Source organism: Flavobacterium chuncheonense, assembly GCF_042686145.1.
GTDB lineage: Bacteria > Bacteroidota > Bacteroidia > Flavobacteriales > Flavobacteriaceae > Flavobacterium > Flavobacterium chuncheonense.
In genome coordinates this window covers 114838-172508 of record NZ_JBHUPC010000006.1, presented here as the reverse complement: position 1 = coordinate 172508, position 57671 = coordinate 114838, and the positions used below count along the sequence as shown (strand labels likewise).

General features: G+C 32.6%; 49 protein-coding genes and 6 tRNA genes (1 of these 55 running past the window's edge). 33 read left to right on the top strand and 22 right to left on the bottom strand.

Annotation, left to right across the window (positions count from 1 at the left end; genetic code table 11):
• A protein-coding gene (locus ACFS5J_RS01040; RefSeq protein ID WP_379810061.1) for a translocation/assembly module TamB domain-containing protein crosses the window boundary here: on the bottom strand, nucleotides 1-1643 show its 5' portion. The gene continues 2758 nt to the left of window position 1, outside the view; 1643 of the gene's 4401 nt are visible here — the first part of the coding sequence; its start codon is at nucleotides 1641-1643; the stop codon falls past the left edge of the window.
• Between the two features lie 203 nt (nucleotides 1644-1846).
• Between ACFS5J_RS01040 and tsaD the strand changes: the two genes are divergently transcribed.
• From tsaD to ACFS5J_RS00995, 9 genes are all read left to right on the top strand, one after another.
• Entirely contained in the window at nucleotides 1847-2869 is a 1023-nt protein-coding gene (tsaD, locus tag ACFS5J_RS01035) for a tRNA (adenosine(37)-N6)-threonylcarbamoyltransferase complex transferase subunit TsaD (protein WP_379810059.1), read from the top strand.
• A 4-nt stretch (nucleotides 2870-2873) separates the two neighbouring features.
• Nucleotides 2874-3578, top strand: a complete 705-nt coding sequence (locus ACFS5J_RS01030; RefSeq protein ID WP_379810057.1) for a 16S rRNA (uracil(1498)-N(3))-methyltransferase — start codon at nucleotides 2874-2876, stop codon at nucleotides 3576-3578.
• Between the two features lie 4 nt (nucleotides 3579-3582).
• Nucleotides 3583-4224, top strand: a complete 642-nt coding sequence (locus tag ACFS5J_RS01025) for a DUF4159 domain-containing protein (RefSeq protein ID WP_379810056.1) — start codon at nucleotides 3583-3585, stop codon at nucleotides 4222-4224.
• Between the two features lie 4 nt (nucleotides 4225-4228).
• Nucleotides 4229-4732, top strand: coding sequence for a TrmH family RNA methyltransferase (locus ACFS5J_RS01020; RefSeq protein WP_379810055.1), 504 nt, complete (start codon nucleotides 4229-4231; stop codon nucleotides 4730-4732).
• A 110-nt stretch (nucleotides 4733-4842) separates the two neighbouring features.
• Nucleotides 4843-5796, top strand: coding sequence for a zinc metalloprotease (locus ACFS5J_RS01015; RefSeq protein WP_379810054.1), 954 nt, complete (start codon nucleotides 4843-4845; stop codon nucleotides 5794-5796).
• 144 nt (nucleotides 5797-5940) lie between these two features.
• A complete protein-coding gene (locus ACFS5J_RS01010; protein ID WP_379810052.1) occupies nucleotides 5941-7122 on the top strand; it encodes a THUMP-like domain-containing protein in 1182 nt (393 codons plus the stop codon).
• Nucleotides 7119-7688 (top strand): hypothetical protein, encoded by a 570-nt coding sequence (locus ACFS5J_RS01005; protein WP_379810051.1) that lies wholly within the window; start codon nucleotides 7119-7121, stop codon nucleotides 7686-7688. The genes ACFS5J_RS01010 and ACFS5J_RS01005 overlap by 4 nt, the downstream gene beginning before the upstream one ends.
• Before the next feature lie 103 nt (nucleotides 7689-7791).
• Nucleotides 7792-8523, top strand: a complete 732-nt coding sequence (locus ACFS5J_RS01000) for a DUF2092 domain-containing protein (RefSeq protein WP_379810050.1) — start codon at nucleotides 7792-7794, stop codon at nucleotides 8521-8523.
• 11 nt (nucleotides 8524-8534) lie between these two features.
• Nucleotides 8535-9551, top strand: a complete 1017-nt coding sequence (locus ACFS5J_RS00995) for a DUF6515 family protein (protein WP_379810049.1) — start codon at nucleotides 8535-8537, stop codon at nucleotides 9549-9551.
• Between the two features lie 56 nt (nucleotides 9552-9607).
• Here ACFS5J_RS00995 and ACFS5J_RS00990 read toward each other — a convergent pair.
• From ACFS5J_RS00990 to ACFS5J_RS00965, 6 genes are all read right to left on the bottom strand, one after another.
• Nucleotides 9608-9681 (bottom strand) — tRNA-Arg (locus tag ACFS5J_RS00990).
• A gap of 15 nt (nucleotides 9682-9696) precedes the next feature.
• Nucleotides 9697-9771 (bottom strand) — tRNA-Pro (locus ACFS5J_RS00985).
• Between the two features lie 12 nt (nucleotides 9772-9783).
• Nucleotides 9784-9867: transfer RNA gene (locus ACFS5J_RS00980), tRNA-Ser, on the bottom strand.
• Nucleotides 9868-9999: 132 nt separating this feature from the next.
• A tRNA-Arg gene (locus ACFS5J_RS00975) sits at nucleotides 10000-10073 on the bottom strand.
• A gap of 16 nt (nucleotides 10074-10089) precedes the next feature.
• A tRNA-Pro gene (locus tag ACFS5J_RS00970) sits at nucleotides 10090-10164 on the bottom strand.
• A gap of 12 nt (nucleotides 10165-10176) precedes the next feature.
• A tRNA-Ser gene (locus tag ACFS5J_RS00965) sits at nucleotides 10177-10260 on the bottom strand.
• A gap of 300 nt (nucleotides 10261-10560) precedes the next feature.
• On the opposite strand from ACFS5J_RS00965, the gene ACFS5J_RS00960 reads away from it, so the two are divergent.
• Nucleotides 10561-11739, top strand: a complete 1179-nt coding sequence (locus ACFS5J_RS00960) for an acetyl-CoA C-acyltransferase (protein ID WP_379810047.1) — start codon at nucleotides 10561-10563, stop codon at nucleotides 11737-11739.
• Nucleotides 11740-11814: 75 nt separating this feature from the next.
• A complete protein-coding gene (locus ACFS5J_RS00955) occupies nucleotides 11815-12576 on the top strand; it encodes a C40 family peptidase (RefSeq protein ID WP_379810046.1) in 762 nt (253 codons plus the stop codon).
• 32 nt (nucleotides 12577-12608) lie between these two features.
• Here the strand turns inward: ACFS5J_RS00955 and ACFS5J_RS00950 are convergent, their stop codons facing one another.
• Together ACFS5J_RS00950 and gyrA are read right to left on the bottom strand one after the other, a co-directional pair.
• Nucleotides 12609-13715, bottom strand: coding sequence for a hypothetical protein (locus tag ACFS5J_RS00950; RefSeq protein WP_379810045.1), 1107 nt, complete (start codon nucleotides 13713-13715; stop codon nucleotides 12609-12611).
• A gap of 60 nt (nucleotides 13716-13775) precedes the next feature.
• Nucleotides 13776-16319 (bottom strand): DNA gyrase subunit A, encoded by a 2544-nt coding sequence (gyrA, locus tag ACFS5J_RS00945; RefSeq protein WP_379810044.1) that lies wholly within the window; start codon nucleotides 16317-16319, stop codon nucleotides 13776-13778.
• Nucleotides 16320-16575: 256 nt separating this feature from the next.
• Here gyrA and ACFS5J_RS00940 point away from each other — a divergent pair, with 256 nt between their 5' ends.
• From ACFS5J_RS00940 to ACFS5J_RS00920, 5 genes are all read left to right on the top strand, one after another.
• Nucleotides 16576-19125: an ATP-dependent Clp protease ATP-binding subunit gene (locus tag ACFS5J_RS00940; RefSeq protein ID WP_379810043.1), complete on the top strand. Its 2550-nt coding sequence runs from the start codon at nucleotides 16576-16578 to the stop codon at nucleotides 19123-19125.
• Between the two features lie 74 nt (nucleotides 19126-19199).
• A complete protein-coding gene (gene rimK / locus ACFS5J_RS00935) occupies nucleotides 19200-20567 on the top strand; it encodes a 30S ribosomal protein S6--L-glutamate ligase (RefSeq protein WP_379810042.1) in 1368 nt (455 codons plus the stop codon).
• Nucleotide 20568: 1 nt separating this feature from the next.
• Nucleotides 20569-20745: a GldL-related protein gene (locus ACFS5J_RS00930; RefSeq protein WP_379810041.1), complete on the top strand. Its 177-nt coding sequence runs from the start codon at nucleotides 20569-20571 to the stop codon at nucleotides 20743-20745.
• A gap of 1 nt (nucleotide 20746) precedes the next feature.
• A complete protein-coding gene (locus tag ACFS5J_RS00925; RefSeq protein WP_379810039.1) occupies nucleotides 20747-21175 on the top strand; it encodes an SRPBCC family protein in 429 nt (142 codons plus the stop codon).
• A 6-nt stretch (nucleotides 21176-21181) separates the two neighbouring features.
• Complete coding sequence (locus ACFS5J_RS00920) at nucleotides 21182-21544, top strand: DUF1304 domain-containing protein (RefSeq protein ID WP_379810038.1); 363 nt, start codon at nucleotides 21182-21184, stop codon at nucleotides 21542-21544.
• A gap of 49 nt (nucleotides 21545-21593) precedes the next feature.
• On the opposite strand, the gene hutH is transcribed toward ACFS5J_RS00920, so the two are convergent.
• A complete protein-coding gene (gene hutH, locus ACFS5J_RS00915; protein ID WP_379810037.1) occupies nucleotides 21594-23093 on the bottom strand; it encodes a histidine ammonia-lyase in 1500 nt (499 codons plus the stop codon).
• Between the two features lie 166 nt (nucleotides 23094-23259).
• On the opposite strand from hutH, the gene gcvT reads away from it, so the two are divergent.
• The gene (gene gcvT, locus ACFS5J_RS00910) at nucleotides 23260-24342 is read left to right on the top strand and encodes a glycine cleavage system aminomethyltransferase GcvT (RefSeq protein ID WP_379810035.1); all 1083 of its coding nucleotides are present in this window, start codon (nucleotides 23260-23262) and stop codon (nucleotides 24340-24342) included.
• A gap of 29 nt (nucleotides 24343-24371) precedes the next feature.
• On the opposite strand, the gene ACFS5J_RS00905 is transcribed toward gcvT, so the two are convergent.
• Nucleotides 24372-25259 (bottom strand): hypothetical protein, encoded by an 888-nt coding sequence (locus tag ACFS5J_RS00905; RefSeq protein ID WP_379810034.1) that lies wholly within the window; start codon nucleotides 25257-25259, stop codon nucleotides 24372-24374.
• A gap of 58 nt (nucleotides 25260-25317) precedes the next feature.
• Between ACFS5J_RS00905 and ACFS5J_RS00900 the strand changes: the two genes are divergently transcribed.
• Complete coding sequence (locus ACFS5J_RS00900) at nucleotides 25318-25692, top strand: TM2 domain-containing protein (protein ID WP_379810033.1); 375 nt, start codon at nucleotides 25318-25320, stop codon at nucleotides 25690-25692.
• Nucleotides 25693-25831: 139 nt separating this feature from the next.
• The gene (locus ACFS5J_RS00895; RefSeq protein WP_379810032.1) at nucleotides 25832-26551 is read left to right on the top strand and encodes a YebC/PmpR family DNA-binding transcriptional regulator; all 720 of its coding nucleotides are present in this window, start codon (nucleotides 25832-25834) and stop codon (nucleotides 26549-26551) included.
• Between the two features lie 70 nt (nucleotides 26552-26621).
• Here the strand turns inward: ACFS5J_RS00895 and ACFS5J_RS00890 are convergent, their stop codons facing one another.
• Both ACFS5J_RS00890 and ACFS5J_RS00885 read right to left on the bottom strand, forming a co-directional pair.
• Nucleotides 26622-27662, bottom strand: coding sequence for a PLP-dependent cysteine synthase family protein (locus ACFS5J_RS00890; RefSeq protein ID WP_379810031.1), 1041 nt, complete (start codon nucleotides 27660-27662; stop codon nucleotides 26622-26624).
• A gap of 78 nt (nucleotides 27663-27740) precedes the next feature.
• Nucleotides 27741-29873, bottom strand: a complete 2133-nt coding sequence (locus ACFS5J_RS00885) for a S9 family peptidase (protein ID WP_379810030.1) — start codon at nucleotides 29871-29873, stop codon at nucleotides 27741-27743.
• Nucleotides 29874-29938: 65 nt separating this feature from the next.
• Here ACFS5J_RS00885 and ACFS5J_RS00880 point away from each other — a divergent pair, with 65 nt between their 5' ends.
• Nucleotides 29939-30256, top strand: coding sequence for a YbaB/EbfC family nucleoid-associated protein (locus ACFS5J_RS00880; protein ID WP_379810028.1), 318 nt, complete (start codon nucleotides 29939-29941; stop codon nucleotides 30254-30256).
• Between the two features lie 134 nt (nucleotides 30257-30390).
• Here ACFS5J_RS00880 and ACFS5J_RS00875 read toward each other — a convergent pair whose 3' ends face one another.
• Nucleotides 30391-31413 (bottom strand): threonine aldolase family protein, encoded by a 1023-nt coding sequence (locus ACFS5J_RS00875; protein WP_379810026.1) that lies wholly within the window; start codon nucleotides 31411-31413, stop codon nucleotides 30391-30393.
• Between the two features lie 48 nt (nucleotides 31414-31461).
• On the opposite strand from ACFS5J_RS00875, the gene prfB reads away from it, so the two are divergent.
• From prfB to ACFS5J_RS00850, 5 genes are all read left to right on the top strand, one after another.
• Nucleotides 31462-32560 (top strand): peptide chain release factor 2 gene (gene prfB / locus ACFS5J_RS00870; RefSeq protein WP_379810025.1). Its coding sequence is split into 2 segments (ribosomal slippage): nucleotides 31462-31524 and nucleotides 31526-32560, totalling 1098 coding nucleotides; the frame shifts between segments, so codons are not numbered across the junction.
• 85 nt (nucleotides 32561-32645) lie between these two features.
• On the top strand, nucleotides 32646-34289 hold the full coding sequence (locus ACFS5J_RS00865) for an acyl-CoA carboxylase subunit beta (protein ID WP_379810024.1): 1644 nt from the start codon (nucleotides 32646-32648) through the stop codon (nucleotides 34287-34289).
• Between the two features lie 77 nt (nucleotides 34290-34366).
• Complete coding sequence (locus tag ACFS5J_RS00860) at nucleotides 34367-36034, top strand: RluA family pseudouridine synthase (protein WP_379810023.1); 1668 nt, start codon at nucleotides 34367-34369, stop codon at nucleotides 36032-36034.
• A gap of 62 nt (nucleotides 36035-36096) precedes the next feature.
• The gene (locus tag ACFS5J_RS00855; RefSeq protein WP_379810022.1) at nucleotides 36097-37725 is read left to right on the top strand and encodes a M1 family metallopeptidase; all 1629 of its coding nucleotides are present in this window, start codon (nucleotides 36097-36099) and stop codon (nucleotides 37723-37725) included.
• Nucleotides 37726-37809: 84 nt separating this feature from the next.
• Nucleotides 37810-38232 (top strand): DoxX family protein, encoded by a 423-nt coding sequence (locus ACFS5J_RS00850; protein ID WP_379810021.1) that lies wholly within the window; start codon nucleotides 37810-37812, stop codon nucleotides 38230-38232.
• Nucleotides 38233-38350: 118 nt separating this feature from the next.
• On the opposite strand, the gene ACFS5J_RS00845 is transcribed toward ACFS5J_RS00850, so the two are convergent.
• Nucleotides 38351-39400: an AMP-binding protein gene (locus ACFS5J_RS00845; RefSeq protein WP_379810020.1), complete on the bottom strand. Its 1050-nt coding sequence runs from the start codon at nucleotides 39398-39400 to the stop codon at nucleotides 38351-38353.
• On the bottom strand, nucleotides 39387-40325 hold the full coding sequence (locus tag ACFS5J_RS00840; RefSeq protein WP_379810019.1) for a CPBP family intramembrane glutamic endopeptidase: 939 nt from the start codon (nucleotides 40323-40325) through the stop codon (nucleotides 39387-39389). The genes ACFS5J_RS00845 and ACFS5J_RS00840 overlap by 14 nt, the downstream gene beginning before the upstream one ends.
• An 88-nt stretch (nucleotides 40326-40413) precedes the next feature.
• On the opposite strand from ACFS5J_RS00840, the gene arsC reads away from it, so the two are divergent.
• Together arsC and ACFS5J_RS00830 are read left to right on the top strand one after the other, a co-directional pair.
• A complete protein-coding gene (arsC, locus tag ACFS5J_RS00835) occupies nucleotides 40414-40755 on the top strand; it encodes an arsenate reductase (glutaredoxin) (RefSeq protein ID WP_379810018.1) in 342 nt (113 codons plus the stop codon).
• An 85-nt stretch (nucleotides 40756-40840) separates the two neighbouring features.
• Entirely contained in the window at nucleotides 40841-43312 is a 2472-nt protein-coding gene (locus tag ACFS5J_RS00830; protein WP_379810017.1) for a TonB-dependent receptor domain-containing protein, read from the top strand.
• A 51-nt stretch (nucleotides 43313-43363) separates the two neighbouring features.
• On the opposite strand, the gene ACFS5J_RS00825 is transcribed toward ACFS5J_RS00830, so the two are convergent.
• The gene (locus ACFS5J_RS00825; RefSeq protein WP_379810016.1) at nucleotides 43364-43534 is read right to left on the bottom strand and encodes a hypothetical protein; all 171 of its coding nucleotides are present in this window, start codon (nucleotides 43532-43534) and stop codon (nucleotides 43364-43366) included.
• A 130-nt stretch (nucleotides 43535-43664) separates the two neighbouring features.
• On the opposite strand from ACFS5J_RS00825, the gene fumC reads away from it, so the two are divergent.
• A complete protein-coding gene (gene fumC / locus ACFS5J_RS00820; RefSeq protein WP_379810015.1) occupies nucleotides 43665-45050 on the top strand; it encodes a class II fumarate hydratase in 1386 nt (461 codons plus the stop codon).
• Here fumC and corA read toward each other — a convergent pair whose 3' ends face one another.
• Nucleotides 45051-46121 carry a magnesium/cobalt transporter CorA gene (gene corA, locus ACFS5J_RS00815; protein WP_379810014.1) on the bottom strand — a complete coding sequence of 357 codons (1071 nt, stop codon included), beginning with the start codon at nucleotides 46119-46121 and terminating at the stop codon, nucleotides 45051-45053.
• Nucleotides 46122-46192: 71 nt separating this feature from the next.
• Here corA and hutI point away from each other — a divergent pair, with 71 nt between their 5' ends.
• Nucleotides 46193-47428 carry an imidazolonepropionase gene (hutI, locus tag ACFS5J_RS00810; RefSeq protein WP_379810013.1) on the top strand — a complete coding sequence of 412 codons (1236 nt, stop codon included), beginning with the start codon at nucleotides 46193-46195 and terminating at the stop codon, nucleotides 47426-47428.
• A gap of 69 nt (nucleotides 47429-47497) precedes the next feature.
• Here hutI and ACFS5J_RS00805 read toward each other — a convergent pair whose 3' ends face one another.
• On the bottom strand, nucleotides 47498-48400 hold the full coding sequence (locus tag ACFS5J_RS00805; RefSeq protein ID WP_379810012.1) for a hypothetical protein: 903 nt from the start codon (nucleotides 48398-48400) through the stop codon (nucleotides 47498-47500).
• A gap of 118 nt (nucleotides 48401-48518) precedes the next feature.
• Here ACFS5J_RS00805 and ACFS5J_RS00800 point away from each other — a divergent pair, with 118 nt between their 5' ends.
• Nucleotides 48519-49550 (top strand): formimidoylglutamase, encoded by a 1032-nt coding sequence (locus tag ACFS5J_RS00800; protein WP_379810011.1) that lies wholly within the window; start codon nucleotides 48519-48521, stop codon nucleotides 49548-49550.
• A 35-nt stretch (nucleotides 49551-49585) separates the two neighbouring features.
• Nucleotides 49586-50842: a DEAD/DEAH box helicase gene (locus tag ACFS5J_RS00795; protein WP_379810009.1), complete on the top strand. Its 1257-nt coding sequence runs from the start codon at nucleotides 49586-49588 to the stop codon at nucleotides 50840-50842.
• Here ACFS5J_RS00795 and ACFS5J_RS00790 read toward each other — a convergent pair.
• The 3 genes from ACFS5J_RS00790 to ACFS5J_RS00780 all read right to left on the bottom strand — a co-directional run bounded on the left by ACFS5J_RS00790 (nucleotide 50839) and on the right by ACFS5J_RS00780 (nucleotide 54996).
• On the bottom strand, nucleotides 50839-52971 hold the full coding sequence (locus tag ACFS5J_RS00790; RefSeq protein WP_379810008.1) for a tetratricopeptide repeat-containing hybrid sensor histidine kinase/response regulator: 2133 nt from the start codon (nucleotides 52969-52971) through the stop codon (nucleotides 50839-50841). The genes ACFS5J_RS00795 and ACFS5J_RS00790 overlap by 4 nt on opposite strands.
• A 126-nt stretch (nucleotides 52972-53097) precedes the next feature.
• Entirely contained in the window at nucleotides 53098-54789 is a 1692-nt protein-coding gene (gene ettA / locus ACFS5J_RS00785; RefSeq protein ID WP_379810007.1) for an energy-dependent translational throttle protein EttA, read from the bottom strand.
• Between the two features lie 24 nt (nucleotides 54790-54813).
• On the bottom strand, nucleotides 54814-54996 hold the full coding sequence (locus ACFS5J_RS00780; RefSeq protein ID WP_379810005.1) for a CAL67264 family membrane protein: 183 nt from the start codon (nucleotides 54994-54996) through the stop codon (nucleotides 54814-54816).
• Nucleotides 54997-55345: 349 nt separating this feature from the next.
• Between ACFS5J_RS00780 and ACFS5J_RS00775 the strand changes: the two genes are divergently transcribed.
• Together ACFS5J_RS00775 and ACFS5J_RS00770 are read left to right on the top strand one after the other, a co-directional pair.
• A complete protein-coding gene (locus tag ACFS5J_RS00775; RefSeq protein WP_379810004.1) occupies nucleotides 55346-55570 on the top strand; it encodes a hypothetical protein in 225 nt (74 codons plus the stop codon).
• A gap of 17 nt (nucleotides 55571-55587) precedes the next feature.
• Nucleotides 55588-57671: immunoglobulin domain-containing protein (locus ACFS5J_RS00770; protein ID WP_449267429.1), on the top strand; the 2084-nt coding region annotated here is incomplete at its 3' end.

Sequence of the window (57671 nt, the reverse complement as noted above, 5' to 3'; positions counted from 1 at the left end):
TCATCAAAATCCGATGTCAGATTAAAATCTTCAAAGTAAAAGGCTTCTTGATTGTTTTGATAGGAAACATTTCTAATATTCAATTTTCCACTCAAATCATCAAAATTATTACCTTTTGCATTAAGTAAAATTACCCCTTTAAAAATAGATATACTATCGTTTACAAAATTCAATTCGTGTAAATCCGCATAATCGATAGTAGAAATAAAATCGTATTTTTTAAGTTTCGAACTTAAATCTACCAAACCTTTAAAGTCCATACGTAAATTAGGATCGTTACTGTTAAAATACCCCTGAAAATAAGGCAATTTCATCTTACCATCAAGAGTTATGTTGGTATAATTATAATTATTAAATTCTAAATTTTGTACTGCTCCCTTAATCTTGGTATCTAAATATTTCTGATTAAAACCCTTACCATCCACATCCAAATCAAGTGAAACTTTTCCAATTTCTGTAATGGCTAAAAATTTACCCAAATTGAATTGCTCTAAAACAACATTTCCTTGATACGTTGCTTTATCAATGTGTCCTAAATCTTGAATAGCCAAATCGGCATCTACTATACCTAAAAGTGTCGTTAAATAAACATCTGTATCGATATAGCTGTCAGTTAAAGTTAAATTTCCGGATAAATTAATTGTTCCTAATTTTGAAAGAGCTGTAGGCAAATTTTCACCTAATAGTCGAGGTAAAATTGCTCCTAAATCAGCATAATTTGAAGATATTCGCGTTATATTCCCTTCAATTTTAAACGATTCATCCTTCTTAAACAGGTTTTTAAAATTCAGTGTCCCAATGATTTCAGAATGCTTTTTATCTACTAACTTTAAATTATGCGTTGTAAAATCATTCAATGTACCTTTCAAATGGGTATCCAAATAAAACGTATTATCTGCACCGAATTCATTGTAAAAATAATTCAAGTCATTTGTCGCTATAAAAGCCTTATCCAAGGTAACATCAAATACTACTTTATTGTTAAAATCTGAAAAATCTTCTCGATTATAGCGCATCTCTACATCACCTAACAGATGTGAATTTGGTGATTTTAAATCTAATTTTTGCAATAAAATATTCGACTTAGTATACGTGAAATCAGTAGTCAAATTTTCAACTTCTAAACCACGATGGTCATGAAAACTCAGTTTTTCAATAAAAGTATTTACGTTTGCACCTTTAATAAAAAAATCTTCTATCCTTCCGTTTAATTCGGTAAAATCTAGAAGTTTAGGGTTTTCTAAATTATCATCAATATATCGGAAACGACTATCAAAAAGCGTCATTGAAGAAGCCTTCATTCTGAATCGTCCTGAAGAAGGTTTTCCATCATCAAAAATTGCAATAAACTGGTCTAAATTAGTATCTTTTTCTCCCTCATATTGGCGGAGTTTACAATCCAATCCGTTAATAATAACATCACCCAAATATGGATGCCCATCTGAAACCAAACTTTTAAATTGAAGTATTGCCGTATTAAGACTTTTGATAGCAAACAAAGTATCTTGATGATGGTCACGCACCAAAATTTTCTTTAATTTTAAACTTCCAAATGGGGTAATGGAAACCTTTTCAACAGTTATATCTGTTCCAAACTCCTTGTTAAGTTGGTTTGTAGCATAATGCCCTAATTGCGTTTGCACAAACGGCAACGAAAAAACCACACCTAACAACAATATAAATAGCAGTATAGCTATTATCGTTCGGATGAATATTTTTTTAAATTTTTTGATACTTTAAATTGTGTTAAATTTGCCTAATGATATAGTGAAGTTGCTAATAAACAAAAATAAGGATTTTTGAAAGATATTAACAACATCAAGCCAATCAAATTTCATGCCTTTTTATGAATTCAAAAAATATATACACTCTAGCAATTGAAAGTTCATGTGACGACACATCGGCAGCAGTTCTTTTAAACGATAAAGTACTATCAAATGTAGTAGCTCGTCAAGAAATTCACGAACAATATGGAGGGGTTGTGCCCGAACTTGCATCAAGAGCGCATCAACAGAATATTGTACCCGTTGTAGACGTTGCACTAAAAAAAGCCGGAATTACAAAAAATGATTTGTCTTGCATTGCGTTTACTCAAGGTCCAGGCTTGATGGGTTCTCTCTTGGTGGGAGGGTCATTTGCAAAATCACTAAGTATGGCCTTAGACATTCCATTGATAGCTGTAAATCATATGAAAGGACATATTTTGGCACATTTTATAGATGAAGAAGGATATTCAAAACCTACCTTTCCATTTTTAGCTATGACCATAAGTGGTGGACACACTCAAATCATACAAGTAGATAGTTTTTTTGAAATGAAAATCATAGGGGAAACTACCGATGACGCTGTAGGTGAAGCTTTTGATAAATCAGCAAAAATTTTAGGCCTTCCCTACCCTGGAGGTCCTTTAATTGACAAATATGCAAAAGATGGAAACCCAAAAGCCTTTCCTTTTACCAAGCCTAAAGTTGATGGCCTAAATTTTAGCTTTAGTGGTTTAAAAACTCAGATTTTGTATTTTATCCAAAAGCAAACACAAACAAATCCAAACTTTATTGAAGAAAACCTAGCCGATATTTGTGCTTCCATTCAACATACCATTATCAATATTCTGATGGATAAATTAAAATTAGCTGTCAAAGAAACTGGCATTAAACAAATTGCTATTGGTGGTGGAGTTTCTGCAAATTCAGGTATACGAAACACTTTGAAAGAAGCTGAAAAAAAATACGGTTGGCAAACGTATATTCCAAAATTTGAATACACTACTGATAATGCAGCCATGATTGGGATAGTTGGTTATCACAGCTTATTAGAAAATAAAACAAGTAACACAGACGTTGTTTCAAAAGCACGAATTGAATTTTAAGCCCATGCAATTATTCTATAACTCTGAAATAAAAAGTAGCGATAAAGTATTCACTTTTGACAAAGAAGAAAGTAGACATATCGTTAAAGTTTTACGTAAACAAAATGGAGACAAGATACATCTAACAAATGGCTTAGGTTTTTTATTTACTTCAGAAATTATTTCGGCATCCGAAAAAAAATGTGAAGTTAAAATTATAACTGAAACATTTGAAGAACCTGTAAATTACAGAATTCATATTGCTGTTGCTCCAACAAAAATGAACGATCGATTGGAGTGGTTTTTGGAAAAAGCAACCGAGATTGGCTTGCACGAAATCACACCTATAATATGTGAGCATTCGGAACGAAAAATTTATAAAATTGACAGAGCTGAAAAAATAGTTCAAGCGGCTATGAAGCAGTCCTTACAATTGTATTTACCTAAAATAAATAACCCCATAACTTTTTCAGAATTTATAAAACAAAATTTTGAAGCTAAAAAGTACATTGCACATTGCGAAGAAAGTGATAAAAAATCATTCAAAAAAACAATTTCGCAAAACGAAAATTCACTAATTTTAATAGGTCCGGAAGGTGATTTTTCTACAAATGAAATCAACAACGCTATAGCGTATGGTTTCACTCCAGTAACATTAGGAAACACTCGCTTACGTACCGAAACTGCAGCCCTTGTTGCCTGTCATACTGCTGCTTTAACAAACGAATAATATTATGAAAAAGAGTTTTTGTTTACTATTGATTTTTTGTTTCAGTTTTTTATTCGCACAAGAAGTAGCCGTACTGAAATACAACGGCGGAGGTGATTGGTATGCTAATCCTACTTCATTGCCCAACTTAGTAAAATTTTGTAATCAGAATATCAATACTAAGATTAATACCAAAGTAAATAGTATTGAAGCCGGCAGCAGTACACTTTTTGATTATCCTTTCATCCACATGACAGGACACGGAAACGTTGTTTTTTCACCATCTGAAATTGAAAATCTACACAATTATTTACTTTCTGGCGGTTTTTTACATATCGATGATAATTACGGTATGGATGAATACATTCGTAAGGAAATTAAAAAAATTTTCCCTAATGAAGTGCTACAAGAAATCCCTTCAAATCATAACATTTTTAAGGCACCGTATAATTTCCCAAATGGATTACCAAAAATTCACGAACACGAAAACAAAAAACCTCAAGCATTTGGTATTTTCGTTGAAAACCGTTTAGTTTTACTTTATACTTTTGAATCCGATTTAGGCGATGGTTGGGAAGATAAAGAAGTGCATAACGACCCCATATCTATAAGAGAAAAAGCTTTAAAAATGGGTGCTAACATATTATTTTACGCTTTTAACAACTAAAAATATGTCAACCCAATTAATTCACGAAAACACAGAATTTGAAACTAAAACTTTTCCAATAACAGTTATTTGTGATGAAATTTACTTTCAACAAAATATAGGTAGTATTTTCAGAATTTGTGACGCTTTCGGGGTTGAAAAAATATATTTTACAGGAGAACATTTCATTTTATCGGATCGAAAAGTTAATAAAACATCTCGAAATACTCATAAAACTGTTCCTTATGAAGTTCTTAAGGATAAAAATGAACTAATTAATATCATTAAAAATGGAAATTATCAAGTTATTGCACTTGAAATAACCGATGATAGCATTCCAGTTGAACAGTTAAAAATCACCAATCAGCCAATCGCTTTAATACTTGGAAGCGAAATTTATGGGATTTCTTCTGATTTACTACAAATTGCAAATCAATGTACACATATCCCTATGTATGGCAAGAATAGTAGCATGAATGTTGTACAAGCTGCAGCTATAATTTTGCATAGAATAACTTCAATTATTTAACATATTTCAAAAAAAATGTGATTTTTTTTTGTTTAATAAATTTAATGCGTTAATATTGCTTAGATTTTAATACAATTTTAACCTATTAATTAACATTTATTAATCAAATTATGAGAAAAATTTTATTATCCGTAGCTTTAATCGCTATGATGGTTTCTTGTAACAACGAAGAAACTAACCCTGTTGAAGATGCAAATGCTGTAATGGTAACAGAACGTCAATGTGCCTCAGATGATGTTTTACAAGAACAAATGCGTCAAGATCCAGGTTTGGCTCAACGTATGACTGACATTGAAAATTTTACCGAAATGGCATTAAAAGCAGGTCGTTTAGTAAATGGTCAAATTGAAATTCCTGTAGTTGTTAATGTGCTGTATAGCTCATCTGCAGAAAACATTTCTTTAGCTCAAATTCAATCTCAAATTGATGTTTTAAACCAAGATTTCAATGGACAAAACACAGATTTCAATCAAGTTCCTACAACTTTTTCGGGTGCAAAAGCTAATGTTGGAATTTCATTTGTATTGGAGACTGTAAATAGAAAATCTACACGAAAAACATCTTGGGGTACTCGTGATACTATGAAAAACGCTAAGAGAGGTGGTATTGATGCTACTTCACCAGACACAAAGTTGAACTTATGGGTTTGTACTATTGGTGGAGGAATTTTAGGTTATGCACAATTCCCTGGAGGTTCTCCTTCAACAGATGGAGTTGTAATTGACTCAAGATATTTTGGAACTACTGGTACTGCTACTTATCCTTTCAACAAAGGTAGAACAGCAACTCACGAAGTAGGACACTGGTTGAACTTAAGACACATTTGGGGTGATACTACTTGCGGTAATGACCAAGTAAATGATACACCTTCACACAATACTGCAAACTATGGTTGTCCATCGTATCCACATTATTCAACTTGTTCAGGTTCACCTATTGAAATGACAATGAACTATATGGATTATACAGATGACGCTTGCATGTACATGTTTTCTAACGGACAAAAAGACAGAATGTTAGCTACATTTGCTCCTGGAGGACCTAGAAGTTCATTTGCACAATAACATTTTGTTAGTTTAGTTAATTTAATTTTACTTTTAAAACTCGCTATAAAAGGCGAGTTTTTTTTATTTTAGCACTTAACTTTAAAAGCATAAAAATGTAACCTTTTTGGATTTTTGAAGTTTTAATAAATTCATCTTCTGTTAATGTTAAACCAACTACTTCAAGTCGAAATTCAAAATTTTATCAATCAGAATATTGAAACCAATATTACTGAACTTGCGTTTAAGAAAAATCCATTTCCAGAGTTAGACTATAGCGTTTTATTAAATCAAATTGCTGCAAAACAAAAGGCAAAACTAAAATTACCTACATGGTTTGGAGCGCAAAATATCATTTTTCCTGAAAAAATATCCATTGAACAAACTTCTTCAGAAAAAACAGCTCAATATAAAGCCTCGTTAATAAAAGGAGAATCTTTAATCGATTTATCAGGAGGCTTTGGAATTGATGATTATTATTTTGCTAAACATTTTAAGGAAGTCGCTCATTGTGAGATCAATAATAATCTTTCTGAAATTGTACAACACAACTTTAATATATTAAGTGTTTCAAATATTAAATGTTTTTCTGGCGAAAGTACAGAGATACTAAAAACGTTAAACCGTAAGTTTGATTGGATATATGTTGACCCATCAAGACGTCATGATAAAAAAGGAAAAGTTTTTTTATTAAACGATTGCGAACCAAATGTTCCGCAATTACTATCCTTTTATTTCAAATATTCCGAAAACATTTTAATTAAAACCGCACCGATACTTGATATTCAATCGGGATTAAATGAACTCCAATTTGTAAAAAAAATTCATATCATTGCCTTAGAGAATGAAGTAAAAGAACTTTTATGGGAGATTGAAGCAAATTATAGCGGCGAGGTTTACATCAATAGTATAAATATCGAAAAGGAAAGTATTACAGAAGACTCTGCGGTGTTTAAAAAAGATTATAAATCTAGTTTTTCAACTGTTCAAAAATATTTATACGAACCCAATGCTGCTTTGATGAAATCGGGTGAATTTTCATATGTATCTGAAAAATACAATATAGCCAAGTTGCACCAACATTCTCATCTATACACCAGTAATGAATTGATTGCTTTTCCTGGACGATCTTTTGAAATAATGGAATGTATTCCTTTTCAAAAAAATGATTTAAAAAAACATATTATCAATCAAAAAATGAATATTTCTACTCGGAATTTCCCTTTAAAAGTTGATGAGATTAAAAAGAAATTCAAAATAAAAGATGGCGGTACAATTTTTGCTTTCTTTACAACCGATATTCAAAACAATAAAATTGTACTACTTTGCAAAAAAACAACCCCATGAAACTAATCGTATACCTATTTTCTCTTTTCTCAATTTTAAGCTATTCTCAAAAAAAAGATTGTGAATACTTTTTTGAAGAAAAAACTGATTCAACTGCTATAAAAGTATTACCCGAAAAATTAGTTTACGAACGTGTTTTTGGAAATTCTAAAGATTTGGTACAATTTACACTTTTAAACAATAATGGCGTTCCGACAATTGGAGTTCAAGTTTTACAAAAAAGTTCTCTTTTTATCCCAGCTCTATGTTTGGATAGTAAATCAAAAATTATTTTTCAATTGGAAAATGGAAAAATAGTTACACTTCTTAGCACAAATAAAGAGGTTTGCTCTTCTCTAGGTTATGACGAAATCGAAAAAAGTAATATCAGAGTTTTAAGTGGGTATTTTGTTTTTACCCGAAACAATTATGACCAATTGAAAAAATCTCCAATCAGTTTAATGCGTATTCAGTTTGTAGGAGAAAACAAAGATTATTCTTTAAAAAAAGAAATTAATTCTGAAGCTTTAAATACAACCCACTACCCTAGCACCATTTTTATGGAACATTTGAAATGCATTGAATAATTCAACATACTGATATTTAATTAATAAGTAAATTTTTAAAAATATTTAGTTAACTTTATGAGGAATAAAGATTAGTATTTCAATTTCCTTAATCAAGTTAACTATGAAAAAACTATTATCACTATGTAGTGTACTAATTGTGTTCTTAGGACAAGCGCAGGATAGCAAATCCATAGATTCCACTGCAGTTTACCTCATGGATAAAATGTCCAATGTTATTGGTAGCTTAGAATCAGTATCCTTTAACATAAGCACTGCAACCGATGCCCTTACTGAAAAGGGAGAAATTACAACCTACTATGGCTCCAGCGAAATAAACATGACTGGACCAAATAAATTAACTTCAATTACCAAAAGTGATAATGGCAATTTTAGCTATTGGTACGACGGAGAATATGTGTCATACTATTCATATGACGAAAATAATTACGTAACACTAGATGCTCCGGAAACCATCTTGACGATGATTGATAGTATGCATACTGTTTTTGACTTTAAATTTCCTGCAGCTGATTTTTTCTACCCTTCATTTACCGATGACATAATAGAAGAATTTGATAAAATATCCTATGAAGGAAAGCGTAATATTGAAAATGAAAGTTGTTTTTACATTACGGCATCAAATAAAGAAAAAAGTATTCAATTGTGGATTTCGAATACTTCTACTATGCTACCTAAACGAATTGTAATTGTATATAAAAATCAAAATAATATACAATTTGAATCAACCTTTACCAATTGGGTTTTAAATCCAAATATTCCAGAATCCATATATGATTTTACTGCCCCTCCAAATGCAAGTTTAATTAGTATTCTAGCCAATAGTAAACTTTAAAACACTTCATTATGATAGCAATTATAAAAAACATAAAGTCATATATCTTACTAATCACATTAGTATATTTCTGTTCTACAGAAATGTTACAAGCACAACGTTTAGGTCATAAAGCATCCAGAGGTGGTAATCCTTCTATGGCTCATAAACCTACACGACCTACTAATCCACCAAGAAACAACACAGCAAGAACAAGACCCACAAATATTAACCGTGGTGGTAGTATAAATGGTGGTCATCAAAAAGCTACCAATAGGGGTGGTTTTCAAAGTACAAATAAACCCGTTAATCGCAGCATTACTACAAAAACTCCAAATCGCACAGTTTCTAAAAACAATAAACAACCGATTACAAATAATAAAAGACCAACATCTAATGTTAAAAATGTAAATCGCAAACCAAATATTAACAATAGCCACAATAATGTTAATATTAACATTAATAATAGTCGTAATTACAACAATAGACATACACAAGTAAGACATAGTCATTCACATTATAGAAGACCACCACATATCTACGGTGGCCATCGCTATTATTGTCATCGTCCTTATTTTTACCACCCATATCGTCCCTATTATTGGGGACCTCATTGGCATCCATGGGGATATTTTGTAACACGACTAGCTACAACTGCTATCATTGTTAGCATAGTTAATGATTCTAACAATGATAACGAAGAATATCACTATGATAATGGAACTTACTATTTAAAAACCGAAGATGGTTTTGTGGCAGTTCAAGCTCCAATAGGAGCTCAAGTTCCATCCATACCTAATGAAGCTCAAGAAGTCACAGTAAATAACACAAATAACTACTATTACGGAGGAGCTTTCTACGAAAAAAATGCTGATGGTTACATAGTAGTACCTGCTACAGCTGGAACAATAGTTCCTGATTTACCTGAAGGTGGTGAAGAAGTAAAAATAGGCGACCAAACCTATGTTCAATTTGGCAGTACATACTACCAACCCATTCAAGTAGACGGAAAAAACATGTATGAAATTGTAGATGTTTTAGATGAATAATCAGAAAACAAAAGTATAAAAACAAAAAAACCACTGTAAATACAGTGGTTTTTTTGTGATCGCGCCAGGATTCGAACCTGGGACCTACTCATTAGAAGTGAGTTGCTCTATCCAGCTGAGCTACGCAACCAATATAACATTTTTGTCGGGGTGGCAGGATTCGAACCTGCGGCCTCCTGCTCCCAAAGCAGGCGCGATAACCGGGCTACGCTACACCCCGAGGACAAAAAAGCGGAGAGACAGGGATTCGAACCCTGGCATCGGTTACCCGATGACAGATTAGCAATCTGCTCCGTTACCACTCCGGCACCTCTCCTTTTTTGCTATAATCTTACAAAGAACTTATTCCCTTTTTACGGTTGCAAATGTATACCTTCATTTCAAGATACACAACTTTTTCTAAACATTTAGAAACAAAAAAACCACCGTATTCACAGTGGTTTCTGTGTGATCGCGCCAGGATTCGAACCTGGGACCTACTCATTAGAAGTGAGTTGCTCTATCCAGCTGAGCTACGCAACCAATATAACATTTTTTGTCGGGGTGGCAGGATTCGAACCTGCGGCCTCCTGCTCCCAAAGCAGGCGCGATAACCGGGCTACGCTACACCCCGAGGACAAAAAAGCGGAGAGACAGGGATTCGAACCCTGGCATCGGTTACCCGATGACAGATTAGCAATCTGCTCCGTTACCACTCCGGCACCTCTCCTTTTTTGTTATAATCTTACAAAGAACTTATTCCCTTTTTGCGGTTGCAAATGTATACCTTCATTTCAAAATACACAACTTTTTCTAGTCTTTTTTTAACCTTTCATTTGTTTTTTTTTTGAATCTTCTATTATTCAACCATATAGGAATTGGAATGTTTTTAAAAAAAAAACGTAAATCCCATACATTACCCCAATTTCCTAAAGTCTCAAACCAATTTATCCCTATAAATTTTAATTTACTATAGTAGTATCAAGAAAATATAGTAAATTCGCATTACCAAAATAAAATATCAAAAATCATGAATAAAAAAGTTGTTATAGTATCGGCTGTTAGAACGCCTATCGGAAGTTTCATGGGTGCTTTATCTAGTGTTCCTGCTACAAAATTAGGAGCTGCAGCTATTAAAGGTGCTTTAAATAAAATTAATTTAAACCCAACTGAAGTTGATGAAGTTTTAATGGGTAATGTTGTTCAAGCTGGTAACGGACAAGCTCCGGCTAGACAAGCTGCTATTTTTGCTGGTATTCCGGATACTGTACCTTGTACAACTATAAATAAAGTATGTGCTAGTGGTATGAAAGCTGTAATGCAAGGTGCACAAGCTATTATGGCAGGTGATGCTGATGTTGTTGTAGCTGGAGGAATGGAAAACATGAGTTTGATTCCACACTATGTACACATGAGAAATGGGGTAAAATTTGGCCCAACTTCATTAGTAGATGGTATGCAAAAAGATGGTCTAACAGATGCTTATGACAACAATGCAATGGGTGTTTGTGCTGACTTATGCGCTACAGAACATAATATTTCAAGAGAAGAGCAAGATAATTTCGCAATTCAATCATATACAAGATCTGCTGCTGCATGGGATTCTGGTAAATTCGATTCAGAAATTGTACCTGTTGAAGTTCCACAAAGACGTGGTGATGCAATTGTAGTTTCTAAAGATGAGGAATATACTAATGTAAAATTAGACAAAATTCCTGCTCTAGCGGCTGTATTCACAAAAGAGGGTACTGTTACTGCTGCAAACGCATCTACTATTAACGATGGTGCTGCTGCATTAATTTTAATGAGTGAAGAAAAAGCAAATGCATTAGGATTAAAACCACTTGCTTACATAAAATCATACGCTGATGCGGCTCAAGAACCAAAATGGTTTACCACTGCACCTGCAAAAGCTCTTCCAAAAGCTTTAGATAAAGCTGGTTTAGCTATTTCTGATATTGAATATTTTGAATTTAACGAAGCTTTCTCTGTAGTAGGATTAGCAAATGCAAAAATATTAGGATTAGATAACAACAAAGTAAACGTTAATGGTGGTGCGGTATCTTTAGGACACCCTCTAGGATGTTCTGGAGCAAGAATCATCGTAACTCTTATCAATGTTTTAGAGCAAAACAATGCAAAATTAGGTGCTGCTGCAATCTGTAATGGTGGTGGTGGAGCTTCTGCTATTGTTATTGAAAAAGCATAATATTTATTTACAATAAAAAGAAACAACTATCAGTTATTTAGATAGTTGTTTCTAATTTTTTATTCCCTTTTATAAATGTTCGGAATTTGTAATCTAGCCATTGTTCCTGTAAGAATTGAACCTTCTGACAGAAGTGAACAAGTATCTCAACTATTGTTTGGTGATCATTTTTCAATTTTAGAATCCACAGACAAATGGGCTAAAATTGAAATTGCATTCGATAACTACATAGGTTGGATTGACACAAAACAATTTAGTAAGATTTCCGAAGAACATTACAACTACTTATCCTCTACCCCAGTAATCCACAACAGTGATTTAATAGAATACGTTTCTGATAGTTTTGGTGGATTATTACCAATCCCTATTGGAAGTGCGTTGTCTTTTCTTGACAATGACCAAATAAATACACAAGGTTTTATTTTCGAAGGGTTAAAATCTTGCGGGCAAAAACCAAAATCAGAACTACTCAAAACAGCATTTATGTATTTGAATGCTCCGTATTTATGGGGAGGAAAGACTCCATTTGGAATCGATTGTTCTGGGTTTACCCAAATGGTTTACAAATTGAATGGCTACAAATTACTAAGAGATGCTTCTCAACAAGCTTCTCAAGGTGAAGCCTTGAGTTTTATTGAAGAAAGCGAACCAGGAGATTTAGCTTTTTTTGATAATGAAGAGGGCAACATTATTCATGTTGGTATCATGATGGAAAACAACCATATTATCCATGCATCAGGAAAAGTTCGTATAGACCGTCTGGATCATTTGGGAATTTATAATGCGGAGACTGATAGACATACACATAAATTAAGAGTTATAAAAAAGATAATATAAAAAAATCCCGCTGAAAAGCGGGATTTTTTATATTATTTAATAGTATTAGCTTTTTCTTTCATATCCAAAATATCGTAGGCCATTTTAAGTAATTGCTTCGTATTATTATCATCTTTCTTAACAGAATAAGCTTTTTCAAAATCTGGTAATGCATTCTTGAAAATTGCCTTTCTTTGAACCATTAACTCATCAAATTTTGCTTTATTATTCAAATTATTATTCATCTCATCAACTAAAGCCCTATCACCTTTTAATTTATCATAACCTGAGTTGAAATTCAATCTAAAAATAGCATCTTTAATCTCCTGATCACTTGGATTCAACTCATATGCTTTATCATAAGCTAATTTAGCTTTTTCTGAATCCCCATTTTGATCAATTACAATAGCTAAAGTTTTATAAACATCAGGCTTTTTTGTTGTCATTTTTACATCACGAGGTTTTTCATAAACCCCAGAAGCAATCATTTTAACTCTAGCATCTCTATTTGGAAAACTCTCTTCATTACCTGATGCTTTATTAATAGCAAAATACATTGTACCATTATTCAAATAATCACTTTCTGCAAATTCTGTATATAACTTTTCAGCCAATTTATAATCTTTAGCCTGTACAGCCATAATAGCAGCATTTTCTAGAGATTGACCTTCATTTTTGGGATCGAATAAATATAAAGCATAGAAAAACGAAGATCCCTCCTTAAATTTTGAAGCCTTATTCATACTATAGGCTAAATTAGCTAACCCTTGTTTGAACTGTAATTTCTCTTGAATCAGTTCATCTGTGTATATTTTTTTTCCTGATTCCTTTTCAAAAGCAATAGTTTCATCGATAGCTATTCCATATTGCTTTATAAAATCAGCTGAATACAATGCCATTTGATCTTGCATGGTAGCTTTATCGCCTTTTGAAGCTAAAACTACAGTAGGATACATTGCTTTGTAAAATTTTGCGTACACAACATCTGATTTTTCTGAAGCTAATCCAGATAACGCATTACTAGCTTCTTTATACTCTGCTAAATCCTTTTCAGAAATTGAATTCTTTGCATAAATTTTCTTTAATGTTTTTAACTCTTCTTTTTGCGCAAATGAAGCAATCGATACAAGCATTGCTACACTTAAAATAACTTTTTTCATTCTTAATATTTGGTTTATAACATAAAGCCCAATATAAAATTGGGCTTTGGTAATTTACTTTTAGATATCTCCTTCTGGAGATGCTGTTGAATCAGAAATTTCATCAGATTCTAATTCATCACTCTCTTGTGCTTCCGTTTCCTCTTTTAATACTTTAGTAACAGCAGCTATCGAATCGTTTCCTTTAATATTTATTAAACGTACACCTTGTGTTGCTCTACCCATAACACGTAAATCTGCAACAGCCATTCTAATGGTTAAACCAGACTTGTTAATAATCATTAAATCATCTTCATCCGTTACATTGTTAATTGCGATAAGCGCACCTGTTTTATCTGTAATATTAAGGGTTTTAACTCCTTTACCTCCACGATTTGTTACACGATACACATCCTCACCATCTTCATCCATCAATTTAGTTCGTTTACCATAACCATTTTCAGTAACTACTAAAATTTGAGAATCATTGATATCGTTTTCATCAATAGCAACCATTCCAATAACTTCATCTTTTTCGTCAGCTAACGTAATTCCACGAACACCAGAAGCTGTTCTTCCCATTGGACGTGTTTTACTTTCTTCAAAACGAACTAATTTACCAGACTTAACAGCTATTAAAACATGACTGTTTCCTGTAGTTAATTTTGCTTCTAGTAACTCATCGTCTTCTTTAATCGTAATTGCATTAATACCATTTTGACGTGGACGTGAATATTGCTCAAGTGGAGTCTTTTTAACTTGACCTTGCTTTGTAGCCATAATCACATAGTGATTATTAACATATTCTTCGTCTTTTAAGTCTTGTGTACAAATAAATGCTTTTACCTTATCATCTTGTTCGATATTGATGATATTTTGAATAGCTCTTCCTTTACTTGCTTTTGTTCCCTCTGGAATTTCAAAAACACGCATCCAGAAACATTTTCCTTTTTGCGTAAAGAACATCAAATATTGGTGATTCGTTGCTACAAATAAATGCTCCAAGAAATCTTGATCTCTCGTTGCTGCACTTTTTTGTCCAACTCCTCCTCTATTTTGTGTTTTGTATTCCGACAATGAAGTTCTCTTAATATAACCTGCATGTGAGATAGTCACAACAACTTGCTCATCTGCAATTAAATCTTCAATACTTACATCACCTCCAGAATATTCAATAACCGAACGTCTCTCATCACCATACTTTTCTTTAATCTCATTAAGTTCAGTTTTAATAAGCTCCATTCTCAACTCTTTGCTAGCTAATAATTCTTTTAACCCAGCAATAGTTTTCATAATCTCTTCGTATTCAGCTCTTAATTTATCTTGCTCCAGACCCGTTAACTGACGCAAACGCATTTCTACAATTGCACGAGCTTGGATTTCCGACAATTTAAATCGCTCCATCAATCGAGTTCTTGCTTCTTCTCCATCTTTCGACGAACGGATTAAAGCAATTACTTCATCAATATTATCCGATGCGATAATTAAACCTTCTAATATATGCGCTCTTTCTTCTGCTTTACGTAATTCATATTGCGCTCTTCTAATAACTACTTCATGACGGTGTTCCACAAAATGATAAATTAAATCTTTAAGATTTAACATTTGTGGACGTCCCTTAACCAAAGCAATATTGTTAACACTGAATGAAGACTGTAGCTGCGTATATTTAAACAACATATTCATCACTACATTCGGAACAGCATCGCGTTTAAGTTCGTAAACAATACGCATACCATTTCTATCCGATTCATCACGAATAGTTGAAATACCTTCAATTTTTTTATCGTTTACCAAGTCAGCCGTTTTCTTGATCATTTCGGCTTTATTCACCTGATAAGGAATTTCTGTTACTACAATGGCTTCTCTACCATTAGACTCTTCAAAATTAGCTTTAGCACGCATAACAATACGCCCTCTACCTGTTTTAAAAGCCTCTCTTACACCTTCATAACCATAAATAACCCCTCCTGTTGGGAAATCTGGAGCTTTAATATGATGCATTAACTCATCAATCTCAATATCATTATTATCAATAAATGCTAAGGTTCCATCAACAACTTCCGATAAATTATGAGGAGGCATATTTGTTGCCATACCAACAGCAATACCAGAAGCTCCATTTATTAACAATGTAGGCACTTTTGTTGGCAATACTTTTGGCTCTTCTAATGAATCGTCAAAGTTCAATTGAAAGTCTACCGTTTCTTTATCAATATCTGCTAACATATCTTCTGATATCTTACGCATTCTAGCCTCAGTATAACGCATTGCTGCAGGGCTATCACCATCAACAGAACCAAAGTTACCTTGACCGTCAACCATTAAGTAACGTAAACTCCAATCTTGAGCCATACGTACCATAGCATCATAAACAGAAGAATCTCCATGTGGGTGGTACTTACCCAATACTTCCCCTACAATTCTCGCAGATTTTTTATAAGCACTATTAGAACGAATTCCTAATTCATGCATTCCAAATAATACTCTTCGGTGCACAGGTTTTAATCCATCTCTAACATCAGGAAGCGCTCTTGATACAATTACCGACATTGAATAATCAATGTAAGCTGATTTCATTTCGTCTTCAATGTTAATAGGAATTAACTTTTCTCCTTCAGACATAAGTATTTAATTTTAATTGATCTTAGTTTCTAAAACGTGACAATATACGGCTTTTTGCATTTTATTTCCGGTAAAAAACTCAAGAAATTTAAACTATTTATTAACAACAAATTCTTTAAAAAAAAATTAATTTTACTAAAGACAGATTTTCATATTTCAAATATTTTTTGTCAATTAGTCATGAATCTAAGATCAGGCACATTATTTGTTAATTCCACTATAATGTTAGTATCTTTACAAATAGAACCAAATATTTATGGACGATAATTTTTCACCAAGAGTAAAAGATGTTATTTCCTTTAGTAAGGAAGAGGCATTGCGTTTGGGTCATGATTTCATAGGCACCGAACACTTGATGCTTGGCTTATTAAGAGAAGGGCAAGGTAAAGCTATGACTATATTACACAATTTAGCCATCGACTTAAATCACCTTCGCAAAAAAGTTGAAGTAATGAGCCCCGCAAATACTGCAGGAATTCAAAATAATGATAAAAAAAACATTCATTTAACACGCCAAGCAGAACGTGCGCTAAAAACCACATTTCTAGAGGCTAAATTATACAACAGTTCCATGATAAGCACTGCTCATTTATTGTTGTGTATTTTAAGAAATGAAAACGACCCAACCACAAAATTATTAAATAAATTAAAAATCGATTACGAATCCGTAAAAGAGCAATACACCGCTATGCTTACAAACGAAAACGACTATATAGACAATCTTCCTAAAGCAGAATCGTTTAACGATGACGATAATGACGATGGAACAAAAGATAGTGGCTTTACACCTCCTCCTTCATCAGGTAACAAAACAACTAAAAAATCAAAAACACCTGTTCTTGACAATTTTGGTAGAGATTTGACTGAATTAGCCGAAGAAGGGAAATTAGACCCTGTAGTAGGAAGAGAAAAAGAAATTGAACGTGTCTCTCAAATTTTAAGTAGAAGAAAAAAGAATAACCCGCTTTTAATTGGTGAGCCTGGAGTTGGTAAATCAGCAATTGCTGAAGGTTTAGCGCTTCGTATCGTTAAGAAAAAAGTATCTCGTATTCTTTTCAATAAACGTGTTGTAACACTTGATTTAGCAAGTTTGGTTGCTGGAACAAAATACCGTGGTCAGTTTGAAGAGCGTATGAAAGCCGTAATGAACGAATTAGAAAAAAATGACGACATTATTCTTTTCATTGACGAGATTCACACTATTGTTGGTGCTGGTGGTGCAACAGGTTCTTTAGACGCCTCTAACATGTTTAAACCTGCTCTAGCAAGAGGAGAAATACAATGTGTAGGCGCAACAACATTAGATGAATACAGACAATATATTGAAAAGGATGGTGCTTTAGAACGTCGTTTTCAAAAAGTCATAATTGAACCTACTTCAGTTGAAGAAACTATAACAATTTTAAACAACATCAAAGGTAAATATGAAGATCACCATAGTGTTACCTATACACCAGAAGCAATTGAAGCATGTGTAAAATTAACCAACCGTTATATGACAGATCGCTTCCTTCCAGACAAAGCAATCGATGCTCTAGACGAAGCAGGCTCACGTGTTCATATTACCAACATTGATGTTCCTAAGCAAATTTTAGAATTAGAACGCAAATTAGAAGAAGTTCGCGAACTTAAAAATAGCGTAGTTAAACGTCAGAAATATGAAGAGGCTGCTAAACTACGTGATGACGAAAAGCAAATCGAAAAAGAGCTTGCTATAGCACAAGAACAATGGGAAGCTGACGCCAAAAATAACCGTATTGAGGTAACTGAAGATAATGTTGCCGATGTGGTTTCTATGATGTCTGGTATTCCAGTGAACAGAATTGCACAAACGGAAAGCAATAAATTAGCAAAATTACCTGAGTTAATCAAAGGAAAAGTTATTGGTCAGGACACTGCCGTTGATAAAATTGCCAAAGCTATTCAAAGAAATAGAGCCGGACTAAAAGATCCTAACAAACCTATTGGTTCATTTATTTTCTTAGGTCAAACTGGTGTTGGTAAAACACAATTAGCAAAAGTAATTGCAAAAGAACTATTTGATTCTGAAGATGCTTTAGTACGTATTGACATGAGTGAATACATGGAAAAATTCGCTATTTCTAGATTAGTAGGAGCTCCTCCAGGATACGTAGGTTATGAAGAAGGTGGACAATTAACTGAAAAAGTTAGACGAAAGCCTTATTGCGTTGTTTTATTGGATGAAATTGAAAAAGCACACCCAGATGTATTCAATATGATGCTACAAGTTTTAGATGATGGTCATTTAACCGATAGTTTAGGTCGAAAAATTGACTTTAGAAATACTATCATAATCATGACTTCAAATGTTGGAGCGCGACAATTGAAAGATTTTGGACAAGGTGTTGGTTTTGGAACTTCTGCAAAAACCGCTCAAGCTGATGACAATTCAAAAAGTATTATTGAGAATGCCTTGAAAAAAGCATTTGCACCTGAATTCTTAAACCGAATTGATGACGTTATTGTATTCAATGCTTTAGAAAAAGAAGATATTGACAAAATCATTGATATTGAAATGGCTAAGTTGTACTTACGTGTAAAAGATTTAGGCTACAACCTAACTTTATCGGAAAAAGCAAAAGATTTTATTGCCGAAAAAGGATTTGACAGACAATTTGGTGCTAGACCCTTAAAAAGAGCTATTCAAAAATATGTGGAAGACACATTAGCAGAAGAAATCATTACTTCTAAAATTCATGAAGGCGATCAAATTTTTATGGATTTAGACGAAACTAATAACGAACTCACCATCGATATTAAAAAATCTGAACAACCACGCTCATAAGCGTGGTTTTTTTTTCTTTAAATAATAATATTTGAAAAAAAGTAGTACTTTAGAATTAAATTTAAAACAGTCTAATGTTAGAGAAAGTTATTGTTGGTAGTGAGGAATGGTGCTCTTTACCAAATTTAGGAATTCCTACTATTAAAGTTCGTGTCGACTCTGGAGCTAAAACCTCTGCCCTACATGCTATAAATATTAAAACGTTTAATAAAGATAGTGAAGAATGGGTCAAATTTGACATTAACCCTATTCAAAACAATGCCAAAACAGTGATTCACTGTGAAGCACGTTTAATTGACCAAAGAATTGTAAAAAGTTCGAGTGGGTTTCGTGAAAAACGCTATGTCATCAAAACGCACGTTGAAGTTGGAGGAAATAAATGGGAAATCGAAATCACCCTTACCAATAGAGACTCTATGGGATTCCGCATGTTGCTTGGACGTGAAGCCATGTCCGGTAAAATTCTTGTAGATCCAGAAAAAAAATATTTATTAGGACAACCGACAAACGAAAAACTTAAAGAGTATTATTACGAAAATTCAAATGCAAAACAAGGTTTACGCATCGGTTTATTAGCCAGTAATCCTGAATTGTATAGCAATAAAAGAATCATGCAAGCCGGAGAATTAAGAGGTCATGAAATGCACTTCTTAAACTTAAAGTATTGCTATATGAAATTGGACGCTGATACTCCAGAAATTCATTACAGAGGAGGGAAAACTCTTAACGATTTTGACGCTGTTATCCCAAGAATTCGTCCTAGTATGACCTATTATGGCTGCGCTTTAACGCGTCAGTTTGAAGCTTTAAAAGTATTTGCTTTAAATAATGCAGCAGCAATAAGTCAATCAAGAGACAAATTGTTTTCGCTTCAACTTTTATTAAACAATGGCGTAGACATCCCTACAACTGGTTTTGCAAACTCTCCATTAGACACTGACGATTTAATTAAAATGGTTGGCGGTTCGCCTTTAATTGTAAAACTTTTAGAAGGAACACAAGGTAAAGGTGTTGTATTAGCAGAAACTAAAAAAGCAGCCGAATCTGTAATCAATGCTTTTAAAAGTTTAAATGCTAATATCTTAGTACAAGAGTTTATCAAAGAGGCAAATGGTAAAGATTTACGTTTATTTGTTGTAGACGGTAAGGTTGTAGCTGCTATGCAACGTGAAGCCGCACCAGGAGAATTTAGAGCCAACATTCATATGGGAGGTTCTGCTTCTGTAGTTAAAGTTACCGCTGAAGAAAAGAAAATTGCCATTAAAGCTGCAAAGGCAATGAACTTAAAAGTTGCTGGTGTTGATATCATTCGATCAAGCAAAGGACCTCTTTTATTAGAAGTAAATTCGTCTCCTGGACTTGAAGGTATTGAAGGGGCTACCCAAAAAGACATTGCTGGTGAAATGATTAAAGCTATTGAAAAGCATTATAAGTGGAAATAAAATGGATAAAAACTATAAAATACCGCTAATACTTTTCCTAATTGGAATGGTAATAACTATACTAGGTGCATTATTTAAAATTATGCATTGGCCAGGTGCTTCTTTTATTTTAATCATTGGAATGTTTACAGAAATGAGTGCACTAATTGTACTTATCGCTAGACTTTTAAAAAATTAAAATGTACCAAATTTTACACGATTTAAATATAAACGTTGATAAAAGTACTATTTTTAAAGCTATAAGTACTCCAGACGGATTAAATAATTGGTGGACTTTAAAATGTAATGGAAAGCCAGGAATTGATGAAATATTCAATCTTTATTTTACAGATGAATATAAATGGTACGCAAAAATCACCAAGTTCGAATTAGACGAAGTAATTGAATTTACCATGACATCATCATCATTGGATTGGCTTTCAACTAATTTTGCGTTTATTTTAACCGAAATTGATTCAAATACTACTACTGTTTCATTTTATCATAGTAATTGGAAAGAAGAAAATAATGAGTTTAGAGTTACCAGTTATTGTTGGGCAAATTTACTGCGACAACTCAAAAATTATCTGGAACTTGGAATTATAACTCCATTTAACGATCGCAATTAATAATTTATGGCACTTATTTCAAATATTCTGATTGGTTGTATCGCTCTATTCCATTTGTATATATTGTGGTTAGAAATGTTTGCTTGGACTACAAAAGGACCAAAAGTATTTCGAAACTTTCCTATAGATTTATTTGAAAAAACAAAAAAGATGGCTGCAAACCAAGGTTTGTATAATGGCTTTTTGGCAGCAGGGTTAATTTGGTCATTATGCATCTCGAATCCAATGTGGTCATTTTACATTGCCATTTTCTTTTTAAGTTGTGTTTTCATAGCAGGAGTTTATGGTGGTTTTACTGCTTCCAAAAAAATATTTATCGTGCAAGCTTTACCAGCATTTATCACATTGATTATTATACATTTAAAATAAAAAAATCCTGCTAAAGCAGGATTTTTTTATTTTAAATCATCAAGCATTACTACTCAATATCAATTTGAAAACTGTTTAAAAAAGCTATCGCTTTTTCAATATCGTAATGCAAAATTCTATCTTCGTTTACAAAAGGAATTTCTTCTCTAAAAGCTTTTACAAATGTTTCAATAAAATCACTCGACTTTAAAGGTCTTCTAAATTCTATTGCTTGCGAAGCATTCAATAATTCTATAGCTAAAATTCGCTCTAAATTTTCAACTATGCGTAAAGTTTTAGTTGCAGCATTTGCCCCCATACTCACGTGATCTTCTTGACCATTACTTGAAACGATACTATCAATACTTGCAGGTGTTGCCAATTGCTTGTTTTGACTTACAATACTTGCGGCAGTATACTGAGGAATCATAAATCCAGAATTCAAACCTGGATCACTTACTAAAAATGCAGGTAATCCACGTAATCCAGAAATTAATTGGTATGTTCTTCTCTCAGAAATATTTCCTAATTCTGCTACAGCTATTCCTAAAAAGTCAAGTGCTAAAGCCAAAGGTTGTCCGTGGAAGTTTCCACCAGAAATAATTTGATCCTCCCCTACAAATACATTTGGATTATCCGTCACAGAATTAATTTCTGTACGGAAAACTTTTGTTACATAATCAATTGTATCCTTACTTGCACCGTGAACTTGAGGAATACATCTAAATGAATATGGATCTTGTACATGTGCCTTAGGCTGTGCAATAATCTCACTGTCCTCTAACAAATCACGCATTCTTTCTGCTGTAACAACTTGCCCTTTATGAGGACGAACTAAATGAATTAAATCAGTAAACGGTTCTACTCTACCATCAAAACCTTCCAATGAAACTGCACCAATTACATCGGCTAAATATGATAATCTAGTAGCTTTTATGATAGAAAAAACACCATAAGCACTCATAAATTGAGTTCCGTTTAACAGCGCTAAACCTTCTTTAGACTGTAAAACAATAGGTTCCCAATTAAATTTCTCTAAAACTTTTGCCGCTGGTTGTCTAAATCCATCCCAATACACTTCTCCTTCACCTAATAAAGGTAACGACAAATGAGCCAAAGGAGCTAAATCTCCAGAGGCTCCTAAAGAACCTAACTGGTAAACTACAGGAAAAATATCATTGTTGTAAAAATCGATCAAACGGTTTACGGTATCCAATTGTACACCTGAATGGCCGTAACTTAATGACTGAATTTTTAAAAGTAACATTATTTTAACCACTTCTAGCGGCACCTCTTCTCCAGTTCCACAAGCGTGTGATTTAACTAAATTTTCTTGCAGTTTTGACAAGTTATCATTTGAAATCTTTACGTTACACAACGAACCAAAACCTGTGTTAATACCATAAATTGGTGCATCATGAGATTTCATTTTATCATCCAAATACTTTCTACATTTTTCAATGTTTACTCGTGCTTCTTCCGATAATTCTAACTTTAAATTATTCGATACAATCTCGTTAATCTTTTCAACTGAAAGTAATTCAGAACTTATATAATGTATTGTTTCCATTTTAAAATTTTAAAGTCCAAAATTCCGTAAACAATTACTAAAATCCAAGTGATATTTATAATTATATGCAATAAATAATAATTCCATAATAAATCCTATAAAATCAAGTCATAAATTGAAGAATTTTGAATAAATTAGCCACTTTAAATTTTTAGAATTATTTCAGATGAAAAATACAGCTTTAACAAACATTCACGAGAGTTTAGGAGCAAAAATGGTTCCATTTGCTGGTTACAATATGCCTGTACAATACGAAGGTGTAAACATTGAACATGAAACAGTTAGAAATGGTGTAGGTGTTTTTGATGTTTCACACATGGGTGAATTCTTCTTAAAAGGTGAAAATGCATTAGCATTAATTCAAAAAGTAACATCTAACGACGCTTCTAAATTAGTTGATGGAAAAGCACAGTATTCATGTTTACCTAATAATGAAGGTGGAATTGTAGACGACTTAATTGTTTACAAAATTTCAGACAACAACTATATGTTAGTTGTAAATGCTTCAAACATTGAAAAAGACTGGAACTGGATTTCACAGCACAATGATTTAGGTGTTGAAATGGAAAACAAGTCGGATGATTATTCATTATTAGCTATTCAAGGACCAAAAGCTGCTGAAGCAATGCAATCTTTGACAAGTATTGATTTAATCAACATGCCATATTACACTTTCCAAATAGGAGAATTTGGTGGCGTAAGTGATGTGATTGTTTCTGCTACAGGCTATACAGGTTCTGGTGGTTTTGAAATTTATTTTAAAAACGAAGATGCTGTAACCGTTTGGGCAAAAGTTTTTGAAGCAGGGGCTGCATTTGATATTAAACCAATTGGTTTAGCTGCTCGTGATACTTTACGTTTAGAAATGGGATTCTGTTTATACGGAAACGACATTAACGATACTACTTCTCCGCTTGAAGCAGGATTAGGATGGATTACTAAGTTTGATAAAGAATTTACTAATTCTGAAAACCTTAAAAAACAAAAAGAAGAAGGTGTATCTCGAAAGTTAGTTGCTTTCGAGTTATTAGAAAGAGGAATTCCTCGTCATGATTATGAAATTGCTGATGCTGATGGAAATGTGGTTGGAATTGTTACTTCTGGTACTCAATCACCTTCTTTAGGAAAAGCAATTGGTTTAGGATATGTACCTACAGCTTTTTCTTCAGTAGATTCAGAAATTTATATTCGTATCCGAAATAAAGATATTAAAGCTAAAGTGGTAAAATTACCATTCTACAAAAAATAAGAATAAACCATTATTCAATTAAAAAGAGCCTAAATAGGCTCTTTTTTTATTATTGTGATTTGTGTTTTTTCTCCTTGCTTAATGTTGGCCATCAATTCAAATACCCTACCTGAGTCTTCCAATTCAATTTGAGATGTATTTGGCGTGATTTCTCCCTCATTTAATGCTTCTATTTGAAAGGTGTTTTTTTCTTCTTTAAACTTTACATTTATATACTTTTTCTTATTCGTTATTTTATACTTACTCAAAATAATTTTACCATTATGATACAAATTAATAATATCTCCATCTTGTTGTCCAGCATCCCAAACCGCCAATTTAATATCATCAGAGTTCCAAAACACATTTAGGTTTTCATCTTTATTTAATTTATTGATCTTCAAACTATCCAGCATTTTAGTTGGATTTACTTTATCCTTTGTCGCTTGATCTAAGCGATTTGTTTTATCAATTTTTGTTTGAATTTTTGCTACATTCTTTTCGATTTTTGCTAAACCTAAAAGCGAAATATCACCATTAATACAAACTTCTCCAGTATCAAATTGTCCTTTAAATTTTCCTTCTAATTTATTATTACCATCATCTAACTTTATCTTACCTATAAAATTAATAAAACAAAAGGAACTTGGACTAATCGATGATTTAGTATACAAAATCTCACGTTCTTTAAAATTAAGTTCATGCGTTGTTTTATTATAACTTCCAATAATGATATTCTTCGTCTCATGCTCCCCATCTAAATCTGTAATAGAATACCCATAAATTTTTCCATTGCTCTCATCGAAGACTAAACGATACGAAATCATTGACTTGATATCTCCATTTAATTTCAGCACTCCGAAAAATTCATGTGATTCTTGAGAATATAGACTCGAAATAAATAATAATAAAATTGTTAAAAATTTGAATTTAATCATTTATAATTAGAATTTTTTTGTTAATTTTAAGCTAAATATAAAACTATTTATTATGAAAATGAAATTTATTTTTACGTTAGTTGCGTTAATGATGGTTACCTTTTCTGCAACTTTTGCTTCTTTCCCAGTTGAGAGAACACCTGCAACAACAACTGCTAACACGACAACTCAGCTTGTTGCTGAAGACGCTCCTACTGATGAGCTAAGTTCACCTGCTGTTATGTACGGAGGCAAAAGTCAACTAATTGCATTGTTATTATGTATTTTCCTTGGTTGGATCGGTATCCACAGATTCTATTTAGGATACATTTGGCAAGGAGTTGTTCAATTATTAACAGCTGGTTTATTAGGTATTTGGACTATTATTGACTTAATTAGAATTATTATAGGGGACTTACAACCTAAAAATGGTTCCTATACAAAAACATTATAGTCACATTATTGACATTTCGTTAATAATTAAAACTATTAATAATTTAAAAGAGGCATTTATTGCCTCTTTTTTTTATTTTATGCGCAATATTGCTATTTTTGTACCTCAAGTATAAAACTTACAAAACTAGTATATAACAATGGGAAGAGCGTTTGAATTTAGAAAAGCACGCAAAATGAAACGTTGGTCTGCTATGGCTAAAACGTTCACAAGAATAGGAAAAGATATTGTAATTGCTGTTAAGGAAGGTGGACCTAGTCCAGAGACTAACGCGCGTTTAAGAGCCGTTATTCAAAATGCTAAAGCAGCAAATATGCCAAAAGATAACGTAGAACGCGCTATCAAAAAAGCATCTGATAAAGACACAGCAAACTATAAAGAAGTATTATTTGAAGGATACGCACCTCATGGTATTGCAATTTTAATTGAAACTGCTACCGATAATAACAACAGAACAGTTGCAAACATTAGAAGTTATTTTAACAAATGTAATGGTACATTAGGGACACAAGGTTCAGTAGAATTCATGTTTGATCATACCTGTAACTTTAGAATTCCAGCAGAAGGACAAGATGTTGAAGAATTAGAGTTAGAAATGATTGATTTTGGTGTAGAGGAAATTTTTGCAGATGAGGACGGAATTGTCATGTACGCCCCTTTTGAAAGTTTTGGTGCCATCCAGAAAGAATTAGAATCTCGTGGATTAGAAATTTTATCTTCTGGATTTGAAAGAATTCCTCAAGTAACTAAAGAATTAACCGCGGAGCAAGTTGCCGATGTTGAAAAACTTTTAGAAAAAATTGAAGAAGATGACGACGTAATGAACGTTTACCACACAATGCAAGAAACTGCTGAGTAATTTTTTTAAAAAAAATATAAAAAAAACCAACACTTTAAGTGTTGGTTTTTTTTATTAAGTCAATCCTCAATTAATTGATGATTTCTATTTTTTGTGCTTCTTCAACATTTACGCTATCAAAAAATCCTTGTTCATTCATCCATTCATCGCTATAAATCTTACTCATATAACGTGAACCATGATCAGGAAAAATAACAACAACATTACTATCCGCATTAAATTCTCCTTCTTCAGCAAATTGTTTGATTGCTTGAAAAGCAGCACCCGAAGTATATCCTACAAAAAGACCTTCTGTTTTACAGATCTCCCTTGCTGAGTGTGCACTTTCTTCATCTGATACTTTCATAAATTTATCGATAACATCAAAATCTGTAGCTGTAGGAATTAAATTTTTTCCCAAACCTTCAATTCTATAAGGATAAATTTCTTCACTATCAAACTCTTTCGTTTCGTGATATTTTTTCAATACAGAACCAAAAGCATCTACACCTAAAATTTTAATATTTGGATTTTGCTCTTTTAGAAAACGAGCAGTACCCGAAATTGTTCCTCCTGTTCCACTACACGCAACTAAGTGTGTAATTTTCCCATTGGTTTGTTCCCAAATTTCTGGACCAGTAGTATTATAATGAGCATCTATATTCAAATCGTTAAAATATTGATTGATATAAACAGACCCTTTAGTCTCTTCATGCAATCTTTTAGCTACATTATAATAAGAACGTTCGTCATCTGCTGATACATTTGCTGGACACACATACACTTTTGCACCCATTGTACGTAGCATATCGATTTTATCTTTTGACGATTTTGAACTTACTGCCAAAATACACTCGTATCCTTTAATAATACTAACCATAGCTAAGCTAAAACCTGTATTACCAGAAGTTGTTTCAATAATTGTATCTCCAGGTTTCAAGATACCCCTCCTTTCAGCTTCTTCAATAATATAAAGCGCAATCCTATCTTTCGTTGAATGTCCAGGATTAAAAGCTTCTACTTTAGCATAAAAATTTCCGCTTATGTTTTCGGTTATTTTATTCAGTTTAATTAAAGGTGTATTCCCTATTAATTCTAATATATTATCGTAGGCTTTTATTTCTTCTCTCATAAAAATAAATTATTGGCGAGGCAGTTTTACGTTTTTTTGAAACCCCAAAACCATGCAAATTTAACAAAAAAAGTTTAACTACTCCTTAATTTTTTCTAAATCTAACAAAAAGGCAAATTCCTTAGCTAATTCCTTTAAAGCTTCAAATCGCCCTGATGCTCCTCCATGGCCTGCATCCATATTGGTGTCTAAAAATAATACATTTTTATCAGTTTTTGTTGCTCTTAATTTTGCAACCCATTTAGCTGGTTCCCAATACTGTACTTGTGAATCATGCAATCCTGTTGACACATACATATTAGGATAATCTTGTGCTACTACATTATCATAAGGCGAATACGATTTCATATAATCGTAATATTCTTTCTCATTTGGATTTCCCCATTCATCATATTCTCCAGTAGTCAAAGGAATAGATTCGTCTAACATAGTTGTTACAACATCGACAAAAGGAACTTGAGCAATAACACCATTATACAACTCTGGATTCATATTAATAATTGCTCCCATAAGTAATCCTCCCGCAGATCCACCTTCGGCATATAAATGTTCCTTTGAAGTATAATTTTCTGCGATTACAAATTTTGAACAATCTATAAAATCAGTAAAAGTATTTTTCTTTTTTAAAAGTTTCCCATCTTCATACCATTGTCTTCCTAAATCTTCTCCTCCTCTAATATGAGCTATTGCATATATAAAACCTCTATCCAACAAACTCAAACGTGTGGTTGAAAAATACGGATCCATTGAAGCACCGTAAGAACCATAAGCATACAGTAAAAATGGGTTGTTTCCATCTTTTTTCATTCCTTTTCGATAAACCATCGAAATTGGTATTCTAATTCCATCTGAAGCTGTTGCCCAAACACGTTCTTCAACATAATTGGCTTTATCAAACTTTCCTCCTAATACTTCTTGTTCTTTTAAAACTACTTTTTCTTTGGTTTTCATATTGAAATCAATAACAGAAGAAGGTGTTGTCATTGATTGGTAAGCGAAACGCAAAATTTCGGTATCAAAATCTGGATTTGTAGTAGTATATGCAGTGTATGTTTCACTTTCGAACGGTAAATAATATGACTTACCTCCATTCCATGGGCGAATTTGAATTTTATTTAAACCATTTGAACGCTCTTCAACAACCAAATAATCTTTGAAAATATCAATTCCTTCCAGTAACACATCTTCTCTATGTCCAATAAGGTCAACCCAATTTTCCATATTAGTTGCATACTCAGGGGTTTTCATTAGCTTGAAATTTGTCGCCTTATCTTTATTGGTAACTACATAAAAACTATCTCCAAAATGTGATATACTATACTCTAATCCTCTTGTACGTTTTTGAAAAACTCTAAATTGACCTGTAGGATTATTAGCCTCTAAAATCTGAAACTCTGATGTTAAGGTACTAGTTGAACCAATAACAATATATTTCTTTGATTTTTCTTTATATACAAAAGTGGAGAAAGTATCATCTTTTTCATCAAAAACTAATACATCTTTATTTACATCCGTGTTAATTTCGTGTCTGTAAATTTTATCCGAACGTAACGTTTTAGGGTCTTTTTTAGTGTAAAAGAAAGTTTTATTGTCACTTGCCCAGGTTGCGCCTCCGGTAGTATTTTCAATAGTTTCTTTTAAAATTTCCCCCGTTTCAAGATTCTTTATATGTATAACATATTGTCTTCTTGAAACCAAATCAACACCATAAGTTATCCATTTATTATCCTCACTCACATTAATCCCGTTCAATTTGAAATACGCATGACCTTCTGCCATTTCATTACAATCAAACATTATTTCCTCTGCGGCGTCTAAACTTCCCTTTTTACGAGCGTAAATAGGGTAATCTTTTCCTTTTTCAAAACGTGTAATATAGTAGTATCCATTATAAAAGTAAGGTACCGAAGTATCATCTTCTTTTATTCTTGCTTTCATTTCCTTGAATAAATCTTCTTGTAACGTCTTTGTATGAGCCGTCATCTTTTGGTAATATTCATTTTCTTTATTCAAATAATCTATTACCTCAGTATCCTCTCTGTCATTAAGCCAAAAATAATTATCCGTTCTCGTGTCACCATGTATTTCTAAAGTGTGTGGAACTATTTTTGCAACAGGAGGCTGTATTACATCTTTCATTTTGTCTTGTTTATCTTTGCATGAAGTGGCAAAAATAATAGAAATCAATACCAAATAGTTAGATTTTTTCATGAAATTATACATTTATAGTTAACAGCTAATTTACTATTTTTGCCAGATATAAAAAATTACAACATATGTTTGGAGATATCATGGGTATGATGGGGAAAATCAAAGAAACCCAAGAAAAAGTAGAAGCTACAAAAAAGCGTTTGGATACGGTATTAATTGATGAAAAAAGTTCAGACGGATTATTAGAAGTAACGCTAACAGCCAATAGAAAAATCAAAAACATCACTGTAGCAGATGCTTTATTAGAAGATAAAGAAATGCTAGAAGATTACTTGGTAACTGTGCTAAATAAAGCAATTGAAAAAGCAACCAATGTCAACGAAACAGAATTAGCTGCTGTAGCAAAAGAAGGAATGCCAAATATTCCTGGTATGAACTTTTAAAATAACTTTAACAGCGATTCTAAAGTCCTAGCTTATATTTTGAATCCATATACAAGGTTCTATGATATTTTTTTTAAAGCATGAACAAAATTATGCTGGTTAAATTAAAAAAGGGAGAATAAATTCTCCCTTTTTTATTGCATTTTTTCTAAAACTTCCAATACATAATCATGCATAACGGAACGATAATCCATATGGGTAACCATGCGCAATTTTCCCTGTCCCATTGATGAAATTAAAATATTTTTCTGTTTCAGTTTTTCTATAAATAGTTTTTCGTCCACATAAGGTTGCAACGTAAAAATAACAATATTAGTTTCAATCGGAGCTACTTCTGCCACCCATTGCTTTTTTGAAATAACAGCTCCTAATTCTTTTGCTTTTTGATGGTCTTGAGATAAACGCCCAATGTTATTTTGCAGCGCATATAATCCTGCTGCGGCTAAATAACCCGACTGACGCATATTACCTCCAAATAACTTACGAATACGCATTGCTTTTTTCATATCCTCCGCAGAACCAACCAATACAGATCCTACTGGTGCACCAAGACCTTTGGATAAACAAACAGAAATAGTATCAAACAAATTACCAAAATCCTTTGGGTGTTGATTTTTAGCTACTAATGCATTCCACAATCGTGCACCATCCAAATGATATTTTAAATTATAATCCTGACAAACTTGTTTTATTTGTTGCAAATCCTCCATTGCATAACAAGCTCCACCTCCTTTATTAGTTGTATTTTCTAAACTTACCAATCGCGTTATAGGAGCATGATAAAATTCAGGATCATTGATAACACTTTTAACTTGATTAGCAGATATTTTTCCTCTTTTACCATCAACTAAATGACAAGAAACCCCGCTATTAGCCGCTACTCCTCCTCCTTCGTATAAAAAAATGTGTGACCATTTATCACAGATAACCTCATCACCAGGTCGTGTATGTATCTTAATAGCGGTTTGATTGGCCATAGTGCCACTTGGAAAAAATAAGGCTGCTTCTTTACCAAACATTTCAGCAGTAAAACGTTCCAACTTATTAACCGTTGGATCTTGCTTGAAAACATCATCCCCTACTTCAGCTTTAAACATCGCTTCAAGCATGCCTTGTGTAGGTTTGGTAACAGTGTCGCTTATTAAATTTATTTCCATATAATTGAAAGTAATAGCTTATTTTTGTGACGTAAAACTACAATATTTATGATAAATACAGAACACGTCAGAGATATTATTGATCGCCTTGGTGCGTTAAGGAGGTATCTTTGACATCGATAGAAAACTTATCGAAATAACGAACGAAGAAGAGAAAACCTTTGCACCCGACTTTTGGAATAACGCAAAAGAAGCGGAATTAATTGTGCGAAATATTCGTTCCAAGAAAAAATGGGTTGACGATTATAACAAAGGTATCGAGTTAGCCGAAGAACTTCAAATCATGCTTGACTTTTTTAAAGAGGGTGAAGTTACTGAAGCAGAGATCGATGAATTCTATGCTAAAACCATTGCACAAATTGAAGATATAGAATTTCGTAATATGCTTTCAGATGAAGGAGATAGTATGAGTGCGGTTCTTCAAATTACGGCAGGTGCAGGTGGAACAGAAAGTTGTGATTGGGCTTCCATGTTAATGCGTATGTACTTAATGTGGGGTGAAAAACAAGGCTATAAAATTAAAGAATTGAACTTTCAAGAAGGAGATGTTGCTGGTATTAAAACCGTAACTCTCGAATTTGAGGGTGATTTTGCTTTTGGCTACCTTAAAGGGGAAAATGGGGTACATCGTTTGGTACGTATTTCACCATTTGATAGTAATGCCAAGCGTCATACTTCGTTTGCATCAGTGTATGTATATCCACTAGTTGATGACACCATAGAAATTGAAATCAATCCTGCTGACATTGAAATTACTACGGCTCGTTCAAGTGGTGCTGGAGGACAAAATGTAAATAAGGTAGAAACCAAAGTACAATTGGTTCACAAACCTACAGGGATTCAAATTCAATGTTCAGAAACGCGTTCGCAACATGATAACCGTACACGAGCTTTACAGATGTTGAAATCGCAGTTGTACGAAATTGAATTGAAAAAGCAAATGGCGCAACGTGCCGATATTGAAGCAGGTAAAATGAAAATTGAATGGGGATCGCAAATTCGAAATTATGTTATGCAACCTTACAAATTGGTTAAAGATGTTCGTACAGGCGCTGAAACTAGTGATGTAGATGCTGTAATGAATGGCGAAATTGACAAATTCTTAAAAGCCTATTTGATGATGATGGGACAAAAAGAAGAAGAATAAAAAACGAAGCATTTAGCTTCGTTTTTTATTTGCTTATATCTATAACGATTTTGTATTTTAGCGAACCAAACAATGAAACTCAATAATGGACTTAAATTTCAATAAAAACGAAGATCACAATAAACTTTTACTTTCCGAATTAAAAACACGTTTAGCACAGGTAAAATTAGGAGGCGGACAAAAACGAATCGATAAGTTACATGCTGAAGGAAAAATGACCGCAAGAGAGCGTATTGATTACCTACTTGATGATAAAGCAAACAGTATTGAAATTGGAGCATTTGTTGGAGATGGTATGTATGCAGAACACGGTGGATGTCCTTCTGGAGGTGTTGTTGTAAAAATTGGATACATTCAAGGAAAGCAATGTATCGTTGTTGCAAATGATGCTACAGTAAAAGCAGGTGCTTGGTTCCCTATTACTGGTAAAAAGAACTTACGTGCTCAAGAAATTGCAATTGAAAATAAATTACCAATAATCTATCTTGTCGACTCTGCAGGAGTTTACTTGCCAATGCAAGACGAAATTTTCCCAGATAAAGAACATTTCGGACGTATTTTCCGAAACAATGCTATCATGAGCAGCATGGGTATCACCCAAATTGCCGCTGTTATGGGAAGTTGTGTTGCGGGTGGTGCTTATTTACCAATTATGAGTGATGAAGCTTTAATTGTTGATAAAACAGGAAGTATTTTCCTTGCCGGAAGTTATTTGGTAAAAGCTGCAATTGGCGAATCTATAGATAATGAAACTTTAGGAGGTGCAACTACACATTGTGAAATTTCAGGTGTTACCGATTTTAAAGCTAAAGACGATGCTGCTGCTTTAGACCGTATTAAAAGTGTTGTGGGTAAAATTGGTGATTTTGAGAAAGCAGGTTACAACAGAGTAAAACCTCAAAAACCGGCTTTAGATCCAAAAGACATTTATGGAATACTTCCAAAAGCTCGTAACGAACAATATGATATGATGGAAATTATCAGTCGATTGGTTGATAATTCTGAATTTGATGAGTATAAAGCTGGTTACGGACAAACTATTATTACGGGTTATGCACGTATTGATGGATGGGCTGTTGGTATTGTTGCTAATCAACGTAAGATAGTTAAAACTACTGCTGCCAAAACAAAACCAAGTGAAATGCAATTTGGTGGGGTAATCTATTCTGATTCTGCAGATAAAGCAACGCGTTTTATTGCAAATTGTAATCAAAAGAAAATTCCATTGGTGTTTTTACAAGACGTAACAGGGTTTATGGTTGGTAGTAAATCAGAACATGGCGGTATCATTAAAGATGGTGCCAAAATGGTAAATGCTGTTTCCAATTCAGTTGTTCCTAAATTCACTGTTGTCGTAGGTAACTCATACGGTGCTGGTAATTATGCAATGTGCGGAAAAGCTTATGATCCTCGTTTAATCTTTGCATGGCCAAGTGCTGAATTAGCGGTAATGGGAGGTGCTCAAGCAGCAAAAGTATTAATGCAAATTGAAGCAGCTTCGCTAAAGAAACAAGGAAAAATTGTAGATGAAAAAGTAGAACAACAACTATTTGATAAAATAAAGGCGAAATACGACGCACAAGTATCTCCTTACTATGCTGCATCTCGCCTTTGGACTGATGCAATTATTGATCCATTAGATACCAGAACTTGGATTTCTATGGGTATTGAAGCAGCAAACCACGCTCCTATTGAAAAACCATTTAATTTAGGGGTAATTCAAGTTTAATTTTTCCTTTTACAATACATTTTAAAAATCCATTGAATTCCAATGGATTTTTTCTTTTTTGAAAGTATCTTTGCGGCATGATTACCAATAAATTCCAACTATTCCAAGACGATATTTCAGGTATAGCTTTACCCGAAAATTTCACCTTTCCGTTTTATTATGAACCTCATCAATTGAGTATTCTTGCAGCAAAACAACTACAAGCATACCTTGAAAATGAGGCTGATTTTGAACACAATTTTGGATTAGTTGCCAATCAAGAAGGTTTGGTAATTGGAAAAATGTTTGGCGTTTTGGTATGCCAAAACGAAAATGGAGAATTGGGATATCTTTGGGCATATTCAGGGAAACTTGCCGAAAGCAACCATCACGATTATTTTGTACCTCCTGTTTTTGATATGTTGCAACATGACGGCTTTTTTAAAAAAGAAGAAGAAGTTTTAAATGCAATTAATCGTGAAATAGAACAACTTAAAAAAGATTCTAATTATATTGCTGCTAAAAGCAAGTTAGCTACTACTGAAACAGAAGCCCAAGTAGATATTCAGAGACAAAAAGAGCGCATTAAAACTTTAAAAGTTGCTCGTGATACCAAACGTAACACTCTCGCTCCTACTCTCTCTCAAGCTGATTTAAGCCAGTTAGAAACAGAACTTTCCGAAGAAAGCAAAAAAGAGAGTATTCTACTTAAAAAGATGATTAAGTATTGGAACTATCAAATTGAAAATGCAAAAAAAGAACTACTCACTTTTACTTCAAAAATTGCAGAATTAAAAGCATTACGTAAACAAAAATCAAACGCTTTACAAAAACAACTCTTTGATAGTTATTCCTTTTTAAACCAATTTAAAGAGTTAAAAAGTGTTGGTGAAATTTTTGATATTAACCCACCTGCTGGTGCAGGAGAATGTGCGGCTCCAAAATTATTACACTATGCCTTTCAGCACCATTTAAAACCGATTGCTTTGGCTGAATTTTGGTGGGGACAATCACCGAATTCTGAAATTCGAAAACACAAACAGTTTTATCCGGCTTGTAAAAGTAAATGTGAACCTATTTTAGCGCACATGTTAGAAGGAATTCAAATGGATGAAAATCCTTTATTAGAAAATCCTGCTGAAGGAAAAAACATTTCCATTGTTTATGAAGATGAGTATTTGGCTGTCATTAACAAACCCGCAGAATTCTTGTCAGTACCTGGAAAAAATGTAAAAGATTCAGTTTACCAACGCGTAAAAGATTTGTATCCAGAAGCTACCGGTCCATTAGTAGTACATCGTCTTGATATGTCCACATCGGGTATAATGTTAATCGCTAAATCTGATGCTATTTATGTGGCGCTACAATCACAATTTATCAAGCGAACTATAGAAAAACGCTATGTAGCCGTTTTAGATGGTATTCTAAACAATAATGAGGGTGAAATTGATTTGCCTTTACGGGTAGATTTGGACAACCGACCTAATCAATTGGTTTGTTACGAACATGGTAAACCTGCACAAACACAATACGAAGTTGTTTCTTTCGAAGATGATAAAACACGCGTACACTTCTACCCTATTACTGGTCGTACGCATCAGTTGCGCGTGCATGCTTCGCATTCTTTAGGATTGAATAGTCCTATTAAGGGTGATGACCTATATGGAACCAAAGCGGACAGACTTCTTCTACATGCGGAAGAGATTCGCTTTACCCATCCTATAACCAAAGAACGTATGACAATAATAGCTGAAGCTGAATTTTAAATATACTTTTGGTAACAAAAATTCATTTGGACTACTTATATTTATAGTTCAAATGCATTAGAATGAAAAAAACACTTTTACTAATCGTACTTGCACTTAGTTTGCAACAATTATCTGCTCAAAATTTTACAAGAAGAGACTCATTACAAGGTGGACTTCGATTTGAAAGAACCTGTTTTGATGTGCAACGCTATGATTTAAATATAAAAATAAACCCTGACGAAAGAAGTATTGTAGGATACAATGATATTACTTTTAAAGTAATCAATCCAACGCAAAAAATTCAATTAGATTTGTTTGATAATATGCAAATCGACTCAATTGTTTGGGACAACCAAAAATTATCTTATAAACGTGATTTTGATGCTGTTTTTATCAAATTTCCAACAACATTATCTGTCAATAATTTAGAAAAAGTTAGATTTTACTATTCTGGAAATCCTAAAGTAGCTAAAAATGCCCCTTGGGATGGCGGTTTTGTATTCAGTAAAGATTCTAATAAAAAACCTCATATAGGGGTTGCTGTACAAGGTACAGGTGCTAGTTTATGGTATCCTGTGAAAGATTCTCAAACTGATGAACCAGATAACGGTGCTTCCATAAAAGTTGCAGTCCCTAATGGATTAATGAATGTTTCCAACGGAAGGTTTAAAGGTTCTGAAGATTTAGGCAATGGTTATACACTTTGGAATTGGGAAGTTAAAAACCCTATCAATAACTACGACATAACCATTAATATTGCTGATTACGTTCACATCCATGATGCTATTGAAAACTTAGACTTAGACTATTATGTATTACGTGAAAACGAAGAAAAGGCAAAAGCACATTTTAAAGCTGACGTTAAACCCATGATGGCTTGTTTTCAAGAAAAATTTGGCCGTTATCCATTTTGGGAAGATGGTTATAAACTTGTTGAAACGCCTTATTTAGGAATGGAACACCAAAGTGCTGTTGCATATGGAAACAAGTACCGTAAAGGATATTTAGGTAGTGATTTATCTGGAACTGGGGCAGGTATGTTCTTTGATTATATCACGATCCATGAAACAGGACACGAATGGTTTGGAAACAGCATAACAAGTAAAGATATTGCCGATATGTGGATTCATGAGAGCTTTACTACTTATAGCGAAACAGTTTTTATTGAATGCCAAAAAGGATACGATCAAGCGATGAAGTATATTAACGGTCAAGCTAGAAGTGTACGTAATGATCGTCCTGTAATAGGACATTATGGTGTAAACAACGAAGGTAGCGGTGATATGTATTTTAAAGGTGCATTAATGCTCAATACTTTACGCCATGTCATAAACGATGATACAAAATGGTGGGCAATGATTTTAAAATATTCAGAAACTTACAAAAAACAAATTATTGATACTCAAACCGTGATAATTTTTTTCAACAAAGAATCTGGAATGAATTTAACGCCAATTTTCAATCAATATTTAAGAACAACTACTATTCCAGAATTTGTTTATAAAACTGATGGTGATGATTTCTATTATTCTTGGAATAATGTAAACAAGAATTTCAATATGCCGATAGATATTGAATATCGAAAGAAAAAAATTCGTTTATACCCTACAACAAGTGTTCAAAAGATAAAATTGAAGAAACTTAAAAAATCGGGGAGTTATCAAATTTACGATAACAAATTTTACATCCACTTAAAAGAAGACGAATAAGTCTTCTTTTTTTATTTAAAATTAAGTTAAATAAAATGATATCTCATTTATTTTTAATACCTTAGAGGTATAAAATCAGTTCCAATGATGAAAACAAAAGAACTAAATAAATGGGCTAATGCGCATACAAGTTATCCTATTGATTTATTAAGAATTGGATTTGGTATTTTTTTATTTCTTAAAGGAGTTTCTTTTATTACAGAAAAAAAATACCTACACGATCTTTTAAGTGCGATGGGTGGTTTCGGTAGTGAGATGTTATTAATCCACTATGTTGCAATGGCTCATATGGTAGGAGGTGTAATGATTGTATTTGGCTTCCTTACAAGATGGTCGATTTGGGCTCAGTTACCAATTGTTTTATGTGCTTTCTTAATTAACTTCATAGGAGATTTTAATACTCATAATTTTATTCAAGCATCAATAGCATTGGTTTTATGTGTATTCTTCTTATTCTTCGGAAGTGGAAAGCATTCTGTAGATTATAATTTAAAACTTGAAAAGTAATATTAAAGGGGTTGTATAAAAATAGTTGAACATCTGATTTTTTTGTCTTAAAAGAGAAATACTATATAATTACAATGAATATTTTTTAAGATTAGTTCAATTAAAGTTAAAAATATTTTTACACGACCCCTATTTTTAAAAGAGTTGCTTTTCGGTTTATTTTGTTTGTAGCAGTTTCCTCAAACTTTTCTGTAAAAAAAATAGCTTTTGGAATTTCAAATCGTTCTAATTTTTCAAAAACAGAATCGTGAACTTTAAATTCAGAATTAGATTCTATTACTAAAATTACTTTTTGGCCAAGCCTTTCGTCTTTCATTCCGCTTATAAAGTAGCGGTTTTCTATTTTACTTTGTAATTTATTCTCTATCTGCTCTGGAAACAGTTTAACTCCTCCACTGTTTATTACGTTGTCAAAGCGTCCTAGCCATTTAAAAGCGTTGTCTGAAATAATTTCAACAATATCATTTGTAACTATGGCTTCTTTTGAAATTTTAGGCGCATCAATTATCAAACAATTCCTAACATCTGTTTTAATAGTTACATCTGGTAAAACTTTAAAAAAATCATCTTGTATTCGCTTAACGGCAATATGGGAAACAGTTTCAGTCATACCGTAAGTTTCATATGCTTTTATTCCTAAACTTTGCAATTGTAAACTTAATTTTGAATCCAGTTTTGCCCCTCCAATGATTATTGTTTTAACTCGGTATAAATCTTCCATGCTTGACGCTACTTGCATAGGAACCATAGCAACAAAATCATAATAATTACTATTTGCAGCTAATGGTGTAGCACTTGGAGCTATTACATCTAATTCAAGACCTAGAACCAAAGCTCTAACCAACATCATTTTTCCCGCAATATATTGTGCCGACATACACAACAAACTTTTATCTCCAGGTTTTAAATTAAAAAAAATACCCGTAGCTAATGCTGAAGCTTCCATAGCCTTTTTTTCAACATATATTAACTTTGGCGTACCAGTAGTTCCAGAGGTTTGAACGGAAACAAAACTTCTATCATCCAACCAGTCCATTAAAAACTGTCCAAGATGTTTTTCATAATCTAATCCATTTTCAATAAAAAATATTGCTTTCTTTATTAAATCCTCTTTAGAATAACCAAGATTATTCAGTTTGAACTGTTCATGAATATTAATAGACATCATCTAATGATTTTTCATTACTTTCGTTTTCAATAGGTAATAAACCATTGCATAGTCTCCCTTTCCAATTGTTCCATTTGTATTTTTTAGCAAAAACGAACAACAATAAAGGGTACATAACAAAAACAGGAACTAAAATATCAAATCCTGCAGTTGGATCCGATATATCTTTAAAAATAGAATGGGTTTGAAAAGCAGTCCAATCTGCTGTTACTAGCAAAGCACCAACTAAATTATTTGCTGCATGAAACCCTAAGGCTAATTCCAATCCATCATCCATTAAAGTTAAAATACCCAAAAAGAAACCTGTTCCTATATAATAAATCATAATGATATAGCCAATTTTATCAACTTCTGGGTTTGCGATGTGCATTATTCCAAAAAGTATTGAAGTAACGATTAAAGGAATAACACGTGAATGCGTAGCTAAACCAAGACCTTGCATCATATGTGCTCTAAAGAGGTACTCTTCAAAACTAGTCTGCATTGGTATAAGTATTATGGCCAATACACAAAAAATAATGAATTTTAATGGTTTAAAATTCCAAACAAAATTCTCAGGACTGGTATAATAAGCAATTAAAGTTAATAAAACGGTAATGCCTCCCCACAATATAAATGAAAACAAAATTCTTTTCCAATCAATTGTAGGACGGGAGGTTGTTAAACTAGTTATAGATTGCCTTTGGATATATTTTGCCCAAAATAACACCACAAGACATCCAAATGCCAAAGGACCAATTAACATTAAAAAGGTTCCATTAACACCTAGCATTTTTATACTTTGTTGAATTACTTCATTTGTATCAATGTCCATAGAAGCAAAATAATTCCACAACATCATTACAATGAATAAAGCCGGTATTGGAATATAGGATCCTAAATTGAATTTTTTATAAGAATTACGCAATAATTGTTCAATATACATGTCTTTATAAGTATTTTAAGAGCTATTAAATATTTAAAATCTTTCGTCTAAAATACTATTTTTATTACTTTGCAAAAAATAAAAAAACATGATAACAATATACCACAATCCAAGATGTTCAAAATCAAGAGATGGCGTTTGTGAATTAGAAATTTTAAATCAAAATTTTGAAGTAAGAAAATATCTTGATGAGCCTTTTAGTAAAACAGAATTAATTGACGTCATTCAAAAACTAAATATCGAACCTATTGAATTAGTTCGTACAAAAGAAAAAATTTGGATTGAAAACTATAAAGGAAAAGACTTAAGTGCAGAACAAATTATAGACGCAATGCTTGATAATCCAAAACTAATTGAAAGACCAATAGTTGTGAATGGAAATAAAGCAGTTATAGCTCGTCCAAAGGAAAAGATTAACGAAATCCTTTAGGATTTTAACAAAGATTTGTGATTTAAGGGTTAAACCAAAGGTTATTTTTGCCGTCTTACAAAAGACTAAAAAAAAATACAACCTAATGAATTATCTTACAAAATTAACAACTACCCTTTTACTGGTTTTATCTTTTGCTACTTTTGCTCAATACAAGCCTAACTCAAAAAAAATATCCATTACGGGTACTATTCTTGAAAAAGGAACTGATTTACCTTTAGAATACGCAACAGTTGTATTCCAAGATGTAAACGAACCAGAACAATTAACAGGAGGGGTAACTGATTTTGATGGTAATTTTAATTTTGAAGTAAAAGCAGGAATCTATAATGTACGCTTTGAATTTATTTCATTCAAAACTCTAGAATTAAAGAATCAAACTTTTTCTGCTGATAAAAATTTTGGAAAAGTTTATCTTGAAGCAGATATCGCACAACTTGAAGGAATAGAATTAATCGCGGAAAAATCTACTGTCGAAATAAAACTTGACAAACGTGTTTACAACGTTGGTAAAGACATGATGGTTAAAGGAGGTACTATAAGTGATGTACTTGATAACGTACCTTCTGTAACTGTTGACCCTGAAGGAACAGTAGCCTTAAGAGGTAATGAGAATGTAAAAATTCTTATTGACGGGAAACCATCAGGTTTGGCAGGAATCAACATTGCAGATGCCTTAAAATTATTACCTGCAGACTCAGTAGAAAAAGTAGAAGTTATAACCAATCCGTCAGCACGTTATGATGCTGAAGGTGGAGGTGGAATTATTAATATTGTACTTCGAAAAGGAAAGGGCTTAGGCTTAAATGGTTCTTTTATTGTTTCTGCTGGAGATCCAGAATCTTATGGAGTTAGCTCTAGTGTAAATTACAGAAGTGAGAAATTTAATCTTTTCTCAAACGTTGGGTATAATTACAGAACTTCATTAGGAAACTCTACAAATGATACTCGTTATTTAAATGACAATAATGAAACTACAGGATATATTGATGAAAGAAGAAACAACGAACGTCTGAATGATGGTTATAATGCTAATTTTGGTGCTGAACTATATTTAACCAAAACATTATCTTGGACAAACGCCTTAACATTCAGGAACAGCATCACAGAAAATCCAGACAATGTGTTTTTCTATAACTACGATGCATCAAGAAATTATCTTTTTACTAGAAACCGTTTTAACGATCAAAGAGGAGATGATTTCTCAATTGAATATTCAACTAATTTTACTAAAAACTTCAAAAAAGAAGATCATAAACTAACAGTAGACATGGCTTTTTCTGACAATAGAGAAAATGATTATGCTACAATTAACGATCAAAAACTAGAAGACATAACATCATTGTTTTCAGAGAGAACTACGAATAACGAAACCCAAAATAGAAGTTTATTTCAAGTTGATTACGTTTTACCTTTAGGCAAAAATGGTCGTTTTGAAGCTGGGTATAGAGGAAGTTTTCAAAAAAACCTAACAAACTTTGTTATTGATTCTTTGAATAATGGATTTTGGATAAGAAATGATTACTATTCGAATTTATTAGAATACAACGAAAATGTAAATGCATTCTATATGCAATATGGAAACAAAATCAACAAATTCTCATATTTCTTAGGATTACGTTTTGAAGATAGTGACATTGATGTTAACTCGATTACCTCAAACGATTACAATACCAAAAAATATAACAACTTCTTCCCTACTGCGACATTTAACTATGAGTTTTCAGAAAGCAGCAGTTTAAGTTTAAGTTATAGTAAAAGAATCAATCGTCCTCGCGGTTTTTTCTTAAATCCATTTTCAACCTATTCAAGTAACATTAACATATTTAGAGGAAATCCAGACTTGAATCCTTCGTATACCAATGCTATTGACTTGGGATATTTGAAAAAATGGAACAAGTTAACATTTAATACTTCCGCTTATATTAATTTAACAGATGATTCTTTTCAATTTATCAGACGTGAATCGGGTAACTTTGTAGAGGGAATACCAGTAATTGAATCAACTCCAATTAATTTAGCAAAAGAATACAGAGCGGGATTTGAATTTAATATTAACTACAGCCCATTTAAATGGTGGAGATTGAATTCTAACTTCAATTTATTCAGAAATGAAACACAGGGGGATTATTCATACGTTAATTTTGAAGGTGAAACAAAGTTTCAAAATTTTGATAATGTAGCTACAACTTGGTTTACCCGTTTGTCATCAAAAATTACTTTACCATATAACATTGATTGGCAAACAAACGCAACCTATAATGCTCCACAATCAACTGCACAAGGCAAACGTTTATCTATAACTTCTATAAACTTAGCATTTAGTAAAGACGTATTAAAAGATAAAGGAACTATTGCATTTAATGTAAGTGACCTATTAAACTCTCGTAAACGTAGAAATGAAACGTACATCCTAGGAGTTTCAGATTCGTACTCAGAATTTCAATGGAGACAGCGCCAATTAACGCTTTCATTTACGTATCGTTTCAATAAAAAGAAAAATGATAGAGAACAAAGAAATAATTATGAAGGTGGAGATGGTGATTTTATGGGATAAGATAAAAAAAGGGCTGCAATTGCAGCCCTTTTTTATTTGAAAAAGAAAAAATTATTTCCCTTTTGCTTCTTTGTTTTTATTTCTTTTCTCTTTGATTAATTCAGAAATAGCACCACCTAACCAATACGGTACAAATGAAGCTAAGAAAATCATTAACCAAAAACCAATCGTTAAAATGGTTAAGAAAAGTAAAAAACCTAAATACTGTTGAAATTCAAACATGTTTTCCGGAATTTAATGAATTCACGTCAAAGATAATTGTATTATTTATTTTTAGCAATATTATAACACAATAAATTTAACAATCCATTCTATTTGCAGTAAATTAGAGTCTAATCTAATTGCTTTTAAAATGGACTATAGAATTGAAAAAGACACACTAGGTGAAGTTAAAGTTCCAATAGATAAATTATGGGGAGCTCAAACGGAAAGATCACGAAGTAATTTCAAAATTGGTCATGAAGCCTCCATGCCCTTTGACGTTATTGAAGCTTTTGCCATTTTAAAAAAAGCAGCCGCACATGCAAATTGTGATTTGGGTGTATTGTCCTCCGATAAAAGAGATTTAATTGAAACTGTTTGCAATGAAATTTTAGATAAAAAATTGAATTCTCAGTTCCCTTTGGTTATTTGGCAAACCGGATCGGGTACACAATCCAACATGAATGTAAACGAAGTAATTGCAAATAGAGCACAAATCTTATCTGAGAGAAAAATAGGTCAAGATGAATCGATTCTTAAAGCAAATGATGATGTCAACAAATCGCAATCATCAAATGATACTTTCCCAACTGCAATGCATATTGCTGCTTACACAGTACTCGTTAAAAATACCATTCCTGCACTTGAGCAATTACTCGAAAACTTTAACAAGAAAGCCGCCAAGTTTAATCCCATTATAAAAATTGGACGCACCCATTTAATGGATGCCACTCCCCTAACGCTTGGCCAAGAATTTTCAGGTTATGCAACTTTAATTGAAAAAGGGTTGCATACTCTTAATACATCTTTAGTTAATCTTTCTGAAATTGCACTTGGTGGAACGGCTGTTGGAACAGGCCTAAATGCACCAAAAGATTATGATGTCAAAGTAGCTCAATACATTTCGAAATTCACGGGCTTACCTTTCAAAACAGCTGAAAATAAATTTGAAGCTTTATCAGCACATAATGCCTTAGTTGAAAGTCATGCAGCTTTAAAACAATTAGCCATTTCCTTAAATAAAATAGCAAACGATATTAGAATGATGGCCTCAGGTCCACGTTCTGGAATTGGAGAATTATTATTACCCGAAAATGAACCGGGATCTTCTATTATGCCGGGAAAAGTAAATCCTACGCAATGTGAAGCATTAACTATGGTCTGTGCACAAGTAATGGGAAATGATGTTGCTATAACAATTGGCGCTACACAAGGACATTATGAATTAAATGTTTTTAAACCATTAATCATTGCAAATTTCCTTGAATCAGCGCGACTATTAGGAGATGCTTGTAACTCATTTAACGAACATTGTGTAAAAGGCATTCAACCAAATGAAAAAAGGATAAAAGAATTAGTGCACAATTCGTTGATGCTCGTAACGGCACTCAATACAAAAATTGGTTATTATAAAGCTGCAGAAATTGCACAAACCGCTCATAAAAATGGAACAACCTTAAAAGAAGAAGCCATTCGTTTAGGCTATGTTAAGTCAGAAGATTTTGATTTATGGGTAAACCCAGAAGATATGATATAATCAAAACCACTTTTTCTTTTTAAAATAATAAATCATAAGAACAACTATAAGTAGCATTACACCTAGAATGGTATAATAACCGTATTGATATTCCAATTCTGGCATGTGTTTAAAATTCATACCATATATACCCGCAATAAAGGTTAATGGTAAAAAAACTGATGATATTACAGTTAAAGTCTTCATTACTTCATTCATTTTATGATTTTGTGCTGTATAGAAAAAGTTACTGGCACTATCTAGTGAAGTCATATCATATTCTATTTGATCTAAAAGTTCAATTGTCTTTTGATGCAAGCGACTAAAAAACACAAAATTGGATTGTTCAATACTATTAAATTCATCGTCTTCTTTAATAGTCTTAATAGTAAAAAGCGCATCTTTTAATGGTGTCAAGGAACGTTTTAAAAAATGAAAAACTTCCTTTAATTTTTCAATCTCTACAACAATTATAGGATCAGCAGATGTCTTAGAAATTAATAACAATTTTTCAATTTCAATTTCTTTGTTTTCGATGGTGATATAAAAATTTTCAATTACAGCATCTAAGTGTAAATACAGCAAATAATCTACTTTTCTTTTTCTAACAATTCCTGTATTGGTACGCAAACGCTCTCTAATGTGCGTGAAAAAATCTCCTCGCTTTTCTTGAAACGAAATAATTAATCCGTCTTGGATTAAAAAACTTATTTGTTCAATACTGATATCGTTAGAACCAATTGTAGGTAAAATTGATTTGATACTAAAAAAAAGGGAATCATCAAGTTCATCTAGTCGTGTTCCTCTAGTTATATTTAAAATATCTGAGACAATTAAACTATTTAATTGTAAATGTTCCGATAAAGATTTTATCCATTCAATATTGGTCAAACCGTGTAAATTGAGCCAATTATTTTTTGAAACATCTCTGTTTTTAACAAACTCCTCTACATTGATATTCTGACATTCAACAACGTCATCTTCATCGTAAACAAAAAGTTGCATTTCTGTTGGTTTCTCAGTAAAAACACCATTATATTCTAATGGTGCCGATTGCACCTTTCTCCCCTTTTTGTAATTAATCTTTCTCAAAACATCTAATTTTTATTATAAAGATAGGAGTTTTTAAAATTCGGGCTTATTTTTACAGAAATTTATTTTCAATGCAAACACTCTATACAAACATAAAAGAATTACTACAAGTCCGTGAAACATTAATTGAAAAAGTATCAGGAATTGATATGGCTATATTGCCAAAAATTGACAATGCTTTTTTATTAATTAACAATGGAATAATTGAGGAATATGGTTCAATGGAATCTTGTCCAAAACTAAATTGTGAAACAATTGATTTAACGGGAAAAGTTGTTTTACCAACTTGGGTTGATAGTCATACCCATATTGTGTATGCTGGTAACCGTGTACAAGAGTTTGTAGACCGTATCAATGGTTTGTCCTATGAAGAAATTGCCAATAGAGGTGGTGGGATTTTAAATTCTGCAAAAAAATTAAACGAGACCGCTGAAGATGAAATTTACGAGCAGTCAAAACAACGTTTAGAGGAAGTAATCAAACAAGGAACTGGTGCTGTTGAAATAAAATCAGGTTACGGTTTAACCGTTGAAGGCGAATTAAAAATGCTTCGCGTTATCAAACGTTTAAAAGAAAATTACAACATTCCGATTAAAGCTACATTTTTGGGAGCACACGCCTTCCCTACTGAGTTTAAAGAAAATCATGCCGATTATATTGAGGTTATTATTAACGAAATGTTACCGCAAATAGCAAAAGAAAATTTAGCCGATTATATTGATGCTTTTTTAGAAACAGGATACTTTTCAGTTGAGGAAACTATAAAAATTATGGAGGCTGGTAAAAAGTATGGTTTAACACCAAAAATTCACGTAAACCAATTTACAGCAATTGAAGGTATTAAAGCTTGTGTACAAAATGGGGCAATTTCTGTTGATCACTTAGAAATAGTTACCGATGAAGATATCGAAGTTTTGAAAAATTCAGATACAATGCCCGTAGCTTTACCAAGTTGTTCCTATTTCATTAGTATTCCTTATACGCCTGCCCGTAAAATGATATCTGCTGGACTTCCACTAGCTTTAGCAACAGATTATAATCCAGGTACTACACCTTCCGGAAATATGAACTTTGTAGTTGCAACTGCATGTATCAAAATGAAAATGACCCCAGAGGAAGCTATTAATGCAGCAACTGTAAACGGTGCATATGCAATGGGAGTATCAAATGAAGTAGGAAGTATTACAAGAGGAAAAAAGGCCAACTTCATTATCACAAAACCCATTGTTTCGTATTACCAACTACCTTATGAATTTGGATCAAATTTAATTGACAAAGTTGTCATTAACGGTTCTGAGTTTAAATAAATAAAAAAAGGCGATTCTTAAGAATCGCCTTTTTTTATTTTAATTAAGTAATAGCCTTTGGGGAAACTATTATCTTAAGTTAAAGCTTGTTTGTGAAACATTCTCACCTTTTTCGTTAAATACATTAACAAAATAAGTACCAGCTTCAAAATTTTCACCTGGAACTTCTTCATTCACTTGAACTGTTTTATTTTCGTATTTAACAGTTGTGATAAAACTATATGTTAATGTCATTGCTTCTCCATTTATCATTCCCATATCAACAGTCTGCTTATCACCTAGAATATTGTTTTTACTATCGATGATTTGAACATAATACATTCTATCACCTGATTTTGCAATTTGATTTTCAGCAATAACGAAACTAATTTTTAATTTATCAGCTCTACTTGCTTTATCCGTTTCTATTTGTCTTCCAGAACTTCTTTCTTTAACTGCTAAAACATTTAAATTTAATACTGCTAATTTAGAACCTTTAGCAACTGTTCTTGTCAAATTATCATTTTGAACTAATAATGTATCCGTAAACATTCTTGATTCATTTAATGCAACATTAGTGCTATCTAAACTAGAAGTTAAAGCAATATTTTGCTCTTTTAATAATTTATTTTCAGCAACTAAATTATCCATTTCGCGTTTTAACTTGAAATATTGATTTTTATAACGAGCCATTGCAGCAGCATCTCCTTTAGATTTTTTTAATTCTTCTAAAAGTTTCTCCATTTCTGCTTTTTGAGCATCAATATCACTTTTTAAAGCTGTGTTTTCTCCAGACATAACTTCCAATTCAGCAATTCTAGCTTCTAAATCACTTTCTAAGTTTTGTCTCTCTGTGGTTAACTCAGTAACTTCTTTTTTATTATCAGCAGTTATCTTCAAAATATAACCAATACTTCCTAATAATAAAAGCGCTAATACAACTACCGTTGCTTTTAATCCTGAACTGTTCTGTTTGTTTTCTGTGTTTTCCATTAATTTAAGTAGGTTTAAAAATTTATAACTATAACAAATCTACAATTTTAAAACAATTGTGCAATTATAAACGAAACTAATTTTAAAATAGTATTTTTGGAAAGCGAATTTTTTTACAATGGATAATATTAATTTTTTAACTATCAATGAGTTGGCCAAAATAACCAACCATAGAAGTGGTGAAATAAAGTTTGGAGAGAAGGTTTTAACGGTTCCAAATGAGGAAAATAGCCTCGATTTTTTAAAAAAATGTGATGCAAAATTTGTGCTTTTGGGCATTCCTGAAGATATTGGCGTAAGAGCTAATATGGGACGAAAAGGAACTGCATCTGCCTATCAAAGTGCTATTAAAAGTTTGGTCAATATTCAACATAATAAATTCTGCAAAGGCAATAACTTACTTATATTAGGTGAACTTGACGTTGCTGAAGAGATGAAAGCCGCAGAACATCTTGATCCTTCTCAAAAAGAACATCGTAAAGAACTTTACAAACTTGTTGAAAAAATTGACAAAGAAGTTTCTCATATTATCCATCAAATTGTAAGCGCAGGTAAAATTCCAATAATTATAGGTGGCGGACACAACAATGCGTATGGTAACATTAAAGGCTTAGCCTTAGCAAAAGGTAAACCAGTTAATGCCGTTAATTTTGACGCTCATACCGATTTTAGAATTCTTGAAGGCAGACATTCAGGAAACGGATTTAGCTATGCATTTGAAGACGGCTTCTTAAAAAAATATTTTATTTTTGGGTTACACGAAAGCTATACTTCTAAAGCCGTATTGCAGAACATGAAAGATTTAAGCAGTCGTGTTTCTTTTAATACCTATGAAGAAATTGAAGTACGTGCTGAAAAGACTTTCAATCAAGAATTGGAAACAACATTACAATTTATAAAAAATGATAGTTTTGGTATTGAACTTGATCTAGATGCAATTCCAGGTATTTATTCAAGTGCTATGACCTTTACTGGCTTTAGCGTTCAACAAGCGCGTCAATTCATTCATTATTTCGGAAAGCATAAAAATGCTAGTTACTTACACATTTGTGAGGGAGCTCCCGATTTAGACCACACTAATAATAGCCATTTAACCGGTAAGCTTATTGCGTATTTAATAACTGATTTTATGAAAAGTAAAATAGCGTAACTTTGCATAGAAAATAACCTTCTGAAACTTTAATCATGACATTCAAAGAACTCCATTTAATTAGTAATATCCAAGAAGCTTTAAAAGAAGAAGGTTATGAAAACCCTACTCCTATTCAAGAACAAGCCATCCCAGAGGTATTAGCCGGACAAGATTTAGTTGCTTGTGCACAAACAGGGACAGGAAAAACTGCAGCATTTGCGATTCCTATTATTAATTTGATTCACAAAATTGTTGGCTCTAAATCTAAAGTAAAACGCATTCGTACTTTGGTAGTGACACCTACTAGAGAATTAGCCATACAAATTGCTGAAAGTTTTGATACTTACGGAAAGTATACCAATATTAAAACCCTTGTGATTTTTGGAGGTGTTAATCAAGTACCACAAGTAGATCAATTAAAAAAAGGAATTGATGTTTTAGTGGCTACACCAGGTCGCTTACTTGATTTATACAAACAAGGTTTTATCGACTTGAACCATATGCATCATTTGGTTTTAGATGAAGCCGATCAAATGCTTGATATGGGTTTTATTAATGATGTAAAAAAAATTATCAAATTAACGCCTGAAAATCGTCAAACATTACTTTTTTCTGCAACCATGCCAGTTGCAATCAGAGAATTAGCCGATACTTTTTTAACGCGTCCAAAATACGTTTCGGTAGCGCCTATTTCTAGCACTGCGGAATTGGTTAGCCAAAAAGTATACATGGTAGACAAATCCGATAAAAGAAAGCTTTTATACCATTTGATTCGCAACGACGGTTTGAAAAACCTACTTGTATTTACTCGAACGAAACATGGAGCGGATAATGTGGTAAAAGCCCTAAAAAAACAAGGTGTTGAAGCAGCTGCCATTCACGGTGACAAATCACAATCGGCAAGACAAAGAGTACTTGAAGGTTTTAAAAACCAAGAAGTTTCTGTTTTAGTTGCAACCGATATTGCTGCCCGTGGTATTGATATTGAAAACTTACCTTATGTAATTAATTTTGATTTGCCGAATATTCCTGAAACTTATGTTCACCGAATCGGTCGTACTGGTAGAGCTGGAAATGCAGGATTAGCAATTTCGTTCTGCGGAAAAGATGAAAAAACGTATTGGCAAGATATTGAAAAACTAATACGAATGAAAATCAAAGTTGTAGCTGATCATCCTTTCCCTTGGAAAGATGAAGTGGTAAATCCAGATGCAAAACCTGATTTGAGAAATAAAAAGAAAACCGATCAAAAGAATAGTAATTCTAGAAAATCGGATAATTCAAAAAAAAATAAGAAACGTTGGTATTAACTCGTTTTTAATAAACTTCGAATTACCTCAAATAATTTTGAAGAATCAAAAGGCTTTACAATGATTTCATTAATTTGAGCTTGTTTAGCCTTTTCTTCTATTTCTTGGCGATCAAACGCTGTTACTGCTATAATTGGTAAAGTATATCCTTTTTCACGGATAATTTTCGAAGTATCAAATCCATTAATTAATGGCATATTGATATCCATTAAAATAGCGTCAAATTTATTTTTTTGTAATAAATCAATAGCAGCGTAACCATTATCAACAATCTCGCATGAAAAATTATGGTTTTCTAAAAGCCTTTTAGTTACAGCTTGATTAATTTTATTATCCTCGACAACTAAAATTTTATACGGAACAGAAAGCGATAAATCGACTTCAATGTTTTTTAAAAACTGATCCTTAGAATTATCTCCCGATTGAAATGGTAACGTGATGGTAATAGTTGTCCCTACATGCTCTTCACTTTCCAATAGTATTTGACCTCCAAAAATATCCACTAATTTTTTTACAATTGTAAGTCCTAATCCTGTTCCTTGATAATCATCCTCTTTACGTTCAAGCTGTACAAACTTTTCAAATACCGTATCCAAACTGTTTTTTGGAATTCCAATTCCTGTATCGGCAACAACAAATTTCAATTTGTGCATATCTCCTTCGTTTGAAACATTTGAAACAGAAATGGATACTTTTCCATTATTGGTAAACTTCAACGAATTACTCAATAAGTTAATAATAATCTGTGATAATCGAATATTATCACCAATTAAATACTCCGGAACATCTGGTGCTACTTCAACAACTATTTTATTATTATTCTTTCTACAAATGGTTTCCAATGAGTCGCGAATGGTTTCTAATTTATCTTTTAAATGAAACAAATTACTTTCCAAAACTACCTTTTGTTCTTCAATTTTATAAACAATCAGAATATCATTAACCAATGAAAGTAAATAATTAGCTGAAAATTTTAACGCCTTTAAATGCGGACTATTTTCCAATTCAGCATGTTCTTCCTCTATAATATCTGTTGTACCTATAACACCATATAGAGGAGTACGCAACTCATGACTAATGGTGGAAATAAATTGCGATTTTACACTTAAAGCCTTCTCCGCTTTTTCCTTTGCAAACACTAAAGCGTTATTTGTGTTTACAAGCTCCATGTTGGTACTTCTCCTCTCCAAATTATTTTTATAAAGTGTAAATGCAAACAAAGTCAAAATAGTAAACATCGCAACTAGAAGAATTAAAACAATCTTGTTGTTTTTAATTTGTTGTTCTTGGATTAAACGTTCCGATTCAATTCTTTCAATTTTTCTTTTGGATTCCTGTTCTTCAATATCATTACCTACCAATTTTACTGCATTAATACGCTCTTCATTATAAATTTTATCTTTTATAGAGTCCTGTCTTCTCAAAAACAAATACGCTTTCTCATAATTTTTTCTATCAAAATAAAATTTAGAAACACTACCGTATACATTCTCAACATTTGTCAACAAATAATCGATATCGTTTTGTTGGCAAAAGGATACAGCTTTCAAATAATAACTTTCAGCCTTTTTAAAGTCTTTAAAATGTTCATAATAAAGTGCATTTAAAATAGAAAAGGTAATTTTTGATTCCAAATATTCACCATTTTCAACTACTTCCTTTACTTCATTCAAATATTGCCTTCCCTTTTCATAGAAACCAGTGTTAAAATAAGGTTCTATCATGTTAAGCTTACTGTACATGATTTCGCCTTCATCCTCAAACTTTTCCGAATGATAAAGACCCTTTTCATAGTACTCAATACCTTTAGCAACATCTACTGCGCTATAGGCATAAGCATTTCCAAGGTTATTATAAATCCAAGCTTTTATAGTGTCATTTGAAGTTCTCTCCGCATATTCAATCCCCTTTTCGTAATATTCAATTGCCTTTTGCACATCTGAATATTCATTAAAATTTAAACCAATTAAATTATAAGCTTTGGCTGCATATTCATTATCATCATTTTGAATACTGAGTTGAAGTGCAGAATTGGCGTATTCAAGAGACTTGTCGTTTTTGAGTTCTAAAAAGTAATTCCCCGATTGTTTTAATAACTCTTTTACCTCAATCTTGTAATCTTGGGCCATACCCAAATTACAAAGAACGAGACAGAGCAATAAAAAAAACAATGGCTTTTGTTTCATAAAGTCTTAGTAATGAATAAATATAAAAAAATCCTGATTAAAAATCAGGATTTTTCACAATAAAAGTAATTATCGTATTAATTTTTTATATTTAATTCGTGTCGGTGTAACTTCTTTACCTAAACGTTTTTTCTTGTTTTCTTCATACTCTGAGAAACTTCCCTCGAAGCAATACACTTGAGAATCACCTTCAAAGGCAAGAATGTGAGTACAAACACGATCCAAGAACCATCTGTCGTGTGAAATAATCACAGCACAACCTGCAAAGTTTTCTAAACCTTCTTCAAGTGCACGTAGAGTATTAATATCCAAGTCATTCGTTGGCTCATCTAGAAGCAACACGTTTCCTTCTTCTTTTAAGGTCATTGCTAAGTGTAAACGGTTTCGTTCTCCACCCGATAATGTCGCTACTTTTTTATTCTGATCGCTACCTCCAAAGTTAAAACGAGAAAGATAGGCGCGCGAGTTAACTTGGCGACCTCCCATCATCATTAATTCTTGACCATCACAGAAATTTTCATAAATTGATTTTTCAGAATCGATATCGGCATGAGATTGATCAACATAAGCAATTTTAACCGTATCACCTATTGAAAAAGTACCTCCGTCTGGTTGCTCTTCTCCCATTATCATTCTGAAAATAGTTGATTTACCAGCACCATTGGGACCAATAATCCCAACAATACCTGCTTGTGGCAAAGTAAAATTCAAATCATCATATAATAACTTATCACCAAATGCCTTTGATACGTTTTTAGCTTCAATTACATTGGTCCCCAAACGAGGTCCATTTGGAATATAAATTTCTAATTTTTCTTCTAATTGCTTTTGATCTTCATTTAATAAACGATCATAGTTTTGTAAACGTGCTTTTTGTTTCGTTTGACGACCTTTAGCTCCTTGACGAACCCAATCTAACTCACGTTCTAAAGTTTTTCTACGTTTTGAAGCAACTTTTTCTTCTTGCTCCATACGTTTCGATTTTTGATCCAGCCACGAAGAATAATTTCCTTTCCATGGAATACCTTCTCCTCTATCCAATTCTAAAATCCATCCTGCAACATTATCCAAGAAATAACGGTCGTGCGTTACTGCAATTACAGTTCCTGCATATTGCTGTAAGTGTTGCTCTAACCAAAGTACAGATTCTGCATCCAAGTGGTTGGTAGGCTCATCTAATAATAACACATCTGGTTGCTGTAATAAAAGACGACAAAGTGCTACACGTCTTTTCTCTCCTCCAGAAAGCACCTTGATAGGTGTATCTGCCTCAGGAGTACGAAGTGCATCCATCGCAACTTCTAATTTATTGTCAATTTCCCAAGCTCCTGCAGCATCAATTTTATCTTGTAATTCTGCTTGGCGATCCATCAACTTTTGCATTTTATCTGCATCTTCATACACTTCAGGCAAACCAAAACTGTCATTTATTTTATTAAATTCATCCAGCAAAGCATAAATTTCAGCAGCACCTTCACGTACAATTTCAATTACCGTTTTATTTTCATCAAGTTGTGGTTCTTGTTCTAAATATCCAACTGTATAGCCTGGTGCAAAAACTACATCTCCTTGATAGTTTTTATCCAATCCAGCTATAATCTTTAATAAAGATGATTTACCAGACCCATTTAAACCTAGAATACCAATTTTAGCTCCATAAAAGAAACTCAAATAGATATCTTTTAATACTTGTTTATTTGTACTTGAGTAAATTTTATTTACTCGTGACATAGAAAAAATTACTTTCTTATCGTCTGACATTCTATTGTATTTAAATTTTAAACTTTATACTCTTCCTTTTAAGGCATTGAAAACCCATGCAATTGCAAAAAAACCAATTCCTACAGCACCAAATCCCCAACCTGCCACATTTTGATACTGAAAAACTGCTAATCCTATTAACAAAAGTCCCATCAAAATCATTATAAACGTAGCCCAAGCTAAGACTGTATTTTTATTCATTCCCATTTTTCAATTTTTAAGGATAGCAAATATACGCATTATATCACTATTTTTTTTATAATTTAATACCATAACTTTTATTGATGTTTTATAATAAACAAAACTTAAAATGTTTAATATAATTTAACTATTTAACAAAATTTAATGTTTTTTTAACAAAAAAAACAGTCATGAGTAGTTGCTGTTAAATATTTATTATTAATTTTATTCCTACGAAAAAACGCTATTACCACATTAATGTTTGATTAAAAGTTGTAAAATCTTTAAATAAAGTAAGCCCAAATCTTTATTTAGAAACTTAACCATAATTTCTCGTACAAATGATTATTATTCAAACAATTAAACATTTTAGCGTATGGAAGTTAAAGTACACTATTACGTTGTTGCAAAATGGGGACTTTTATTCTTGTCCTTATTAACAGCAAACTTAAGTTACGTAAATGCACAAAACGTAACATTTGAAAAAAATTCTTTTCAAAAAAATGAAACAGATGATTTTGTTAAATTATCTGAAGATGCCCTTTTATCTAATTTTTTTAGAAGCCTTCACAGAAATCTAAATTCAGAAAACACTATTTAATTAAAAATTAAAAAATCATGAAAACGATTTCTAATTACTTTTTTTCAAAAGTAACAGGCCTTCAATTGTCTTTACTTTTAGTATTTAGCCTTCAATATATAAGCTCAAATGCACAATGTCCTACAAGTTATGAAAGAATATATGCCACTAGTGATAACTGGACATCACTAGGCGGTTTTCTTTCTAATGGTACAAATGCTTTTGACCAGAACCCTTCGACTGCAGCAGAAATTACTACAGTTGTAGGAGTAGCTGGTTTGGGTGGAGGATATTACGATTTGTTCTTTGATCAAACTTTCCCTGCAGGTACACCTGTTAGCATTAAAATGGGGAAACAATATAGTGGATTAAGTACTGTATCTGGATTCTTAACATATGGTTTAGATACCAACGGAAATCCAATTGGTGCAGGAAATTCTGTTGATCCAGGTATAATTAGCTTATTAGCGGCTGATTCTTCATTTGAATTTACATTTATTCCTAATAATGCTTCAGGTAATCAATCCTATTCTGGTGTACGTATCTACTTTGGTTCACTACTTTCAGTTGCAGATACCTATAAAGTATTTGAAGCGTATGTTAAACAAACAAGTCTTACTGTAGCTTGTAATTCATTTCAATTTGATTCTTATGATGATGATGGAAATGGAATTGACGATTTAACAGATGGCATACAACCTACCGATCCATATGTAAGAAAAGATGTTTTGGATATGAACTATGGTGTTGAAGTACTTTTAGGTCTAAACGCCTTGAGTGCAACGGCTTCTGCAGTGCATCCATGGCTTGCTGTTGATAATGATGATGAAACTTTTGCTATACTTAACAGAGGTGCTGCAGTTTTAAACAGTGCTCAAATTACAGTAGAATTGAAATCAGAAAATCAAATTGGCGATCAACTTGAAATTCTTTTATCTAGACCAGACAACAACATATTACAACTGGGATTAATAAACGGTTTACAGATTAGTTTATACGAAGATGACATTTTGGTAATGGGACCTATTACAAACATTGATCCTGTGTTAAACTTGGTTCTTTTAGGTCCAAATTCAAACGGAGACGAAGTCGCATCTTTAACGTTAACACCTAGTATGACATTCAACAAAGTCGTAATAAGTTATGGAGGTGTCGCAAATGTTTTAGATGCTATAAATGTACACGAAGTAAATTTAAAACCAATAATTGAAACAGTAGAAATTCCTAATACTTCAGGCGAAATTGATTTGTGTTCTACGAGTCAATTATCATTTGAAATTCAAGACACTTGTACTACTTATCAAGTTTTTGATAGTGCTATGAATCCACTAATAACTACTAACAATTATGATTTTGATTTACCAGTTGGTCTAACAGAAGGAAATTACACCTTTTATGTTCAAGCCATTCGTCAAGGATGCGAAATAGGATCACTTCAAGAATTCGTGGTCCATATTAAAGCAAATGCACTGGATACTGATATTGCAGACCTACTTGTTAATGGAAATATTCCTATAGGGAACTTATGTTTAATTGATAATCCACAAGTAATTTTAACTGCAGCTTTAAGTACGATAAGCACAATTACAAATCCTGTTTTTTATTGGTATGATGAGAATGGAACTTTAATATCTGGAGGGGATACAGGTTTTTTAGATTTAGGAAGCCTTCCTGTAGGAACTTATACTTATGGGGTTGCTGTTGAAGGAGATGGTATTTGTCAAAATTTAACACCAAAAGAAATTACTTTTACTATTGTAGATGAAATCATTCCAACTACAACCAATACTACACAAGAGTTCTGTGCAAGTCAAAACCCTACTGTGGCTGACTTACAAACAAATGAAACTCCGGTAATTTGGTATGATGCACCAACTGGTGGTACTGCTTACGCTCCAACTACAGCCTTAACAAATGGCATTTACTATGCAGCATATCAAGGTGCTACTTGTGAATCAAGTATTCGTTTAGCGGTTACTGCAAATATTACAGACGAAGCAACGCCAACTACAACCAATACTACACAAGAGTTCTGCGCAAGTCAAAACCCTACTGTGGCTGACTTACAAACAAATGAAACACCAGTAATTTGGTATGATGCACCAACTGGTGGTACCGCTTA

Bases quoted from the DNA above. Each gene is read 5' to 3' on its own strand.
- arsC (WP_379810018.1), top strand. From the start codon at position 40,414: ATGATAACAATATACCACAATCCAAGATGTTCAAAATCAAGAGATGGC.
- ACFS5J_RS00880 (WP_379810028.1), top strand. From the start codon at position 29,939: ATGTTTGGAGATATCATGGGTATGATGGGGAAAATCAAAGAAACCCAA.
- hutI (WP_379810013.1), top strand. From the start codon at position 46,193: ATGCAAACACTCTATACAAACATAAAAGAATTACTACAAGTCCGTGAA.
- ACFS5J_RS00780 (WP_379810005.1), bottom strand. From the start codon at position 54,996: ATGGGAATGAATAAAAATACAGTCTTAGCTTGGGCTACGTTTATAATG.
- ettA (WP_379810007.1), bottom strand. From the start codon at position 54,789: ATGTCAGACGATAAGAAAGTAATTTTTTCTATGTCACGAGTAAATAAA.
- ACFS5J_RS00875 (WP_379810026.1), bottom strand. From the start codon at position 31,413: ATGGAAATAAATTTAATAAGCGACACTGTTACCAAACCTACACAAGGC.
- ACFS5J_RS00800 (WP_379810011.1), top strand. From the start codon at position 48,519: ATGGATAATATTAATTTTTTAACTATCAATGAGTTGGCCAAAATAACC.
- ACFS5J_RS00775 (WP_379810004.1), top strand. From the start codon at position 55,346: ATGGAAGTTAAAGTACACTATTACGTTGTTGCAAAATGGGGACTTTTA.
- ACFS5J_RS00900 (WP_379810033.1), top strand. From the start codon at position 25,318: ATGAAATTTATTTTTACGTTAGTTGCGTTAATGATGGTTACCTTTTCT.
- ACFS5J_RS00930 (WP_379810041.1), top strand. From the start codon at position 20,569: ATGGATAAAAACTATAAAATACCGCTAATACTTTTCCTAATTGGAATG.
- ACFS5J_RS00960 (WP_379810047.1), top strand. From the start codon at position 10,561: ATGAATAAAAAAGTTGTTATAGTATCGGCTGTTAGAACGCCTATCGGA.
- ACFS5J_RS00855 (WP_379810022.1), top strand. From the start codon at position 36,097: ATGAAAAAAACACTTTTACTAATCGTACTTGCACTTAGTTTGCAACAA.
- ACFS5J_RS01015 (WP_379810054.1), top strand. From the start codon at position 4,843: ATGAGAAAAATTTTATTATCCGTAGCTTTAATCGCTATGATGGTTTCT.
- ACFS5J_RS00905 (WP_379810034.1), bottom strand. From the start codon at position 25,259: ATGATTAAATTCAAATTTTTAACAATTTTATTATTATTTATTTCGAGT.
- ACFS5J_RS00825 (WP_379810016.1), bottom strand. From the start codon at position 43,534: ATGTTTGAATTTCAACAGTATTTAGGTTTTTTACTTTTCTTAACCATT.
- ACFS5J_RS00920 (WP_379810038.1), top strand. From the start codon at position 21,182: ATGGCACTTATTTCAAATATTCTGATTGGTTGTATCGCTCTATTCCAT.
- ACFS5J_RS00790 (WP_379810008.1), bottom strand. From the start codon at position 52,971: ATGGCCCAAGATTACAAGATTGAGGTAAAAGAGTTATTAAAACAATCG.
- ACFS5J_RS00865 (WP_379810024.1), top strand. From the start codon at position 32,646: ATGGACTTAAATTTCAATAAAAACGAAGATCACAATAAACTTTTACTT.
- ACFS5J_RS00925 (WP_379810039.1), top strand. From the start codon at position 20,747: ATGTACCAAATTTTACACGATTTAAATATAAACGTTGATAAAAGTACT.
- ACFS5J_RS00885 (WP_379810030.1), bottom strand. From the start codon at position 29,873: ATGAAAAAATCTAACTATTTGGTATTGATTTCTATTATTTTTGCCACT.
- ACFS5J_RS00940 (WP_379810043.1), top strand. From the start codon at position 16,576: ATGGACGATAATTTTTCACCAAGAGTAAAAGATGTTATTTCCTTTAGT.
- ACFS5J_RS01005 (WP_379810051.1), top strand. From the start codon at position 7,119: ATGAAACTAATCGTATACCTATTTTCTCTTTTCTCAATTTTAAGCTAT.
- gcvT (WP_379810035.1), top strand. From the start codon at position 23,260: ATGAAAAATACAGCTTTAACAAACATTCACGAGAGTTTAGGAGCAAAA.
- ACFS5J_RS00795 (WP_379810009.1), top strand. From the start codon at position 49,586: ATGACATTCAAAGAACTCCATTTAATTAGTAATATCCAAGAAGCTTTA.
- ACFS5J_RS01010 (WP_379810052.1), top strand. From the start codon at position 5,941: ATGTTAAACCAACTACTTCAAGTCGAAATTCAAAATTTTATCAATCAG.
- gyrA (WP_379810044.1), bottom strand. From the start codon at position 16,319: ATGTCTGAAGGAGAAAAGTTAATTCCTATTAACATTGAAGACGAAATG.
- ACFS5J_RS00845 (WP_379810020.1), bottom strand. From the start codon at position 39,400: ATGATGTCTATTAATATTCATGAACAGTTCAAACTGAATAATCTTGGT.
- fumC (WP_379810015.1), top strand. From the start codon at position 43,665: ATGGACTATAGAATTGAAAAAGACACACTAGGTGAAGTTAAAGTTCCA.
- ACFS5J_RS00890 (WP_379810031.1), bottom strand. From the start codon at position 27,662: ATGAGAGAAGAAATAAAAGCCTACGATAATATATTAGAATTAATAGGG.
- tsaD (WP_379810059.1), top strand. From the start codon at position 1,847: ATGAATTCAAAAAATATATACACTCTAGCAATTGAAAGTTCATGTGAC.
- ACFS5J_RS00840 (WP_379810019.1), bottom strand. From the start codon at position 40,325: ATGTATATTGAACAATTATTGCGTAATTCTTATAAAAAATTCAATTTA.
- ACFS5J_RS00805 (WP_379810012.1), bottom strand. From the start codon at position 48,400: ATGGAAAACACAGAAAACAAACAGAACAGTTCAGGATTAAAAGCAACG.
- ACFS5J_RS01030 (WP_379810057.1), top strand. From the start codon at position 2,874: ATGCAATTATTCTATAACTCTGAAATAAAAAGTAGCGATAAAGTATTC.
- hutH (WP_379810037.1), bottom strand. From the start codon at position 23,093: ATGGAAACAATACATTATATAAGTTCTGAATTACTTTCAGTTGAAAAG.
- ACFS5J_RS00850 (WP_379810021.1), top strand. From the start codon at position 37,810: ATGATGAAAACAAAAGAACTAAATAAATGGGCTAATGCGCATACAAGT.
- ACFS5J_RS01000 (WP_379810050.1), top strand. From the start codon at position 7,792: ATGAAAAAACTATTATCACTATGTAGTGTACTAATTGTGTTCTTAGGA.
- ACFS5J_RS00895 (WP_379810032.1), top strand. From the start codon at position 25,832: ATGGGAAGAGCGTTTGAATTTAGAAAAGCACGCAAAATGAAACGTTGG.
- ACFS5J_RS00860 (WP_379810023.1), top strand. From the start codon at position 34,367: ATGATTACCAATAAATTCCAACTATTCCAAGACGATATTTCAGGTATA.
- ACFS5J_RS00950 (WP_379810045.1), bottom strand. From the start codon at position 13,715: ATGAAAAAAGTTATTTTAAGTGTAGCAATGCTTGTATCGATTGCTTCA.
- ACFS5J_RS00995 (WP_379810049.1), top strand. From the start codon at position 8,535: ATGATAGCAATTATAAAAAACATAAAGTCATATATCTTACTAATCACA.
- ACFS5J_RS00830 (WP_379810017.1), top strand. From the start codon at position 40,841: ATGAATTATCTTACAAAATTAACAACTACCCTTTTACTGGTTTTATCT.
- ACFS5J_RS01020 (WP_379810055.1), top strand. From the start codon at position 4,229: ATGTCAACCCAATTAATTCACGAAAACACAGAATTTGAAACTAAAACT.
- rimK (WP_379810042.1), top strand. From the start codon at position 19,200: ATGTTAGAGAAAGTTATTGTTGGTAGTGAGGAATGGTGCTCTTTACCA.
- ACFS5J_RS01025 (WP_379810056.1), top strand. From the start codon at position 3,583: ATGAAAAAGAGTTTTTGTTTACTATTGATTTTTTGTTTCAGTTTTTTA.
- ACFS5J_RS00955 (WP_379810046.1), top strand. From the start codon at position 11,815: ATGTTCGGAATTTGTAATCTAGCCATTGTTCCTGTAAGAATTGAACCT.